The following is a 57,671-nucleotide window of genomic DNA, read 5'->3' as shown; positions in this document are numbered from 1 at the left end:
CCTGGGCAGCCACGGCATCCCGATTCGTCCCCGCTGCCAACCCCACGACCTCGAATCGTCGCGGATTCGCGCGGATGACATCGAGCGCCTGCGTGCCGATGGAGCCGGTGGAGCCGAGGATCACGACGCGACGCATTCCCTCACTCTAGGGCCGGCGCACCCGATACACTCGCGGAAGCGAGAGGGGTCGAATGCCAGCACCTGCCGTCAGCGTCGTTGTGCCCGTGTACAACCCCGGTCCTTTCATCCGACCGCTGCTCGACTGCCTCGACGCGCAGGCCCCGGTGGACGATGGCTTCGAAGCGGTGCTCGTCGACGACGGCTGCACCGACGGGACGGCCACGATGCTCGACCGCTGGTGCGCGGCGCGCGGCTGGGCCCGCGTCATCCACCAGCCCAACTCGGGGTGGCCGAGCAGGCCGCGCAACGTCGGAATCGGCGTCGCCCGCGGCGAGTTCGTGTTCCTCGTCGATCAGGACGACCGGCTCACCGACGACGCCCTCGCCCTCATGGTGAGGTTCGCGCGTGCGAACGACAGCGATGTGATCCTGGGACGCATGGTGAGCCTGGGCCGCAAGGTGCCCACCCGCTTGTTCGCGCACACCGTCGCCGATGCCCGGCCGCCGAAGGTTCCGCTGCAAGACAGCATGACGCCCCACGCCATGTTCCGCCGCGCGTTCCTCGATGAGCACGGCCTGCGATTCGACGAGCGGGCCCGTCGTTTGGAAGATCATCTCTTCCTCACCGCGGCATACACCCGCGCGCGGCATGTGTCGGTCTACGCCGACCGCCCGGTCTACCTCCACGTCGCGCGGTGGGACGGCGGCGGCGCCGGCTATGTCTCCTATGATCCGCACGTCTACTACCGCGATCTGGGCCGTGCGATCCGGATGATGCTCGACGCCGTCGGGCCCGGGGCGGAGCGCAATGCATATCTGGGCCGCTGGGTGCGTCGCGAACTTGTCGGCAGGCTCTCGTCGGATGCCGTGCGGTGGCTGCCCCGCGACCGCCGGGACGCCTTCTTCCAGGAGGTCGCCGACACGCTGCGCACGACGCTGCCCGAGGGCGCGCTGCGCCGGCTGCCGGCAGTGTGGCGATGGCCCGCGGCGCTGGCGCTGGAGGCGAGTCCCGACGAGTTCCTGCGCGCCGAGGACCGGCTCGCGACATCGCTTCGCACCGAGGTCGCGGGGCTGACCGCCGAGACGCTGTGGAAGCAGGATGTCGCACCCGAGACCCTCGCGCGGGCACGCGCGCATTTGGCCCCCGACGAAAAGCCGCCGGTGTCGCGCGCGCTCGCGAGCCGCGGGCGAGCGCTGCGACGGCGCTCCGAACTGGCGGCGCTGCGCCTGCTCGCCCGCACGGGTCTGCACCACCGGCTGGTGGCATGGGGCCGAACCCCGGTCGTGCTCGCGCGTCAGGTGTGCGCCGTCATCGCTCCGGTCGCGGCGGTCGCGGCATCCCTCACGGCCTTCGCGGGAGCCGGGGCGGCCTCGGTCGTGCTGGTCACAGTGGCCGGCGTCGCGACGACCTTCCTGGCGCTGCGCTCGGGCAGAGGATGGCCGACCGCCTGCCGCCTGGCTCTGGCCCTGGTGCCGGCCGGCGTGCTGGCCGCGGGCTCGGGGCCCGGGATCGCCGCTGTGGCCGTCACCGCCGCTCTCATCGGCGCCGCATGGCTCGACGACCACCGCGGGCGCCGCTCCGACGTGCGCGTGCACGCCGGAGCCGCCTGGTGGCGCCGCCCGGGCCGGATCGCGATCACTGCCGGCGCGCTGGCGCTCGTCGAGATCGCGCTGACCGCGGCCCTCGTGTGAGCTACGAAGCCTTCTTCACGCCGATGATGTCGATCACGAAGACGAGCGTCTGACCGGTCAGGTCGCTGTCGTTGATCTCGCCCTTGCCGTAGGCCGACGACGGCGGCAGGACAGCGACGACCTGCGATCCGACGGTCTCGCCCTCGATCGCCTTGCTGAAGCCGTCGACGACTCCGGTGCCGACCTGCTGCACCGTGAACGGGGTGCCGCCCCAGCTCTTGTCGAAGGTCTTCTTGGTGTTCCACGAGACGCCGTAGTACTGCACGAGCACCGCGTCGCCCTTGGCGACCTTGGTGCCATCGCCCTTCTTCAGGGTCTCCTTCTCGAACGCCGTCGGCATGTCACCCGAGGGCAGGGTCACCGACGGGGTGCCGTCGGTGGCGAGCTTCACCGTCGGGAAGCCGGCCTTCGGCGTCTGCTCCGTACCCCACGCGGCCTGCGGAACGACCTTCAGTACGTCGAGCACGTCCACGGTCGAGGGGTAGTCCTCGTCGCCCGGCATCGTCGCGACGACGCGGCTGCCCACGGTCGCGCAGCCGAGCACCTGGCCCAGCGTGCTCGACGCGGAGACCTGCTGCGGCAGCAGGCTGCCCTCGCTCTGGCCGATAGCGCCATTCTTCTCGCCGGTCTCGGCGTTGTACTCGGTGAGCGCGAACTGGATGAAGTCGCCCGACTTGATCTTGTCGCCGTCGCCCTTGGTCACCACCGTGCTCTGCAACGCCGTCACGTCGAGCGGCTTGTCGAAGCTGACCTTCGCCTCGTCGCCGACCTTGCCGCTGACCTTCACCGCCGCAGAGGCCTTGCCCGACGCCACCTGGGCCGTGCACAGGTCGGGCGAGGTCGTGCTCGTGGGCGACCCCGACGCGTCGGGCTCGGACTGTGCCGAGCAGCCAGCGAGAGAGAGCGCCGCAACGACAGCAGCGACGGACAGAGCGATGATGGGGCGGGTGCGCACAGAAAACCTCGAGATGTCGGGGGCGGACTCTCCATCTTCGCCTACTTTCTCAAGACCAAGCTGAGAATCGGGATGCCGGGGGCCATGCCCGGTGGGGAATGGAAACGGCAGTACCCTCGATAGGTGACAGAACCGGAGACGACCGAACCCGACTCGCCGACACCTGCGTCGCCGGACCGCGTCCGTTTCGCCTACGCGCTCGGACGGTTCCTCCTGACCCCGCTGGCGCGCGTCCTGTACCGTCCGCACATCTTCGGACGTGAGAATGTGCCCCGCTCGGGTTCTGTCATCTTCGCGAGCAACCATCTGTCGTTCATCGATTCAGTGGCGATCCCGGTCGCGGCGCCGCGCAACGTCCGGTTCCTGGCGAAGGCCACATACTTCGAGGGCAAAGGTCTGGGCAACCGGCTCAGCGCGACCTTCTTCACCGCGCTGGGCGCCAGCCCGGTCCGTCGCGGAGCAGGGCAGGCCGCGCTGGACGCACTCGATCAGCAGAAGCAGCTGCTCGAACAGGGCGAGGCCATCGCGCTCTATCCCGAGGGCACGCGCTCGCTCGACGGCCGCCTGTACAAGGGGCGCACCGGCGTCGCCTTCCTGGCCCTGCAGACCGGCGCGCCCGTCGTGCCGGTCGGGCTGGTCGGCACCGACAAGATCATGCCGGTGGGGGCGAGGATGCCGCGGCTGACGCCGCGGGTGACGATCCGGTTCGGGCAGCCGCTCGACGTGAGCGCGCACGGTCCGGCGACCTCGGGGCGCGCGCGACGCCTGGCGACCGACGAGATCATGGAGGCGATCCACCAGCTCAGTGGCCAGGAGCTCGCCCACGCCTACAACGAGGTGCCCGCGCAGACGCCCATCGAGCGGATCAAGCAGGCTCTTCCGCACGAGCGACGCTGATCTGGGCAGGGTCGACGCGCACCGGGAAGTTCACCGAGTTCGCGATGAAGCACCACTCGTGCGCCTGATCGTGCGCGGTCGTGGCCGCATCGATCATGGATGCCGCGGCCACCGTCACCCGGGGACGCAGCACCACCTCGGTGAACGCTCCGCCGCCCTTGCCGTCCTCGGTCATCAGTCCGACGGCGTCGTCGGTGTAACCGGTGACGACGACCCCGACGCCGACGCAGGCGTGGAAGTACGAGAGCATGTGGCATTCGCTGAGCGCCGCGAGCAGCAGGTCTTCGGGATTCCACCGGGACGGGTCCCCGCGGAACGGCTTGTCGGCCGATGCCGGCAGGTCGGGCTTGCCCTCGCTGCGGAGCGTGACGAGCCGGTCGTAGTCGCGGTATCCGCTGGTGCCGGTGCCCCGATCGCCGGTCCATTCCGCCTGCACGCGGTAGTGATGTTCGCCGAGCATGGCACCAGTGTGACACGGGGGCGGCGGTAGGCTGGAGGACGTGTCGCAGACGTTCCCCGCAGCCGCCGCCGTGGAGCTCGCCGTCGTCGAGCGCAGCGGCTTCGTCGAGTCACGCCACGTCGGCACGGCCATCGTGCTCCGCCCCGACGGCGAGGTGCACAGCGAGTACGGCGACACGTCGGCGGCGATCCTGCCGCGCTCGAGTCTGAAGCCTCTGCAGGCGCTGGCCTGCGTCGCCGCGGGCGCCGATCTGAGTGGCCCGCACCTGGCCGTTGCCACCGCGAGTCACACCGGCACAGATCGACACGTCGGCCTCGTGCGCGATGTGCTCGAGATGGCGGGACTGGGCGAAGACGACCTGGGTTGCCCCGAAGCGTGGCCGCAGGACGGCGCGACCCGCGATGAGATGCTGCGCGACCACGGGCAGCCCGCGCGCATCCGCATGAACTGCTCCGGCAAGCATGCCGCCATGCTGCTGGCATGCCGGCGCACCGGCTGGCCGACCGACGGCTACCTCGATCCCGAGCACCCGCTGCAGGTGCAGATCCGCGAGCTGGTCGAGCGGATGACCGGCGCGCGGGTCGCGGCGACCGCCGTGGACGGGTGCGGAGCCCCGGTGCACGCGATCACCCTCGCGGGCCTCGCGCGGGCGATCCACCGCATCGGGACCTCCTCGTCGAGCTCGCCGTTCGCGCTGCACCGAAACGCCGGCGCGCTCGTGCAGGCCGTGCGCGAGAACCCGTGGGTGATCGCCGGTCCCGGGCAGCCCGACACCATCGCGATCGAACGCCTCGGGGTGTTCTCGAAAGGCGGCGCGGAGGGCGTGCACGTGATGAGCGCGCCCGACGGCACCACCGTGGCGCTGAAGATGCTCGACGGGTCCGGCCGTGCGACGGCCGCTGTCGCCCTGCGCCTTCTCGAACTGGCGGGGGCCCTCGCCCCCGCAGACGTGTCTGACGTCATGTCACAGCTACCGCTGGCCGTCACCGGCGGCGGACGAGACGTCGGCACGATCCGACCGGCGTTCTAGCGAACCCGCAGGACGCCTGTGCTCCAAAGGCGGAGCAGAAAGGAACGACATGCGCATCAGCGTGCCCACCGAGGTGAAGAACAACGAGTTCCGGGTGGCGTTGACGCCGGCCGGAGTGCACGATCTGGTGGCCGCGGGCCACGAGGTGTTCGTGCAACGAGGCGCCGGCGAGGGCTCGTCCATGCCCGATGAGGAATACACGCAGGCCGGCGCGACCCTGCTCGACGACGCCGGCGAGGTGTGGGATCGTGCGGAGCTGCTGCTCAAGGTCAAGGAACCGATTGCGAGCGAGTACGGGCACTTCCGCGATGACCTGGTGCTGTTCACCTACCTGCATCTGGCCGCGGATCGTCCGCTCACCGAACGGCTGCTCGCGGACGGCGTGACGGCCATCGCGTACGAGACGGTGCAACTGCCCAGTCGCAGCCTGCCGCTGCTGGCTCCGATGAGCGAGGTCGCGGGACGTCTGGCGCCGATGGTCGGGGCGCACACGCTGATGCGCTCTTCCGGCGGCCGCGGACTGCTGATGTCGGGCGTGCCCGGCACGCGCTCCGCACGGGTGACGGTGATCGGCGGCGGAGTCGCCGGTGCGAACTCCGCCGTGATCGCAGCCGGGATGGGCTCCGATGTCACGGTGTTCGACACGAACGTCGCGCGTCTTCGGCAGCTCGATGACCACTTCCAGGGCCGAATCAAGACCGCGGCATCCAACCCCCTCGACCTTGATCGCGCCGTCGTCGACAGCGACCTCGTGATCGGGTCGGTGCTCATTCCGGGGTCGAAGGCGCCCAAGCTCGTCACGAATGACATGGTCTCGCGCATGCGGCCGGGGTCGGTGCTCGTCGACATCGCCGTCGATCAGGGCGGATGCTTCGCCGACACGCACCCGACCACGCATGACGACCCGACGTTCGCGGTGCACGACACGGTTTTCTACTGCGTCGCCAATATGCCCGGTGCCGTGCCGAATACGTCGACGTCGGCGCTGACCAACGCGACGCTGCCGTACATCCGGCAGGTGGCGGCGCACGGCTGGCGTGAGGCAATGCGTGCTGACAGCGCACTGGCGGCCGGTCTCAACACCCTTGGCGGGCGGGTGACGAACGCCGGGGTGGCCACCGCGCACGACCTCGATCTGGCGCCGGTCTCCGAGGCGCTCGGCTGATCATCCCGATGACCCCACGACGACGCGGGTGGCGACGCCCGCGTCGTCGATGCGCCACGCTCGCCCGCGCCCGGGCCGGCAGTACGGAAGCAGTGCACGGTCTCCGGTGAGCACGCGGTGGTCGGCGGCGGATGCCCCGTCTACCAGCAGCTCTCCCCGGGCGCGGATCATCTGCAGCAGCCGCCATGCACGCTGCCACTGCTCGCCGTCTCCCATGACCACGCCCGCGAACCCGGCAGACGGGACGTCGGAACCGATCGTGTGCGTCGCCTCGTCGACGGTCAGCATTGTCGCGCCGCATGCCGCCGCGGCCTCAGCCACCCGGCGCTGCGCGGCACCGGCCGCCCCGATCGCCGCCGTCACGGTCGCGCATGGCACCCAGGCCGCTACGGGCACAGGCGCAGGCGCTGCCGCAACCCTGCCCGGCGCCTGCGCGAACTGGACCGCCCGGCCGCCGAGCACGCCGCGCCCCGGCGGCAGCCCGTCGCGCCAGTCGGCGGACACCCCGCCCGCCGCTGCGAAGTCAGCCCGGGTCGACATCGCGAGGATCGCTCGCTGCGGCAGCAGATCGGCCAGGCGCGCCACCGGACCGCTGACGCGCTGGGCGCTCAGCACAACCCGCCCCGCGCCCGGGCCGGCAGCGTGGACGAGACGTTCAAGGCACTCGAGGGCCTCGTGCGCATACTCGGGCGGGTACTGTGCGAGCAGCGCGTCGAGGTCGTCGACGAGCACGGTGCGCGCGCTGGCAGCTCCGTCCAGGGCCGTAAGCGCGTCCCACGCGGCCTCCGGATCTGCGCCGACCCACACGGGCCGCGCGCACTGGGCGGCCACCGCCGCGAGCACCGTCGTGCGCCCTGACCCGGCGCGGCCCACGACCGCCAGGCCCCGGCTGTCGAGCAGTACGGCCGACTGCCGCTGCCGCTCGGGCTCATCGGCCAGCCCGAGCATCACACCGTCGCCGCGCAGCTCGGTCAGCGCGATCCTCTCGGGCAGCGCGGGCAGCCACGGCCGCCGCGGAAGAGGACCGGACGCCGACGCTGCAGCCTCGGCCACCAGCTGGGGCGACGTCAGAGCCACGCGTACGCGCCGGGCGGCGCCATCCGCTCCCCGCCGCACGTAGGCGAGCCCCCGGTGCTCGGGAGCGCCGGGCAACCCGGCCGCCTCGGGGCCGCCCAGCAGAGCGCTGCTGTCAGCGGGGTCGGTGACCCGCAGACTGATGCGCAGCGGGCAGTTGGCGAGCAGTGCATCGCGGAACGTGCCGGCGGCCCGCTGCGTGCCCAGGATGAGGTGCATGCCCAGCGCCCGGCCGCGGGCCGCGATGTCGGTGAACAGCTCGACGAGGTCGGGATGCGCGGCGGTCAGAGCGGCGAACTCGTCGACGACGATGATCAGCCGCGGCAGGTCGGTGCCGGCGACATCGCGAGCGCCCGCGGCGACGATCGCGGCCTCTCGGCGGCGCAGCTCGGCACGCAGGCTCTCCAGCGCACGCGCGGCGCCGCCGGTGTCGAGGTCGGAGATCACTCCGGCCACGTGCGGCAGTCCCACCAGCGCATCGAAGGCGGTGCCACCCTTGAAATCCGCGAGCAGGAACGTCACGCGATCGGGTCCATGGCGCAGGCACAGAGCGGTGATCCACGTCGTGAGCAGCTCGCTCTTGCCCGAGCCGGTGATGCCGGCGACGACCGCGTGCGGGCCGTCGGCGACCAGGTCGAGGCGGTACGGGATGCCGCGGGCCGACCCGATCACGACGTCGAGGCCGTCGCCGTTCGCCGGCGTCCGATCCGCTATCTCGGCGAGGGCGACAGCACCGGCCTGTGCCCCGAACATCTCCTGTGCGCATCGGCGCAGCGCGTCGGCGAGCTGGCCGGCCTGGCCCGCGGAGATGCCTTCGACGCGCACCGGGGTGGTGCCGCCGTCGTAGGTGAGCAGTGCGCGCTCTGCCCCGGTCAGAGCCAGCACAGCCCCGCAGCGCGGCGGCGGCGGCGCGCCCGGCGCCGCCCGCACGAGCGCCGCGTCCCCGGGTTCGTCTGCGGCGAGCGCGATCGTCATCGGTGCGTCGCCGTCGACGTGTGGAAGGCGCCGCACCCATTCTTCGCCGCCGTCTGCGGATATGTGCATCCGGTCAGGCGGCAGCACCAGACACAACTGAAGGAGGAGCGCCCGATGCACCGCGCGCGCCAGCGGCGCAGGGCCGACCACGACGACGCCATCGCGCAGCGGCACGGTCACCGGCGCGTCGGCGACGACGGCAGCCGCGGCACGGATCGCGGCCGAGGCGGCATCGTCTCGCCCGCCCTCCACGCGCACGGTGCTCGGTCGCGGGCCACGTCCCACCACCAGCTGCTCGCCGCGGCCGGCGACCGGGCGCCACACCTCGTCGAGCGCGCCGAGCAGGTCGGGGGTGCGCGTCCACAACCGCACGCGTTCGGCCTCGTGACGCTCGGCGACAGCGGCGCCGACGCGGCGCCGCGTGCGCTCGGCGTCGCGTGCGGCGAGCCGGCGCTGCCGCCGTGCGGCGCGCACGCCGTCGGCCACCGTCGCCACGGCGATGAGCGGCCCGAGTGCGGCGAACCACAGCATCGTCACCGTACCGGTCGCCAGCCACAACCCCACTCCAGCCAGCACGGGCACCGCCGAGGCTATGAGAGGCAGCGGGCTGCGCCGGGCGGCCGGTGCAGGATCGGGCAGCCGGAGAACGTCGTCGATGACATCGGTCATGCCGTCCAGTCAAGCGCGCTGCGCACCGCCGCAGAGGGCTCGTCCGCCGATCTGTGGAGAAGCGGCTGTCAGTCCTCGTCTGGGGAGGAACCGGTGTAACGGTCGCCGCTGGCCGCCACGTTCACGACGATGACCGAGATGTTGTCGCGGCCGCCGTTCTCAAGCGCGGCATCCATCATCTCCGACACGGCCTCGCCGGGATCGGCGTGCTCGGAGAGGAAGTGCTGGATGCCGTAGTCGGTGAGCTCCTTGGTCAGCCCGTCGGAGCAGACGACGAACCGATCGCCGTCGACGAGGTCGAGCCGCACGTAGTCGGGCTTGACGCTGTCGCTGGGCCCGACAGCACGGGTGATGACGTTGCCGTACGGGTGATTCTCGGCCTCTTCGGGGCTCAGCCGGCCCGCGGCGATGAGCTCTTGCACGACGGAGTGGTCGGTCGTGATCTGCACGATCTGCCCGTCACGGACCAGGTACACGCGCGAGTCGCCGATGTTCAGCGTCACCCAGTGCGGGTCGGATGCTGCCGCGTCGAAGTAGAAGCCGGTGACCGTCGTCCCGGTGCCGTCGTCGGTCGCCTCGGGGTGCGCGGCGATGTCTTTCACCGCCCGGCTGAGCGCCTTCTCGAGCGCCTTGGGCGTGACCGCCCCCGATTCTGCGACCGGGCGCAGCCGGTCGATGGCGCTCGTCGAGGCGATCTCACCGCCGATGTGCCCGCCCATGCCGTCGGCGACGACGAACAGCGGGAACTCGGCGAGCACCGCGTCTTGATTCACCTCACGCCGTCTGCCGACGTCGGTTGCGGCGGCCCAGGAGACCTCGAGCCTTCCGTCGGCCAGCGTGACCGTGTGTTCTCGTGTGCGCACGTCGGGCACGCCGGATCCTTCCTGGCTGGCAAGGCGCCGCCGGTCGACGACGTTCTCACATACTAATTGACGGCTTCGACGCCCGTGTCCAACACCGGAGCCTCGAACTGCGCGTTGTACAGGCGCCAGTACGCGCCGCGCGCGGCCAGCAGCTCATCATGAGCGCCCTGCTCGACGATGTGCCCGTCCTCCATCACGAGGATGAGGTCGGCGTCGCGGATCGTCGACAGCCGGTGCGCGATCACGAACGAGGTGCGGTCGACACGCAGGTTCGACATCGCCCGCTGGATCAGCAGCTCGGTGCGGGTGTCGACCGAGCTGGTGGCCTCGTCGAGGATGAGAATGCGCGGGTCGGCCAGGAACGCCCGGGCGATCGTGACCAGCTGCCGCTCCTCCACCGAGAGGTTCGTGGCCTCGTCGTCGAGCATCGTGTCGTACCCGTCGGGCAGTGCGTGCACGAAGCGGTCCACGTAGGCGGCGGTCGCGGCATCCACGATCTCATCCTCGGTGGCATCCGGGCGGCCGTAGGCGATGTTCTCGCGGATCGTGCCGGCGAACAGCCACGTGTCCTGCAGCACCATGCCGGTGCGTGCGCGCAGGTCCGCTCGCGTCATCGTGCGGGTGTCGACGCCGTCGAGCGTGATGCGGCCGCTGTCGACGTCGTAGAAGCGCATGATGAGGTTCACGAGCGTCGTCTTGCCGGCGCCGGTCGGGCCCACGATCGCCACCGTGCTGCCGGGGCTGGCCGACAGCGACAGCTCAGAGATGAGCGGCTTGTCGGGCAGGTACTGGAACGCGACGTCGTCGAACGCGAGATGGCTCGCATCGGCGGGGACCGCGGCCCCCGGGTCGGCGTCGGGGGTCTCTTCGGGCTCGTCGAGCAGCTCGAACACCCGCTCGGCGCTGGCCACGCCCGACTGCAGCAGATTCGCCATCGAGCCCAGCTGGCTCAGCGGCTGAGTGAACTGACGCGAGTACTGGATGAACGCCTGCACGTCACCGACCGAGATGAGGCCGCTGGCGATACGGATGCCGCCGACCACCGCGATGGCGACGTAGACGAGGTTTCCGACGAACATCATCGCGGGCATGATGACACCCGAGACGAACTGGGCGCCGAAGCTGGCCCGGTACACCGCGTCGTTCTCGGCGCGGAAGCCGGATTCGACCTCGCGCTGGTGGCCGAAGACCTTGACGATGGCGTGGCCGGAGTACGTCTCCTCGACGCGCGCGTTGAGTACCCCGGTGGCCGCCCACTGCGCGATGAACAGCTTCTGCGAGCGCCGGGCGACCAGCACCGTCACGAGGATCGTGATCGGGATCGCGACCAGGGCGATGATCGCGAGCACCCACGAGATCGAGAACATCATCACCAGCACACCGACCACGGTCAGCAGCGAGATCACCACCTGCGACATGCTCTGCTGCAGCGTCTGACCGATGTTGTCGACGTCGTTGGTCACGCGGCTGAGCAGTTCGCCGCGCTGCATGCGGTCGTAGTACGACAGGGGCAGCTTGTGCACCTTCTCCTCGATCATCATGCGGATGCGGTGCATGGCCCGCTGCACGACGATGTTGAGGATGCGGCCCTGCAGCCACATGAAGACCGCGGAGATCAGGTAGATCGCCAGCACCGATCCGATGATGACGCCCAGCCGACCGAAGTCGATGCCGGCTCCGGGCGTGAAGTCGACGGTGCGCAGCATGTCGGCGACCTGGCCCTGACCGCTCGCCTGCAGCTGATCGATGATCTGCGCCTTCGTGACGCCCGCGGGGACGTCCTTGAACTGCATCGAGATGAAGCCGGCGACCACGACGTTGGTGGCCTGACCGAGCAGCTTCGGACCGACGACGTTGAGGGCGACGCTGACCGCGCCCATCAGCACGACGAAGATCAGCGAGAGCGCGTCGGGACGCAGCATCCCGAGCAGCCGCTTCGCGCTGGGGCCGAAGTTCTGCGCCTTCTGGACGGGTGCGCCCATGCCGGCGCCGGGGCCGCGGCCCGGTCCGCCGGGGCCGCGCCGCGGGGCCGTCTGGGTCTGCGTGGTCTTGGTGTCGCTCATCACGCCTCCTGCGCCGTCAGCTGCGATTCGACGATCTCGCGGTAGGTCTCGCATGTCTCGACGAGGTCGTCATGCGCGCCCACGCCGACGATGCGGCCGTGGTCGATCACGATGATCTGATCGGCATGCTGGATGCTGCTGACCCGCTGCGCGACGACGATCCGGGTCGCCTCGGGCAGGCGCTCGTCGAGCGCGTGCCGCAGCGCGGCGTCGGTCGACAGGTCGAGGGCCGAGAACGAGTCGTCGAAGACGTACACGGCCGGTTTGTGGACGATCGCCCGCGCTATCGACAGGCGCTGGCGCTGACCGCCCGAGACGTTCGTGCCGCCCTGGGCGATCGGAGCATCCAGCCGCATCTCTTCGACGAAGCCCTTGGCCTGGGCGATCTCGAGCGCGTCCCACAGCTCGTCGTCGGTCGCACTCTCGTCGCCGTAGCGGAGGTTGGATGCCACGGTCCCGGAGAAGAGGAACGCCCGCTGCTGCACCAGCCCGATGCGCTTCCAGAGCACGTCGGGGTCGTAGTCGCGCACATCGACGCCGTCAAGCAGCACCCGGCCGCCGGTCACGTCGAACAAGCGCGGCAGCAGGCCCACGAGCGTGGTCTTGCCCGAGCCGGTCGAGCCGATGATAGCGGTCGTGGTGCCGGGTTCGACGGTGAAGCTCACGTCGGTGACCACCGCGTCTTCAGCACCCGGGTAGGTGAAGTCGACGTGATCGAACTCGACACGGCCCATCGGCGCCGGCGGCGCGGCGAGCTCTGCGCGCGCGGCCACCGATGGCTCGGTCTGCAGCACGTCGCCGATGCGGCCGGCGCAGACCGCAGCGCGCGGGATCATCACGAACATGAACGTGGCCATCATGACGCCCATGAGGATCTGCATCATGTAGGTGAGGAACGCGAACAGCGTGCCGATCTGCGCATTGCCGTCCTGCACCTGGAACGCGCCGAACCAGATGACGGCGGCGCTCGAGACGTTCAGCACGACCGTGACGGCGGGGAACATGATGGCCATCAGGTTGCCGGCGCGCACGGCCGACTCCATGACGTCTTCGCTCGCGCGGGTGAAGCGCGCGTGCTCCTGCGGTTCGCGCACGAACGCGCGCACGACGCGGATGCCGGTCAGCTGCTCGCGCATGATCTGGTTGACGCGGTCGATGCGCTTCTGCATGGCGCGGAATGCCGGCACCATGCGCACGACGATGAGCGAGACGATGATCAGCAGCACCGGCACCGACACCGCCATGAGCCATGACAGCCCGACATCCTGCCGGATCGCGAAGATGACACCGCCGATGGCCAGAATCGGCGCCGACACCATCATGGTCGCCGACATCTGCACGAGCATCTGCACCTGCTGCACATCGTTCGTGTTGCGGGTGATCAGCGAAGGGGCGCCGAACTGACCCACCTCGCGCTGCGAGAACTGCACGACGCGATGGAACAGGTCGCCACGGATGTCGCGGCCCATGCCCATCGCCAGGCGCGAGCCGAAGTACACGGCGACGATCGTGCAGATGATCTGGCCGAGGCTGATCACGAGCATGAGACCGCCGGTGCGCCAGATGAAGTCGACGTCGCCCTTGAGAACGCCGTCGTCGATGATGTCGGCCTGCAGCGTCGGAAGCCACAGCGACGCCAGCGACTGCGCGATCTGGAAGATGAGCACGCCGATGATCAGCGGCCATCCGCGGCGCAGATAATGAGCCAGAAGTCTGCCCAGCATGGTCTAGTCCTCTCCGCGGGGTCGGCCCGCGATGCCGTACAGGATGAAGTGGACGAGCTCGTCGTCGGACAGTCCGGCGTCGTTGGCGAGCCCGGCGGCGTTGGCCGCCATGCCCGCGATGCGCACGATGGGTCCGAGCCGGTCGGGCGGGATGGTCAGCTCGTCGGCATTCGGTGCGAAGATCGCCGCCACCCCGGTGCGGTAGGCGTCGTCGCGCGGACCTTTGAAGAAGGAGGGAATCTCTTCGCGGTCCACGAGCGAGAGCATCCGCATCATGTTCCGCATCCACATGCGGGTGCCGCGCACGAGGGCGACGATCTTCTCTTCCAGCGGAAGCGAAGGATCGACCATCCCCTCCTCCATCCGCGCACGCGACTGCGCGAAGAACGTCTCGACGGCGGCGCGCTTGAGCGCTTCTTTGTCGCCGAAGGCCCGGAAGATCGTGCCCTCGGCGATGCCGAGCTCTTCGGCCAGTTGCCGGGTGGTCAGCCCCGCGCCGTGTTCGAGGAACAGCGGTACCGCCTGCTCGGCGATCATGGACCGCCGGTCTTCGGGCGCCATCGGTTCGGCACGGGTGGATGTCACGGATTCGAGTGTAGTGAGTGAGCACTCACTCCGCACCTACGAAGATGTGCGCCCTGAGCGAACTCAGAGGTCGAGAGAGCTCGACGGCTGCGCAGCTCAGCAGCCGCGGAAGACGGGCGGCCGCTTCTGGTGGAACGCCGCGAACCCCTCACGATAGTCAGCGGTGTGCGACAACGCCGTCTGCCCGGCCGCCTCGGCGTCGAGGGTCTCCCACAGGCTCAGCCGCTCGTCGCGCACGCGGGCGACGAGTCGCTTGCTGGCGACGAACGCGGCGGTCGGGCCCTGCGCTGCCGTCCGGGCGGCGGTGGATGCGGCATCCCGCACCTCGTCCGCCGGGAACACGCGCGAGAACAGCCCGGCGTTCACTGCCTCCTCCCCCGACATCAGCCGACCGGTGTAGACGAGGTCGAGCGTGCGATGGGCGCCGAGCCGCGCGGTGAACAGCGCGTGGCCGCCGGAGTCGAGCAGGGCACCGAGAGCAGCGAAGGGCGAGCCGATCTTCGCGGTGTCGGCGACGTAGACGACGTCGGTGGCGATGAGCAGCCCGAGCCCCACGCCCAGGCACGCGCCCTGAGCGGCGGCGAACGTCGGCGCCGGGAACATCGCTATACGGCGCATGAGCGGAGCGAGCAGCCCGTCGAGGTACCCGGGCACGTCGTCGCTTGCCGGGTCGACGCCGGAGATGTCGCGGCCCGCACAGAACGCGGGGCCCTCACCGCGCAGCAGCACGGCGCGCACCCCCGCTTGCTCGGCGTCGGCGTAGGCGAGCGACAGCTCGTGCAGCGCGGTCTCGTCGAGCGCGTTGCGTTTGCCCGGTGCGTTCAGCACTATCTCGGCGACGTCGTCGGCGTAGCTCAGGTCGATCACGGGATGCTCCTCACACGTCGTAGTCGACGACGACTGTGTCGGTGGTCGGATGGGATTGGCAGGTCAGGATATAGCCGCGCTCGAGCTCTTCGGGTTCGAGCGCGTAGTTCTCGGTCATGCGCACATCGCCCTCCAGCAGGCGCGCGCGGCAAGTGCCGCACACTCCCCCGGCGCATGCGAACGGCACGTCGGGCCGCACGCGCAAGGCGGCGTTGAGGATCGTCTCGTGCGCACTGTCGGGGCTGTCGACGCTCGCGCTCTGCCCCTCGAGTGTGAAGCGCACGGTGCGCACGTGCTCGTCGGGGCGTGCCGGCTCGACCGGCCGCGGCCCGGTCGGCGTGGCTTCGCCCGGCTCGCCGGTGGTGAACAGCTCGTGGCGGATGTGCGCGCGATCGACGCCGACGTCGGTGAGCACGTCGCCGCACAGCTGCACGAGCGCGAACGGTCCGCACAGGAACCACTCGTCGACCGTGTCGGGACGGACGAGCACGTCGAGCATCGTGCGCAGCTTCGGCTCGTCGATGCGGCCCGACAGCAGGGGCGCCGCACGCTGCTCGCGCGAGAGCACGTGGTGCAGAGCGAGCCGCGACGGGTAGCGATCCTTCAGATCGGCGAGGTCCTCGAGGAACATCACGTCGCTGCGCGACCGGTTCGTGTAGACGAGGGTGAAGCGCGAGGTCGCCGAGCGCGACAGCACCGCGGTGGCCAGGGCCATCAGCGGGGTGATGCCGCTGCCGGCGGCGATGCCGACGAGGTGGCGGCCGTCGAGGTCGTCGAGGCGCGTGGTGAAGCTGCCCTGCGGGCTCATGACGTCGAGTGTGTCGCCGGGGTGCAGCTCGGTCTGCGCCCAGGTCGAGAACCGTCCGCCGATGTCGCGCTTGATCGCGACGCTGAGCGCGCCGCCGTCGGGAGGTCGGCACAGCGAGTACGAGCGGCGCAGTTCTTGTCCGTCGAGCCGGGCGCGCAGGGCGACGTGCTGCCCGGCCAGGTATTCGTAGTCGGCGCGCAACTCGTCGGGCACGGCGAATGTGACCTCGATCGCATCGTCGGTGAGCGGGCGGACGCCGGCGACCGTGAGCGTGTGGAAGCGCGCGGCGCGCCGGCGCGGGCCGCCGACGGCGGACGTGAGGAACGCGTCGGCGACGCGTTCGGCGGCCGTGGCATCCGTCATCAATGGTCCTTGAAGAAGTCGAACGGCTCACCGCAGGACCGGCACGCGTACAGCGCCTTGCACGCGGTCGAGCCGTAGTGCGAGATCTCGCGGGTGTTCAGCGAGCGGCAGTGCGGGCAGCGCACGTGCAGGCCGCCCTGAATCGGCCCGAGCGGCCGGGTGCCCGTGGGCGGGGCGATGCCGAACTCCTCGAGCCGTCGGCGCCCCTCGGCGCTGATCCAGTCGGTGGTCCAGGCCGGCGACAGCTCGGTGCGCACGTGCACGTCGGCGAACCCCGCGGCACGCACCGCGCGTGCGATGTCGCGCTCGATGACCTGCATCATGGGGCAGCCCGAGTACGTCGGGGTCACGACGACGGTCACGACGTCCTCGTCGATGCGCACGTCTCGCAGCACGCCGAGGTCGGCGATCGAGAGCACCGGCAGCTCGGGATCGCAGACGGTGGATGCCGCGGCCCGCGCGCGTTCGAGGTCCGTGCCGTCGGCGGGCACGACGACGGGCGCGGGACCGAGCACGGCCTCGAGCGCTTCGGCACGGGTGGGCAGGACGGCGCGCATCACCATGTCGCCCCCGGATGTGCGCGGGCGAGCACCTGCATCTCGGCGAGCAGATACCCGAGCGTCGGAAAGTGCTCCCCCCTCCGCCCGCCGCCCGACGCGGTGAAGCGGGTGGGCACCTCGAGCTCGGCTTCGGCCAGCACCGGTGCGACGGCCACGTCGAACGGCGCCCGCAGCGTCGAGGGCCGCACCACGGCATCCCCCAGCCTGTCGATCAGCGGCTCGTCGCGGAACAGCTCATCGACGTACGGCCAGATGTCGTCGATGGCCGTGATCATGCGGCGGCGCGATTCGTCGGTGCCGCCGGCCAGCCGCAGCGTCCACTGCACGGCGTGATCCCGATGGTAGGCGACCTCCTTGACGGCCTTGCCGGCGACCGCGGCCAGTACCGGATCGCCCGAGTGCTGCAGTCGCTCGTACAGCACGGACAGATACGTGGATGCCGCGAGCTGGCGCCCGATAGTGTGCGCGAAGTCGCCGTTGGGCTGCTCGAACAGCCATGCGCTACGGAAGTCGGGCTCATCGCGGAAGTACGCGAGGTCGTCTTCGCTGCGCCCGTCGGCGGTGCCGGCGTAGCGCAGCAGGCTGCGCGCGTGGCCGAGCAGATCGAGGGCGATGTTGGCGAGCGCGACGTCTTCTTCGAGTTCGGGCGCGTGGGCGATCCAGGCGCCGACCTGCTGGGCGAGGATCAGGGCGTCATCGCCGAGCCAGAGCGCGTATTCGGCGATGTCGGGCGTCGCGGTGCGGCCCTCGTCGCCGGCGAGTTCGGCGGCGAGCTCGACCTCGTCGACGGAGATGTGCACGGCGCGGACGGCGTGCGAGCGGGCGTCGGTCACAGGTGCGGCACCCCCTCGCTGGCGGTGTAGTAGGTCGCATGGCGGAAGTTCTTGCCGGCCGGGCTCTCGAAGAACGCACCCTTGGCGTCGGGGTCGCTGGCGGTGATCGCGTCGGAGGGCACGACCCAGATCGATACGCCTTCGCCGCGCCGGGTGTACAGGTCGCGCGCGTTGCGCACGGCCATGTCTGCGTCGGGCGCGTGCAGCGAGCCGACGTGCACGTGACTCAGTCCCCGACCGGCGCGGACGAACACCTCCCAGAGAGGCCAGGTCTCTTCGGTCATGCGGCCTGCTCCTTCTGCTGCTGCTTGCGGGCGTATTCGGCGGCGGCTTCGCGGACCCAGGCGCCGCCTTCATGCGCGTCACGGCGGGTCTGGATGCGCACGGCATTCATCGGGCCGTGGCCCTTCAACACGGCCATGAACTCGTCCCAGTCGATCGGGCTCATGTCGTACTGCTGCGTGTCGTCGTTCCAGCGCAGGTTCGGATCGGGCAGTGTGACGCCGAGCACCTCGGCCTGCGGCACGAGCATGCCGACGAAGCGCTGGCGCAGCTCGTCGTTCGAGAAGCGCTTGATCTTCCAGGCCATCGAGCGCGCGGAGTTGGGCGACTCGTCGTCGGGCGGGCCGAACATCATGAGGCTCGGCCAGTACCAGCGGTCCACGGCGTCCTGCGCCATCTGCTTCTGCGCGTCGGTGCCCTGCATGAGCGTGAGCAGGATCTCGAACCCCTGACGCTGGTGGAACGACTCCTCCTTGCAGATGCGCACCATCGCACGGGCGTAGGGGCCGTACGAGCAGCGACACAGCGGCACCTGGTTGACGATCGCGGCGCCGTCGACGAGCCAGCCGATCGCGCCCATGTCTGCCCAGGTCGGGGTCGGGTAATTGAAGATCGAGGAGTATTTCGCACGCCCTTCGATGAGCTGCTCGGTCATCTCGTCGCGGGTGATCCCGAGCGTCTGCGTCGCCGAGTACAGGTAGAGGCCGTGGCCCGCCTCATCCTGCACCTTCGCCATCAGGATCGCCTTGCGCTGCAGGCTCGGAGCGCGCGTGATCCAGTTGCCCTCGGGCTGCATGCCGATGATCTCGGAGTGCGCGTGCTGCGACATCTGCCGGATCAGCGTCTTTCGGTAGTCGTCGGGCATCCCGTCGCGCGGCTCGATGCGCGCGTCCGCGTCGATCAGTGCATCGAACGCGCGCTGTTCGTCATCGGTGCTTGTCACCGTGGTCATCGTCGACTCCTCGCGTAATTACCTACCGCTCGTTCAGTAATTATGCCATACTCGTGCCGACGCAAGGGTGCGGGAGGGACGATGTCGGATGCCGTGATTCGGCCGATGATCAGGAACGATCGCGCCGCTGCAGCTCTCGGTCTGCGCGTCGTGTCCGATGAGCCGGGCAAGGCTGTCGTGTCGATGCGGGTGCGCGATGACATGCTCAACGGATTCGCGATCACGCATGGTGGGTTCGTGTTCGCGCTGGCCGACACGGCGTTCGCGATGGCATGCAACGAGGACGAGCGCGTGACGGTGGCGGCGGGTGCAGACATCACGTTCTTCAAGTCGACCGTCGAGGGGCAGACGCTGACGGCGACGGCGGTGCGGCGGGCGGTGAGCGGGCGCAACGGCCTGTACGACGTGACGGTGAGCGATGAGACGGGCGACGTCGTCGCGGAGTTTCGCGGGCGGTCGCTGACGACGAACCGGCTGTTCGATGCGAAGGAGGATGCCGGTGGATGACCTCGACCCCGAAGAGCGGCTGTCGCGCGCCGAGCTGGAAGAGCTGCAGCTGCAGCGCCTGCAGTGGACGGTGCATCACGCGTACGAGAACGTGCCGTTGTATCGGCAGAAGTTCGACGCTGCGGGCGTGGCGCCGGGCGACGTGCGGTCGCTCGATGACGTGCGGAAGCTGCCGTTCACGACGAAGGCCGATCTGCGTGACACGTATCCGTTCGGCATGTTCGCGGTGCCGATGTCGCAGGTGCGGCGCATCCATGCGTCGTCGGGGACGACCGGCCGGCCCACGGTCGTCGGCTACACACAGGGTGATCTGGATCGGTGGGCGCAGCTGGTGGCGCGGTCGTTGCGGGCATCGGGCGTGAAGCCCGGGATGAAGGTGCACAACGCGTATGGCTATGGCCTGTTCACGGGCGGTCTCGGGCTGCACGACGGGGCGGCGCTGCTGGGGGCGGCGGTGATTCCGGTGTCGGGCGGGCAGACGGCCCGGCAGGTGCAGCTGATCCACGACTTCGAGCCGGAGGTCATCACCTGCACGCCGAGCTATCTGCTGACGATCGCGGATGCGATGGAGCAGGCCGGCATCGATCCCCGGTCGACGTCGTTGAGGATCGGCGTGCTCGGTGCGGAGCCGTGGACGAACGAGCTGCGCGGTGAGATCGAGCGGCGGTTGGGCATCGATGCCGTGGACATCTACGGGCTCAGCGAGGTGATGGGTCCGGGGGTGGCGAACGAGTGCGTCGAGACCAAGGACGGTCCGCATGTGTGGGAGGACCACTTCTTACCGGAGGTGATCGATGCCGAGTCGGGTGAGCCGGTGGCCGACGGCGAGGCGGGCGAGCTGGTGTTCACCTCGCTGACGAAAGAGGCGTTCCCGGTGATCCGGTATCGCACGCGTGATCTGACGCGTCTGCTGCCGGGTACCGCGCGTCCGTCGATGCGGCGCATCCAGAAGATCACCGGACGCGATGACGACATGATCATTCTGCGCGGGGTGAATCTGTTTCCGACCCAGATCGAGGAGCTCGTGCTGGGCATCGAGGCGCTCACGCCGCACTTCGTGTTGGAGCTGTCGAAGCACGGGGCGCTGGACGCGATGACGGTGCGGATCGAAAGGGATCCGGCGCTGTCTGTCGAGGTCTGCGAGGCGGCGACCGAGGTGTTGCGGCGGCGCGTGAAGGCGCATCTGGGCACGAGCGTCGAGGTGCGGCTGGAAGAGCCCGGCACCCTGCCGCGCAGTGAGGGCAAGTACAAGCGCGTGTACGACCTGCGATGAGCGCGAGGCGCGGAGCGCCGAGACGAGCATGCGTTGCTTCGAGGGCCGCCGGAGTGCGGCACATCGCGTAGACGTGGTGAACTTTCCGTTCACACAGCCACTCTGATGGGCACGTCCGCTCGCGCTCACCTGTGTGAGCAGGAAATTCAATGCGGTTGTGAGGGCGACGGCCGTCACCTCGGCCTGTGGGCGGACTCCCCTATTTGCGGACCGAACGTCCGGGTGTCCTTATCCCCGGGAGCGACCGGCTGCCTCGCACACGCCGCCCGACGTCGACCCGCAGACACGCCTCGTAAGATGTCCCGATGCACAGGGAACTGAGCTGGCACGGCGGCCGCAACATCCGGGACCTCGGTGGCCTGCCCACGGTCGACGGCGCGACGACGATCCCGAATCGCCTCGCCCGCGGGGCCCGCCGCGAGCTGCTCACCGAGCAGGGGTGGCGGGATGCCGCATCCTGGGGTCTGCGGTCGATCGTCGACCTGCGCACCGACGCCGAGGTCGGCGCCCGCGACGGAGACCCCGCCGCAAGAACACCAGAGCATGTCACGATCACGCTCGCGCCGACCGAAGACCAGCAGAACACCGAGTTCATCGAGACCTGCTTCCCGATCTTGGACTCGCCCGAGTACTGGGCGCACAATGTGCGCATCCTCCCGCATCTCGTGCGTGCGACCCTCGAGGCGATCGCGGGCGCCGAGCCCGGCATCCTCTTCCACTGCAGCGCCGGCCGCGACCGCACCGGCCTGATCTCGACGCTTCTGCTCGCGAACGCCGGTGTGACCGCCGGCGGGATCGTCGCCGACTACTCGCTCGCGGTGCGGGCCATGGCGGGCTCCGCCGCTCACGGCGGACCGACGCACGATCGGCAGGCGAGGTGGACGGGTGACGAGACCGATGCGTTCCTCGCCGAGGTCACCCCGCACGTCGTCGCGTTCGCCGAGGATGTCGACGGCATCATGGACCGCCTCGAGATCGAGCTGGTCACGCGGGCGGCGCTGCGCGCGCTGCTCACCGAGTGACGCGCGCTGCTGAACTGACCTACTAAGGTCGCCGCCCTGAGGGTTGCCGATGCGTCAGCGCTTCGGCCGGCATGCCGCCTATCGGAACACTGGATACGTAGCTTTCTTCGATAGATGTCGGAGGTGGGCGTAATAATGGAGGCATGGAAGAAGAGCCGGTAAGCGGCCTCGAGCAGGCACCCGATGCCGGGCGCCTTGCCTGGCTCGCCGACGCGTCGAACGTCGATCTTCCCGCAGTCGACGCCCTCGTCGAGGGGCTCACCCAGGTGCAGAAGCAGGTCGCGGCGCTGCAGGCGCTCGAGGCATCGATGCTCTCGGCCGCGGTCGACGTGGTCGCGGAGACGATGGCCGCCCGCGGAATCGACGATGACCAGCAGTTGCCGTGGCGTGAACTGTCATCCGAGATCGCCGCCGCGCTGCGCGTGTCCGATCGCACGATGCAGACGCGGATGGGCGATGCCGCCGCCCTCGTGCAAGACTTTCCCGCGGTACACGAGGCGCTGCGCGGAGGACGGATCGATCGCGTCCGTGCACGCACCATCGTCGATGTCGGCAGCTCTCTCCCGGCCGGTTCGGTGCGCGCGGCCTTCGAGGCCGAGTCGCTGAGTCGGGCAGAGAACCTCACTGCCGGTCGGCTCGGCGCCGCATGCCGGTCGATCGCCGACCGACTCGACCCCGACTCGATCGACGAGCGGCACGCGCGCGCGAAGCGCCGCCGCCGCATCGGCATCACCGACCTCGATGACGGCATGGCCCGGTTGTTCGCCGATCTTCCGGCCGCGCTCGCGCGCGCGATCTTCGACCGGATCACGCAGATGGCCAAGACCGTGCAACACGGTGTGGGCGAAAGCGTGGATGCCGGATCCAATGCCTCCGGCGAGTCTGGCGCCGACACAGAGGCCGACACCGACTCCCCCGACACCGATGGCGGCGATCACGGCACAGCGCCGGGTGATGAACGTTCGCTCGACCAGATCCGGGCCGACGTGCTCAGCGACATGCTGCTCACGTCGGTGCCCACGGGGCATGGACCCGCCGATGTCTTCGAGAAGATCGCCGCGCACGTGCAGGTGATCGTTCCCGCCAAACTCCTCGACCCCTCGATCGACACCACCGGCGCGGCCACGAGCGGAGACGGCGACATCCTCGCCGATCCGCACATCCCCGACGCATTCCGGCGTGTTCCCATCCCCACCCAGCCCAACACCGTCGCCTCGGCGACGCTGGTCGGCTCCGGGCCCGTCGACACCGCCACCGCACGCTCACTTGCCAGTGCCGTCCGCAATTGGGATCGAATGTTCACCAGTCCTTACTCCGGCGGCGTGCTGTGTGTGGATCGACACGATCCGAACAAACACCTCAAGCGCCTTCTGGGCGCTCGCGACGAGCATTGCCGCTTCCCCGGCTGCCGTCAGCCGGTCTGGCGCTGCGAGATCGACCACACCGACCGATATCGCGACGGCGGACCGACCTGCCGATGCAACCTCGAGCACCTGTGCAAAGGCCACCACATCCTCAAACACCACACTCGTTGGAAGGTGCGGCAGCTCGCCGATGGCGTGCTCGAGTGGACGAGCCCGACAGGGCGCGTGTACGTCGACATCCCCGCGCCGATGGTGCGCTTCACCGACACGACCCCTGATCCACCCGACCCGCCGCCGTTCTGACCCCGCGCGCCGCCTGCCACACCGCTCGTACTGTCGAAGGCGACGTGAGGGCGTTCCGACTTACTCCTTCGCGACGAGCGTGAGCACGTCGTACGAGGCGACCAGAGCGTCATCCTGGTTGCGGATCACCGCATCCCACCGCACCTCGCCGTACTCGTCGGTCTCGCGCGGCGTGATCTGCTTGGCGGTCAGCTCCACGCGGATGCTGTCGCCCGGCGACACCGGCGTGACGAAGCGCAGATCCTCCAGCCCGTAGTTCGCAAGCACCGGCCCCGGCGCCGGCTCCACGAACAACCCGGCTGCGAACGAGACGAGCAGATACCCGTGCGCGACTCGCCCCGGGAAGAACGGGTTGGCCGCAGCGGCCTCCTCGTCCATGTGCGCGTAGAAGGTGTCGCCGGTGAAGTGCGCGAACGTCTCGATGTCGTCGAGCGTCACCGCGCGTTCCCCCGACGCGAATCGATCTCCCACGCGCAGCCGCGACAGCGGCTTGCGGAACGGATGCTCACCGTCCGCGACGACGCGGGCGCCGGGATGCCACACTCCGGTGATCGCCGTCAGCATGTCGGGCGAGCCTTGCACGGCGGTGCGCTGCAGGAAGTGCTTCACGGCGCGGATGCCGCCGAGTTCCTCTCCCCCACCTGCACGCCCCGGCCCGCCATGCACGAGGTGCGGCACCGGCGAGCCGTGCCCGGTCGACGTGCGCGCGTCGGCCGAGTCCAGCAACAGCACCCGTCCGCTGTACGGCGCTATGCGCTCCCACAGCTCGCGCGCGACGGCCTCATCATCGGTCGCGACGCTGGTCACCAGCATCCCGCCGCCACGATTGACCAGGTCTGCGGCCTCATCGAGCGACGAGTACCCGATGACCGTCGACACCGGCCCGAACGCCTCGACCTCGTGCGCCGCCGCCGGCGCGTCGGCGCCGAACCCGATGAGCATCGGTGCGGCGAATGCGCCCTCGGGCGCGGGCCCGGTGGTCCCGTCGGCGCGCACGACGTCGGGAACCGAAAACGATCCGAGCAGCACCTCTCCGCCGGCGCTCACCAGTTGATGCGCGTGCGACATCACTTCGTCATGCTGCGCGACCGACACCAGCGGCCCCATCGTGACGCCCTCCGCGTGCGGATCGCCGAGCACAAGTTTCTCGTCGAGTCGGGCACGCAGCGCGGAGACGACCGCGGGGATGGATGCCGCGGGCACCACTGCCCGCCGGATCGCCGTACACTTCTGCCCGGCCTTCGCCGTGAGCTCGATGAACAGCTGGCGGATGTACGCGTCGAACACCGGCGTGCCCGGCGCCGCGTCGGGCCCGAGCACCGAGGCGTTGATCGAGTCGGTCTCGGCCGAGAACCGAACCCCCGCCGGCACCTGCGCGCGCAGCGCATCAGCGGTCGACGCCGATCCGGTGAAGGCCACGACATCGCCCAGTCGCAGCAGGTCGAACACACCCGGCAGCGCGCCCGACACCAGCTGCACCGAACCCTCTGGCAGCAGCCCCGACTCGACGAGGATGCGCACCCACGCCTCGGTCAGGTGCGCCGTGGGCGTGGCCGGCTTGATGATCGTCGGAAGTCCCGCGAGAAACGCCGGCGCGAGCTTCTCAAGCGGACCCCAGGTCGGGAAGTTGAAGGCGTTGATCTGCACCACGACACCGGGCAGCCGGGTGTACACGTGCCGGCCGAGGAACGAGCCGTCCTTCGAGAGCTGCTCGAGCGGCCCGTCGAGGATCGCCCGGGCGTTCGGCAGCTCGCGCCGCCCCTTCGAGCTGTAGGTGAACAGTACGCCGATGCCGCCGTCGACGTCGATCATCGAGTCGCGGACCGTGGCGCCCGCCGTCTTCGCAAGCTCGTACAGCTCGTCTTTGCGCGCGGTGAGCGCCTGCGCGAACTGCTTGAGCAGCAGCGCGCGCTGGTGGAACGTCAACGCGCCCAGCGACCGGCGCCCGACATCGCGCGCGTAGTCCAGCGCCCCGGCGAGATCGATGCCCTCGCTGGAGACGGCGACCACCTCCGCGCCCGTCGATGCGTCGCGCACGACGGTCGCGTCGACGCCGGATTGCGGCATCCACCAGTCTCCGTTGACGAAGCTGGGCAGAATCGTGTCCATGCCGAATACCTTACCGATCGTTCAGGAAATCGACCACACGTGGGAGACTGGGCCGGTGATGGTGGAGCACGAACAGGCCAAGCGCGGGCGCCCCGGCTACGACCGCGAGCAGATTCTGCAGGTCGCGGTCGCACTGTTCATCGAGCAGGGATACGACGCGACCTCGGTCGCGCAGCTCGCCGAGCGGTTGGGTCTGACCAAGTCCGCGCTCTACCACCACTTCTCGTCGAAGGAAGAGCTTCTCTCGCTCGCCCTCGAGCAGGCCCTCGGGGGTCTGGAAGCGGTGCTGCAGACGCGGGATGCCACGACCGGAACCGCCAGCGACAGGCTCGGCGTCGTGCTGCACGGCGCCGTGCGCGTGCTGGCCGCACGCCTGCCGGCCGTGACGCTGCTGCTGCGCGTGCGCGGCAACAGCGACACCGAGCGCGCGGCCCTCGCACGCCGGCGCGCCTTCGACCGGACTGTCACGGCCCTGGTACGCGCCGCGCAGGACGAAGGCTCGGTGCGCGCTGACATCGACGCGTCGGTGGCCACCCGCCTCGTGTTCGGCATGGTCAACTCGGTCGTCGAGTGGTATCGGCCCACCGGCCCCGAGGGCGCCGATCAGCTCGCCGACGACGTGCTCGCCGTCGCGCTCGACGGCCTGCGCACGCGGTGAGCAGCCCCTACCTCACGGCGCAGTCGGCGCCGGCGGGAAGATCGCGTCGATCGCCGCGAGGTCGTCCGCAGAAGGCGTCCACGCCGAGCCGGCGGCCGCGTTCGCCCGCACCTGCTCGGGCCGAGTCGCCCCGGCGATCACGCTCGACAGCGCCGGCTGCGACAGCAGCCACCCGAACGTCGCCTCGAGCATCGTGATGCCGCGCTCGTCGCAGAACGCCTGGTAGGCATCGAGCGCATCCCACGGCGCGTCTTCCCACAGGTGCGGCCGCTGCCGCATGATGCGGCTGTCGTCGGGCCCGCCGGCGCGCGTGAACTTGCCGGTGAGCAGCCCGTTCTGCAGCGGGAAGTACGGGAAGAAGCCCAGCCCGTACCGCTCGACGGCGCGCAGCACGTTGCGCTCGGAGCCGCGCCGCAGCAGGCTGTATTCGTTCTGCGCCGACACATAGGGCACCGCATGCCGCTCGCGCGCCACGAAGTGCGCCTCGGCGATCTGCCAGCCCGAGAAGTTCGAGTGCCCGATGTAGCGCACCTTGCCCTCGCGCACGAGGTCGCCCAGCGCGTCGAGGGTCTCTTCCATGGGCGTCTCGTTGTCGGGCGTGTGCAGCTGGTAGAGGTCGATCCAGTCGGTCTGCAGACGACGGAGGGATGCCTCGACCGCCCGCCGCACGTACGACCGGGATCCCTTGGCGCCGGGGTAGTCGAATTTCGACCCCGAGTGTCCGAACTTCGTCGCGAGCACCACCTCATCGCGCCGCCCCTTCAGCGCCTCGCCCATGAGCGTTTCGCTGAGCCCCGGTTCTGCGCCATACCCGTCTGCGGTGTCGAGGAACGTGACGCCGGCGTCGATCGCGGCATCCAGAACCGCCTTCGTGCCTTCGAGCGTCTCGGTCACCGTCCCCGACCGGCCGAAGTTGTTGCAGCCGAGGCCGACCGCGGAGACGAGGAGTCCGGAGGCGCCCACGCGGCGCTGCTGCACATCAGTCACGTCCCCCACGCTACCGCCGCGGATTGCCCGCGAGCTCGCCCGACCGCTACCGTGGGTGGGCACACGCTGTGCGCCCGCCCGGAAGGACACCCGATGACGAACCCGTATGGCCAACCCGCCCCTCCCCTGTCGCCCGAGTCCGACAAGCAGGCCGCGATGTGGGCGCACATCGGCGGCATCGTCGGGTTTCTGCCGTCGCTGATCATCTGGCTCGTCCTGAAGGACCGCGGGCCGCGCGTGAACCAGGAGGGTAAAGAGGCCCTGAACTGGCAGATCACCGCGACCATCGTCTGGGTCGCGATCAGCATCGTACGCGGCCTCTTCGGCTGGATCCCCTTCCTCGGCGGCGTCATCGGGCTCGTGCTGGGGCTTCTCGCGTTCGCGCTCTGGGTCCTCAATGTCATCTGGTCGATCATGGGCGGCATCGCCGTCAACAACGGCGGTGGCTACCGGTACCCGATCAGCCTGCGCCTCATCAAGTAGCGCTCACACCCAGCCGCGTCGCACGGCCTCGGCCCCCAGCTGGAACCGCGACAGCACTCCCGCGCGCTCGGCCAGCTCGGCCACGCGCCGCTGGACGGTGCGCACCGAGATCCCGAGCTGCGACGCCGCGGCAGAGTCAGTCATCCCCAGCACGAGCAATGACAGCAGGTCGCGGTCGGCCCCGCTCACGCTCGGCTCGTCCGAGCCGAGCAGTGGCCGCGCCGTCGCCCAGTACTCGCCGAAGATCGCGATCACGAGATCGAGCAGCCCCGACGGGTGCACCAGCAGCGCGCCGCTGACGCGGTCGGGCCCGTGCGAGTACATCGGCAGCAGGGCGATCGCATCGTCGACGAGGAACAGCCGCGTGGGCAGCGTCGGGAGCACCCGGATCTCCTCCCCCGCCTCGATCGTCGCGTGGGCGTCGTCGATGAAGCCGGGGCGCTGCGCGACCTCCGACTCGATGATCACCCGATAGCGCACGCCGCGCTCCAGTGCCCGCCCCTCCTCGACGTTCTCCGCCGACGCCATCAGTGCGACCTCGCTGAGCACGAACACGTCCACGCGCTCCAGCGCCGATGCCTGCAGCTGAGCGAGGCGCTGGCGGACGGCATCCGGCCCCACCACGACGTCGACCACGTCGGGCGCAGCCCGCTGCTCGGCGCCGTGCCGATACAGCTCGCTGAAGTGCACCAGTGCCTCGTGCGCGGCCGCGAGGCGCCGCTCGCTCTCCAGCAGCAACGGGCGCAGGGCGAGAGAGGGCGGGGATGCCACGACCCGATCGGGCGCGGAACCCTGGCGCGCCACGAGACCGGCGTCTTCAAGATCTTCGACCAGACGTCTCACGACGCCCTCGTCGAGCGCTGCCAGCCGGGCGAGTTCGTCGAAGGCCGCCGACGGGGCCTCGAGCAGACGGCGATACAGCGTGACGTGATCGCCATCCAGCCCGATCGCGTCGAGCATGCGTCCTCCCGATCTCCGTCTGGCGGATGACGGCCATGTCGTTTCTTCGCCACCACGATATACCGCGCGGTATGGGAACGTGGGCCTCGCTCCCCAATCAGGAAAGGGTTCTCATGGATCATCCACAAGACCGACCCGCACGTCGGCGTGCACGGGCCGCGCTGGCCACTGCCGGCGGTGTCGCGCTGGGTCTGAGCGGCATCGGCGCCGCCGCCCTGCCGGCGCAGGCGACCGTGCACGACGCGACGTCGACCCCCGCCGCCACCCAGGCCTCACACACCGTGACCCTCATCACCGGCGACACCGTGACGGTGACCGACCTCTCCGACGGCACCCATACGGTCGACGTCGACACCGTCAACCCCGGCGACGGCTACAAGACGCTGCAGGTCGGCGACGACCTGCACGTGATCCCCGACGACGCCGCGTCGTATCTCGCGAAGGGCGTGCTCGACGACGATCTCTTCAACGTCAGCCTGCTCATCGAGGACGGCTACGACAACGCGCACGTCGACGCCACCCCGATCATCGTCGAGACGACGGGACGCGCGGCGCGCTCGGCGCCGGCACCGGGTCTGGCCGTGCAGCGGACGCTGTCGAGCATCGGCGCCGAAGCGGCCACCGCATCGCACGCGAAGGCCGCACAGACGTGGGATGCGCTCACGAGCGTCGCGGCGTCGAAGAGCCGTTCGGCGGCAGCGCCGTTCGCCGACGGCATCACCGCCATCCACCTCGACGGCAAGGTGAAGGCTTCGCTCGACACCTCGGTGCCGTACATCGGCGCGCCCGACGCCTGGGACGCCGGCTACACCGGCGAGGGCGTGACCGTGGCCGTCCTCGACACCGGGTACGATGCCACCCACCCGGATCTGAAGGGCCAGGTGCTCTCCGGCTCGAAGAGCTTCGTGCCCGATGAAGCCGTCGACAGCGACCCCGAGGGCCACGGCACGCATGTCACCTCGACCATCGTCGGCACGGGAGCGGCCAGCGACGGCAAGTACCGCGGCGTCGCCGACGGCGCCAAGGCCATCGTCGGCAAGGTGCTCGGCAACGACGGCTACGGGCAGGACTCGTGGATCATCGCCGGCATGGAGTGGGCCGCCGAGCAGGCGCCCATCGTGTCGATGAGCCTGGGCTCGACGACGGCGAGCGACGGCACCGACCTCATGTCCGAGGCGCTGGACGAGATCTCCGAGTCGACCGGAGCACTGTTCGTCGTCGCCGCCGGCAACGCGACCAATCCCGAGACCATCGGCGCCCCCGGCGCCGCAGCCGACGCACTCACGGTCGGATCGGTCGACGACCCGTCGGGCGCACTGTCGTGGTTCTCGAGCCAGGGTCCGCTGACCCTCTCGGGCGCGATGAAGCCCGACATCGCCGGTCCCGGCAACAACATCACCGCGGCCCGTTCGGCACAGAGCGCGGGCGAGGGCTATTACGTGAGCATGAGCGGCACGTCGATGGCCACGCCGCACATCGCCGGCGCCGCCGCGATTCTCAAGCAGGAGCATCCCGACTACACCGCCGACCAGCTGCGCGCACTGCTGACCAGCTCATCGCGCGACGTCGGACTGAGCCCGTACCAGGCGGGCGTGGGCGTCGTCGACCTCACCACCGCGATCGACGCGGGCGTCGTCGCTTCGGGTTCGGCCGATTTCGGGATGCTGCACTGGGGCGACGAACCCGCCACCCTGAAGCGCACCGTCACCTACACGAACACGGGTGGCGAAGACGTCACCGTTGCGCTGAAGCTGTCGATGTCGGACACCACGCCGTCCTCCGACGGTGGCGTGACCCCGCTGAGCACGCGCGCGGCGGCCGCCGACCCGGCCGACGTGGTGACACTCAGCGACGACTCGCTGACGATCCCCGCCGGCGCCAGCCGCGACGTGACCCTCAGCGCGAACCAGGCGGACGTCGAGGCGGGCCACCAGCTCTCCGGCGCACTGGTGGCGTCGGTGGGTGACACGGCGGTAGCGCGTACGGCCGTCGGCATCATCGCGGAGGCCGAGCGTTACAACCTGCATCTGACCGCCACCGACTTCGACGGCGAGCCGACCGAGACCACTGCGTGGCTGTGGGATGCCGCGAACCAGTCGTACCAGACGATCGACGTGGCCGGTGAGACCACCGTGCGTCTGCCGGCCGGCTCGTACAGCGTCATGTCGTACATGACGCTCGACCGGAGCGCCGACAGTACCGTCCAGGCGCTCGTGGGCGACCCGTCGGTCGGCCTCACCGACAAGGGCGCGTCAGTCGCCCTCGACGCCCGCACCGCGAAGAAGGTGTCGGTCGACATCGGTGAGAAGGGCTTGCAGACGACCGTCAACCGCATGGACTTCGTCGTCGACGGGTTCACCGGCAGCGCCCAGCTGCCCGTCACGATGGACGGCTTCTACGCCCAGTCGATGACCGCCGACGGCGACCAGGACTTCAGCGCGTCCGTGCGCTGGCGCCTGCAGCACCCGACGCTCACGCTGAAGGCAGGCCACCGGAACCTCGACCTCATCGTCGCGGCAGGCTCGACCGCTCTCGACGGAAGGCTGCACGCGACCGCCGTCGACGCGGGTGACGGTTCGGCCGACGCCTTCGCCGCGGTCGACGTGAAGGGCAAGGTCGCCGTCGTCACGCGCTCCGCCGCGGTCTCGTCCAGCGACCGGGCCGCCAACGCCCTGGCCGCCGGTGCGAAGCTGCTGATCGTCGTCGACGACGCCGACGGCGAGTTCAGCGAGTGGGCGGGATCGGCAGACTTCACCGCGAACACGAAGATGCCCGTCGCACAGATCAGCGGCGTGCAGGGTCGTGCTCTCCTGGCCGAGATGGCGCGCCACCGTGTGCAGATCTCGGGCACCGGCATCCCGAATTCTCCGGAGATCTGGGACATCTCACGGTTCCAGGACGGCGCCATCGCCGCGAACCAGACGTACCGTCCCGGTCGACTGGCACGCGTCGAGACGACGTACGCGGGCGACCAGAAGCAGACGGTCGGCGAGTACCGGTACGACTTCGTGCCCGGCGTGCAGTACGGCACCGGGTTCCCGCTCGCCGTGCCGCGCGGCATGACCCGCACCGAGTGGGTCAGCACGCACGACGTCGAATGGCTGCAGGAGCCCGAGATCGTCGACACCGAGTGGCAGGTGCGCGACGTGAAGCACACCTACAAGCCCGGTCAGCGCACGGCGACCTCGTACTTCGACGGGATCGTGCGGCCGTACGTGGGCCCGGGCTACTGGGCGCCGTACACGAGCGGCGACGGCGTGACGGTGAACATCCCCTCGTGGGCGGACGGCGTCACAGCCGACCGCACCGGTTCGGCGAACACGTACGCCCTGGTGCGTCACGAATCCCAGAAGCTCGACGTCACCGTGGACGGCACCGATCTCGGATCGACCGACCAGCAGGCGCTGTACGCGTACGGCCTGCCCGACGGCACGCACAGCCTGAAGATCGTCAACGATGCCACGCAGGACGGCTCGTTGACCGGTGACGCGTCGACGGCCACGCACACCGAGTGGACGGCGACGGCGACCACCGATGCGTCGAATTACGACCAGCACATCCTGCCGCTGCTGCAGGGGTACTACACGGTCGATCAGAACTCGCACGGCCGGCACGGCTCGAAGAGCGCGTCGCTGACCGTCGAGGTCGGACACATCGCCGGCGCCACGGGTTCGGCGAAGGTGACGGGCGCCACCACCCAGGTGCGCATCGACGGCGGAAAGTGGCAGACCGTGAAACTGAAGCTGCGGTCGCGCGACACCTCCGGCCCGGGTGAGGCGGACGGGATGTTCTCGACCGGCCGCGCCTACGTCGCCTCGTACACGGCCGATCTGCCGACGGCACACGCCGGCTGGGTCGACCTGAAGGTGACGGCGAAGGATGCCGCGGGCAACACCTTCGAGCAGGAGATCACGCACGCGTTCCAGATCTCCGCGTCAGGGGGCCACGGCCACTCCACGCACTGACGCGAAGACACAGCAGCGGGCGGCCCCGGGAAGGATTCCTTCCCGGGGCCGCCCGTCTGTCGCGGGAAGGTGTCACACCACGAGGTCGAGCTCGCCCGGCTTGCCGTGGCGCAGAGTCACGCCGGCGGCATCCGCCCACCGGCGCAGACCCGCGACCGAACCGATGCGCGGTCGCTCGGTCGCCAGGCGCCGCACGAGGTCACCCTTCGCATGCTTGTTGAAGTGGTTCAGGGCGCGGCGGGCGCCGTCGGGGCCCTCGGCGACCACGCGCAGATACGCCTGGGGCACATGGGCCGGCACAGGGCCGAGCGCCGCGTAAGCCTCGGACCGCAGATCGAGCACGAACGTCGGCGCGGCCTCAGCCAGAGCCGCCGTCACCGCGTCGGCCCAGATGCGTCGCAGCGGCGGCAGTCCGGGCAGGGTCGTGCCCGCGGCGAGCCGGTAGGCGGGGATCGCATCGAGCGCGCCGACCGGGCCGAACGGGGCGGAGTGGATGAACACGTGACCGCCGATCCAGCGGCGGGCCGCGGCATCCATCGTCTCCGCTCCCAGCGCGTCGTACAGCACCCCGGTGTACCGATCGACGGCCGGCAGCGTCTCGGCTGTGCGCAGCGCCGCATTATGCGCGATGTCGCCGCGCTGGCGGGCCGACAGCTTCAGCACGCGCGCCGACTCGTCCTCATCCGCGGCCAGGGCCACCAGCGCGTCGATCACCTGCGTGCGCTGTGGGGCCAGCTGCGGCAGCGCCAGGGCGTCGAGGTGCAATGCAGAGCGCCGCCCTCCGGGACGCTTGGTCTCGGAGGGCGGCAGCAGAATCAGCACGCGGGTCAGGCCACGAGTGCGGCGAGACCTGCGACGATGGTCACCGTGTCGCTTTCGACGGAGATGAACCCGTCCTTGGCTTCGGCCTCGATCTTGACACCGTCGGTGCCGGTGATGCGCACACGGCCCTCGGCGAGGATGGCCAGCACAGGCTCGTGGCCCGCCATGAAACCGATCTCGCCTTCGACGGTCTTGGCGATGACGAGGGACGCCTCGCCCGACCAGACCTCTTCCTCCGCCGAAACGAGGTTGACCTGCAGGGGCATGATCAGCCGTTCTCCTTCTGGATCTGCGCCCACTTGGCCTCGACATCCGAGATGCCGCCGACGTTGAAGAACGCCTGCTCGGCCACGTGGTCGAACTCGCCCTTCACGATCGCGTCGAAGGACTCGATGGTCTCCTTGATCGGAACCGTGGAGCCCTCGACACCCGTGAACTTCTTGGCCATGTAGGTGTTCTGCGAGAGGAACTGCTGGATGCGGCGCGCGCGGGCGACGACGATCTTGTCCTCTTCACTCAGCTCGTCGACACCGAGGATCGCGATGATCTCCTGCAGCTCCTTGTTCTTCTGCAGGATCTGCTTCACGGCGGTGGCGACGCGGTAGTGGTCCTCACCGATGTAACGCGGGTCGAGGATGCGGCTCGTCGAGGTCAGCGGGTCGACGGCCGGGTACAGACCCTTCGACGCGATCTCACGCGAGAGCTCGGTCGTGGCGTCCAGGTGGGCGAACGTCGTGGCCGGGGCCGGGTCGGTGTAGTCGTCGGCGGGCACGTAGATCGCCTGCAGCGAGGTGATCGAGTGGCCGCGCGTCGACGTGATGCGCTCCTGGAGCACACCCATCTCGTCGGCGAGGTTCGGCTGGTAGCCCACCGCGGAGGGCATGCGGCCCAGCAGCGTCGAGACCTCGGAGCCGGCCTGCGTGAAGCGGAAGATGTTGTCGATGAACAGCAGCACGTCCTGCTTCTGCACATCGCGGAAGTACTCCGCCATCGTCAGGGCCGAGAGGGCGACGCGCAGACGCGTCCCCGGGGGCTCGTCCATCTGGCCGAACACAAGGGCGGTCTTGTCGAAGACACCCGCCTCTTCCATCTCGCTGATGAGGTCGTTGCCCTCACGGGTGCGCTCGCCGACGCCAGCGAACACCGAGACGCCACCGTGGTCCTGCGCGACACGCTGGATCATCTCCTGGATGAGGACGGTCTTGCCGACGCCCGCACCACCGAAGAGGCCGATCTTTCCACCCTGCACGTACGGGGTGAGCAGGTCGATGACCTTGATGCCGGTCTCGAACATCGTGGTCTTCGACTCGAGCTGGTCGAAGCTCGGCGCCTTGCGGTGGATGCCCCACCGCTCGGTGATCTCGATCTTCTCGCCCGGCTCGGCGTTGAGCACGTCGCCGGTGACGTTGAACACGTGGCCCTTGGTGACATCACCGACGGGAACCGTGATGGGACCGCCGGTGTTGCGCACCTCCTGGCCGCGGACCATGCCGTCGGTCGGCTTCAGCGAGATAGCGCGGACGAGGTCATCGCCGAGGTGCTGAGCGACCTCGAGCGTGATCTCGGTCGACTCCCCGTCGATCGTGATCGTGGTCTTCAGCGCGTTGTAGATGTCGGGGATCGCATCGTGCGGGAACTCGATGTCGACCACGGGACCGGTGACGCGCGCGACGCGGCCGGCGACCTGCGTCGGCGTCTCCTGTGCGGTGAGGCTCATGGCTTCTTCTCTTTCGATGGGGTCTACTTGCCGGACGACAGGGCGTCCGCGCCGCCGACGATCTCGGCGATCTGCTGCGTGATCTCCGCCTGACGCGCATTGTTGCGCAGACGGGTGTAATCGGTGATGAGATTGTCGGCGTTGTCGCTGGCCGACTTCATCGCCTTCTGCGTCGCGGCGTGCTTGGCCGCCGACGACTGCAGAAGTGCGTTGAAGACGCGGCTCTGGATGTACACCGGCAGGATCGCGTCCAGCACCGACTGAGAGTCGGGCTCGAACTCGTACAGCGGGTACACCGCGTTGTCGACGGCTTCGGCTTCGGCCTCGACGACCTCCAGCGGCAGCAGACGCACGGTGGTCGGCTCCTGCGTCATCATGCTGACGAAGCGGTTGTAGACGAGGTGGATCTCATCCACGCCGCCGTCTTCGCCGCCGAGCTCGAAGGCATCCAGCAGGGTCGCCGAGATGTCTTCGGCCCAGGTGAACCGGGGGCTGTCGGTGTCGCCGATCCAGTCGGCCGCGTGCGCCATCTGGCGGAACTGGAAGTACCCGACGGCCTTGCGACCGACGAGGTAGAACACCGGCTCCTTGCCGTCCTCCTTCAGCAGCTCGGCGAGCTCGAGCCCCTCGCGCAGGATCTGCGAGTTGAACGCGCCCGCGAGTCCGCGGTCGGAGGTGAAGATGACCACGGCCGAGCGACGGATGTGCTCGGCTTCGCGGGTCAGCGGGTGGTCGACGTTGGAGTGCGTCGCGACGGCCGACACAGCTCGGGTGACGGCCTGCGAGAAGGGTCCGGCAGCGCGAACGCGTGCCATCGCCTTCTGGATACGCGAAGCCGCGATGAGCTCCATCGCCTTCGTGATCTTCTTGGTCGTCTCAGCAGAAGCGATCTTCTGCTTGTAGACCCGGAGTTGTGCGCCCATGTCCTAGGTCCTGGCCACTCAGCCCCGACGGCCCTTGACGATCTTCTCCTGGTTCACGTCGGCGGCGTCGGCTGCATCGAACTCCTCGTTGCCGAAAGCATCGATGGCCTGCCCCTTACCGCCCTGGAACTCGGGGATGAACGCGTCGGTGGTCTTCTCGAGCTCGGCGAGCGTCTCGTCGTCCAGCACGTTCGTCTCGCGCAGACGGTCGAGGATCGTCGTGTTGCGGCGGACGTAGTCCAGCAGCTCGCGCTCGAAGCGCAGCACGTCCTCGACGGCGATGGTGTCGAGCTTGCCGTTGGTACCGGCCCAGATCGAGACCACCTGCTCCTCCACGGGGTACGGCGAGTACTGCGGCTGCTTGAGCAGCTCGGTCAGACGCGCACCGCGGTCGAGCTGACGGCGGGATGCCGCATCCAGGTCGCTCGCGAACATCGCGAACGCCTCGAGCGAGCGGTACTGCGCCAGTTCGAGCTTGAGCGTTCCCGAGACCTTCTTGATCGACTTCACCTGGGCGTCGCCGCCGACGCGCGACACCGAGATGCCGACGTCGACTGCGGGACGCTGGTTCGCGTTGAAGAGGTCGGACTGCAGGAAGATCTGACCGTCGGTGATGGAGATGACGTTCGTCGGAATGTAGGCCGACACGTCGTTCGCCTTCGTCTCGATGATCGGCAGACCGGTCATCGAGCCGGCGCCGAGGTCATCGCTCAGCTTCGCGCAGCGCTCGAGCAGACGCGAGTGCAGGTAGAAGACGTCACCCGGGTAGGCCTCGCGCCCCGGCGGACGACGCAGCAGCAGCGACACGGCACGGTACGCCTCGGCCTGCTTCGACAGGTCGTCGAACACGATGAGCACGTGCTTGCCCTGATACATCCAGTGCTGGCCGATGGCCGAACCGGTGTACGGGGCGAGGTACTTGAAGCCGGCCGGGTCAGAGGCAGGAGCGGCGACGATCGTCGTGTAATCCATCGCACCGGCGTCTTCGAGCGCACCCTTGACGGAGGCGATCGTCGAGCCCTTCTGGCCGATGGCGACGTAGATGCAGCGAACCTGCTTGTTCTCGTCACCCGACTCCCAGTTGGCCTTCTGGTTGATGATCGTGTCGATCGCGATGGCCGTCTTGCCGGTCTGACGGTCGCCGATGATCAGCTGACGCTGACCGCGGCCGACGGGGATCATCGCGTCGATGGCCTTGATGCCGGTCTGCAGCGGTTCGTGCACGCTCTTGCGCTGCATGACGCCGGGCGCCTGCAGCTCAAGGGCGCGGCGGCCGGAGCTTTCGACCTCGCCGAGGCCGTCGAGCGGGGTACCCAGCGGGTCGACGACACGACCGAGGTAGCCGTCGCCGACCGGAACCGAGAGCACCTCGCCGGTGCGGGTGACCTGCTGACCGGCCTCGATGCCGGCGAAGTCGCCGAGCACCACGACGCCGATCTCGCGCTCGTCGAGGTTCAGGGCCAGGCCCCGCGTGCCGTCGGCGAAGGTGACCAGCTCGTTGGCCATGACGCCGGGCAGGCCCTCAACGTGGGCGATGCCGTCCGCCGCGTCCACGACGGTGCCGACCTCGGTCGCTGCCGCCCCAGTGGGCTCGTATGCGGCGACGAAGTCCTTCAGCGCGTCACGGATGACGTCAGGGCTGATGGAGAGTTCTGCCATTGTCTTCCTTTTGTTCGTGGGGCCTCGGCCCCGAAGTCGCCGTCCCAGAGGGACGGGAAGTCTGTCTCAGCCTGCGAGTCGCTGCCGCAGGTCGTTCAGTCGGGTGGCCACGCTCGCGTCGATCACGTCATCCGCGATCTGCACGCGCACACCGCCCACGACGTCGCGGTCGATCACCGTGTTCACGGAGACCTCGCTGTCGTATTTGGCCGCCAGCAGCTTCGCAAGCCGATCGGTCTGCGCAGACGACAGCGGCACGGCGCTCGTGACCCTCGCGACCTTACGGCCGCGGGATGCCGCGACGATGCGTTCTGCACGCGCCAGCAGCTCGCGCACGCGGCGCTCGCGCGGACGCTGGACGACCGACGAGGCGATCAGCGTCGCGGCCGCACTGGCCCGGGAACCCAGCAGCGATTCGACGAGACGCCCCTTCTCGCTGGCGTCGCCCAGCCTGCTGCCCAGGGCCAGCTCGAGCCGGGGGTCGCTCGCGACGACACGGCCGAACTGGAACAGCTCGCCCTCGACGTCGGAGCTCGCATCGGCACCGGCTGCGGCCCGGACGGCGAGCTCTTCGACGGCGTCGACGAGATCGTCCGCGCTCGACCAGCGCTGCGAGACCACGGCCTGCAGCAACGACCGGGTCGCGCTCTGCAGGGGCGCGAAGACGTCGGCGACGACCTTCGCACGCGCCTCGGGGCTGGCGCCCCAATCAGCCAGCGCACCGCTCAGCGCCGACGTGTCGGCCAGTGCGCGCGCGGCGGCGAACAGCTCGCCGGCGACGCCGAGGTCGACGCCGGACGCGGCATCCAGCGCCGCGTTCGAAGCCGTCAGTGCCTGAGTGGTCGCGCTGCCCATTACTGCGCTGCCTTCTGCGATTCGGAGGCCTCGAGGTCGGCGAGGAAGCGGTCGACCACGGCCTGCGCCTTGGCATCGTCGGAGAGGGTCTCACCGATGACGCCACCGGCCAGGTCGAGCGCCAGCGAGCCGACCTCGCCGCGCAGCGAGACCAGCGCGGTCTGGCGCTCCGCCTCGATCTGCGCGTGAGCGGCCGATGTCACGCGACTCGCCTCGACGACAGCGTTCTCCTTGGCCTCGGCGACGATCTTCTTGGCGTCCTCGCGGGCGTTCTCGCGGATCTCGCCGGCTTCCTTGCGGGCCTCGGCGAGCTGTGCGGTGTACTCCTCGAGCGCGGCCTCGGCCTGACGCTGAGCCTCATCGGCCTTCTCGATGTTGCCCTCGATGGCGGCTGCGCGCTGGTCGAGCATGTCCTGCATGCGCGGGAGCACGAACTTCCAGAAGACGAACAGGATCGCCACGAAGCACAGTGCGCCCCAGACGAGGTCGTAGACCTCGGGCAGCAGCGGATTCGGGGTCTCCTCTTCCGCCGCCAGAGTGACAAGAGCCGGTAGCATCCTGTCTCCTTACGTGAAGAGGGGGATCAGAAGCCGAAGATGAAGCCGGTGGCGATGCCGATGAAGGCGAGCGCCTCGGTGAAGGCGATACCGATCCACATGAGCACCTGCAGGCGGCCGGCCAGCTCGGGCTGACGGGCGACGCCCTCGATGGTCTTGCCGACGACGATGCCGATGCCGATGGCCGGGCCGATGGCGGCGAGGCCGTAACCGACGGTCGCGATCGAGCCGTGCATGGCTGCCAGAACCGTAGTAGCTTCCACGGGTTTTTCCTTTCGTTGGGTGGGACGGCTCGTGCCGCCCCGCTCAGTGCTCGTCCGCGATCGCGAGCTGAATGTAGACCGCGGTGAGGATTGCGAAGATGTACGCCTGGAGGACGGCCACCAGGATTTCGAACAGGGTGAAGGCGAAGCCGAACGCGAGCGTCCCGGCGCCCAGCAGCGCCCACCAGTGCCCGGCCGTGAAGAAGAAGAACCACGTCGCCGAGAAGAACAGCACCAGCATCAGGTGGCCGACGATCATGTTCATCAGAAGACGGAGCGTCAGCGTCACAGGACGGATGATGAACGTCGAGATGAACTCGAGGATCGCGACGAACCATACCAGCGCCGTAGGGATGCCCGACGGGGCGAACGAATTCCTCAGGAACTTCTTGGGGCTCTTCTTCAGACCGGCGTAGATGAAGGTGACGTACGACACCAGAGCCAGCAGCATCGGCACGGCGATGATGGCCGTCCCCGCCACCTGCAGACCGGGGATGATGCCGGTCAGGTTCATGAACAGGACCATGAAGAAGATCGTGGTCAGGATCGGCAGGAAGCGGTTGCCGTCCTTGCGGCCGAGCAGATCGTGCGCGATGCCGTTGCGAACGAAGTCGAGGCCATACTCGACGACGCTCTGGAAGCGACCCGGGACCAGCTTCATGCGGCGCGTGCCGAGCACGAACAGAACGATGAGGACGACCGTCGCGATGATCTGGATGAGGTTGATGCGGGTCAGCGCGAACGGCGTACCCGCGAACAGGATCTCGGGCGGGAAGAAGTCGGTGATCGACGGCGGATGAAACCCGTCATCGGACGACGCGGCCTTCGCGATCAGTGTCGCAGCTTCAGTAAACAGCGCTGGCTCCAACTTCGGGGCATCGGTCGAGACCGTTGCGACGGGGGTCGATGGGAACGCGAGCCCACCCCAGCTCAGTTCAAGCGGCAAGCGGGCGGGTGCGGGTCTAGCCTATCAAACTCGGAGGTTTGGCAAGTCCATTTCAGGCGCGTCGTTCTTCACCATCATCGTCGGCGGGAGTACTCTCTGCGTCCGACGTCGCCGGAGGTTCGTCGTCGACCGTCGTGGGCAACTCGACCGACACCGTGGGAATACGCATTCTGGTGAGCACGACGACGTCGATCACGAGCGACGCGAGCACCCCCGCAACGATCGCGACGAAGAACACCGTCGGCTCGATCCACGACTGCCCGCGCAGCACAAGCAGCACGACGATGAACACGACGAACTTCAGCACCCAGCCGCCCAGCACGATGCCGAAGAACACCGGCACATAGAGAGCGTCGCCGAACCAGCGGTTGGCGATGAGAATGCTCGCCCCGGTGATTCCGAGGAACAGCGCCGCCAGCACCACACCAGCCAGCGCGCTGAACAGACCGGGAAGACCCGCGACGGCGAACCCGATGATCGCGCCGGCGACGGCGAGCACCGCCGTGACGACGCCCGACCAGACGAGGGTCGCACGCAGGACCGGCGTGCTCGTGACGGGGCTCTCGCGTTTGGTCAACTCTTCTGCTCCTGAGGGGCGGGGTCCGACGAGGCGTCGGGGGTGGATGCCGCGGCCACGCGGCGACGGCGGTTCGGGGTGAACGTGACCACGGCGCAGGCGGCGATGCCGACCACGCCGAAGGCGACGCCGAGCCAGTACTGCCCGGGCCAGTCGTGCGCCACACCGATGTACATGAGCAGCATCGACAGGCCGATGATCGCCGTCCATGCGTAGAAGATCAGCACCGAGGTCTGACTGGAGTGCCCCATGTCGAGCATCCGGTGGTGCAGGTGCTTGCGATCGGGCGAGAACGGCGACTTGCCGTGCCAGTACCGGCGCAGCACGGCCGATCCGAAATCGAGCAGCGGCAGGATGGCCACCGCGACCGGCAGCAGGATCGGGAGGAACGCGCCCAGCAGCTGCGAGCGCCCGAACTCGTCGGGGTCGAGGGTGGCGGGGTCGAACTGCCCGGTCAATGCGATGGCGCCGGTGGCCAGCAGGAGCCCGAGCACGAGCGCACCCGAGTCGCCCATGAACATCTTCGCCGGGTGCCAGTTCAGCGGCAGGAAGCCCAGGCACATGCCCACGATCACGCACGCGATGAACGAGGCGAGGTTGAAGTAGCTGGAGGCCCCCGAGTCACGCACGACGAAGTACGAGTAGGCGAAGAAGATCGTGCTCGCGATGAGACAGACGCCGGCGACGAGCCCGTCGAGGCCGTCGATGAAGTTGACGGCGTTCATGACGACGACGATCGAGAACACCGTCAGGGTGAAGCTGACCGCGGCCGAGGGCACGGTCATGCCACCGATCGGCAGCGAGTAGATCTGCAGCTGCCCGAACCACGCGATCATCCCCGCCGCGAGGAACTGGGCGGCGAGCTTCAGCATCCAGTCGAGGTCCCACAGGTCGTCGGCGACCCCCACCAGCACGGTGAGAGCGGCCGCGGCAAGGATCGCGAAGACCGCGCGCGGGTTTGCCCAGAAGATCTGGAAGTACGGGGTGAACGCCGAGACGGTGAACGCGCCGATCATGCCCAGGAACATCGCGATGCCACCCAGTCGCGGGGTGGGCGTGCGGTGCACGTCGCGCTCACGGATCGCCGGGTACAGCTTGTACTTGAGCCCGATGCGCCACACCGCCCACGAGAAGATCAGCGTCAGGGTGGCGGTGAACAGGATCGTGAAGATGTACTGCTTCACCCGTCGTCACCACTGGCGTCGCGAGCCGGGCCGGGCTCTTCCTCGGTCACAGTGTCGGGCTCGGTGTCGGGCTCGAGCAGATCGCCCAGCACGGCCCGCAGCCGCTCGCGCGAGATGGCGCCCTCGCGCAGGACGCGAACCACCGGGGCATCCGTGCCGATCAGGCCCGTGGCATCCACGATCGTCGATGAGACCCCCGTGCGGCTCGCCCCGGCGTCGAGGTAGACCGCGACGCTGTCGCCGAGCATCAGGCGCGCATCCTCCGCCTCGATCGCGGCCGGCTTCCCCGTGAGGTTCGCGCTGGAGACGGCCAGCGGCCCCGTCTCGGTGATCAGTTGCAGAGCGAGGGTGTGGTCGGGCATGCGCACGGCGACGGTGCCGTGGGTGTCGCCGAGATCCCACGTGAGCGAAGGCTGCGCGGGCAGCACGATCGTCAGGCCGCCGGGCCAGAACTCCTCGACGAGCCGCGCGACCGGCTCCGGCACCTCGGAGACGAGCGCACGCATCATGTCGAGGCCGGCGACGAGCACGGGCGGCGGCTGTTGCCGACCGCGGCCCTTCGCGGCAAGCAGACGCGCGACGGCTTCGGGGCTGAAGGCGTCGGCGCCCACGCCGTAAACGGTGTCGGTGGGCACGACGATGAGCTCACCGCGGACGACGGCCTGCCGCGCCTCGCGCATACCGGTGAGAAGCTGGCCCTGATCGGCGCAGTCGTAGAGGGGGGTCATGACCCGTCCAGTGTAGCGACGCGCACCTGTGCGCCGCCGTGATCAGGGGCGGATCGCCGTGGTGGTGCGGTCGCGCGCGGTGAGGTCGGGGTGAGTCGCGGCATCCCGCCATCCGTCCGCCGCCAGAAGATCGCGGATCGGCGCGCCCTGCCACTCGCCGTGCTCGATGACGAGCGTGCCGCCGGCGCGCAGCAGGCGCCGGGCGGTGCCGCTGAGCACGCGAACGATGTCGAGTCCGTCCGCTCCCCCGTACAACGCCTGCGGCGGGTCGAACAGCCGCACCTCGGGATCGCGCGGGATCGCGTCGTCGGGCACATAGGGAGGGTTCGATGCCACGACATCGAGTGTTCCGTCGAGCTCGGGCAACGCCTCGGCAAGGTCGCCGCGCACGAGGTGTGTCGCCGGAGTGCCGTACCGCGCGACGTTGCGCGCGGCCCAGGCGTGGGCCCGTTCAGAGAGCTCGACCGCCCAGACCTCTGCGCCCGGAACCTCCGTGGCCATGGCCAGCGCGATGGCGCCGCTGCCGGTGCCGAGGTCGACCGCGCGGGGGTGTCGGGACGCCACGGCTCGGAGTGCGTCGATCGCGAGCTGGGCGACGCCCTCGGTCTCGGGTCGCGGTACGAAAACGCCCGGACCCACCTCGAGCTCGAGGTGACGGAACGGCGCGAGCCCGGTCAGGTGCTGGAGGGGCTCGCGCCGCGCGCGGCGGGCGATGAGGGACTGGAGACGATCGTGCTGCTCGGCCGCGAGTGCGTCGTCGCGGAGCGCGGCCGCCTGCGCTCCCCCACGCCTCGCGCCGAGCACGTGCGCGAGCAGCAGCTCGGCGTCGACAGCCGGGTTGGGCACGCCCGCGTCGGCGAGCACGCGGGTCGCGGCACGCAGCGTCGCGCTGGCGCGGGGCGGGGTGTCGCGGGGCTCGGTGTCGCGGGGCGGGGTGTCCATGGGCGGGCTCCAGCCTATCGGCGAGTGGATGCCGCGGGCTGCGGCATCCACTCCCCCTGCCACGTCTCCCCTGCCCCCACCGCTTCTCCCTCCCCCGCCACCCCTCACAGACTTCGGAAAGTCTCACCGACCTCGGACCAATCCGGCCCACCGGCCCGAACTTCGCGCGATCTTCCGAAGCCTGTGAGCCGCGGAGCGCGGAGCAGGCCCCGGGGAGGGCGCGCCAGGCCGCGCCGGGGCGCACCTCGCGACCAAGTAGGCTGAAGGGCGCGCCCTCGTAGCTCAGTGGATAGAGCGGCGGACTCCTAAGCCGCGCGTCGGAGGTTCGATTCCTCTCGGGGGCACACTGTCGCCGTTCTCATCGGCGACCCACCGGCCAGATAGCATCGTCGGGGATGCCGGGATCGATCATGAGCTTCGCGTGCGCCTCCGGGTCACCGAGCGCGTCGAACGCGCGTGCCACGCCCTCGAGACCGACCCGACCGGTGACGATGGGCGACGCATCCAGCGTGCCGTCGGCGAGCGCGTGCAGCGTGTCGCGGAACTCCAGCGGCGTGTACCCGACGACGAACCGCAGATCCACCTCTTTGTTGATCGCCAGAGACGGACGCACGGCATCCGGACCCATGCACACGCCGACCACCACGATGCGCGAGTGCAACGGAGCCTGTGCGAGCACCCCGTCGATCATGCCCGGGATGCCGACGCACTCGAAGATCACCGGGCGCTTCGGGCTCGTCACACCCACCGCGTTCAGCGCACGCCATGTCTGCCACCACGGCACCGGCAGCCGGCGCATGCCATCGATCGCTTCGACGCCGGCGTTGTATTCGGTCTCCATCGAACGCACGAGGCCACTCGCGGGAGCGAGGTCCCACACGGAGTCGCTCGAGGGATCGACGACGACGTCGGCGCCGCACTGCTGCGCGAGTGCCCGACGTCCTGCCGAGAGGTCGGCCGCGATAACCGTCCGCACGCCCCGCGCCTTCAGCACGGTGATCACCGCGAGCCCCACCGGCCCGCAGCCGAACACGACGGTGACGTCCTTCTTGCTCACATCGCCGCGGCTCACAGCATGCCAGGCAACCGCCATCGGCTCGGTCATCGCCGCGAGGTCGGGCGCGAGGTGTTCGGGCACCGGCATGGTCAGCGTCTCCTGCACCACGACCTGCTCGGCGAACCCACCCGGCGCGTGCGGCGACAGGCCGATGCCGTCGACGTCGCGCCCGCGACGCAGCAGCGGCACCGTCACCACCGGTGTACCCAACGGCAGGGAGCGTCTGGTGCCCGGACCGTACCCGGCGACGAGCCCATAGATCTCGTGCCCCATCACCACGGCGTCGCTCGATCGCATGTACCGGTCGTAGCCGCACAGCTCGAGCACCTCGGCAAGGGCGTCTTGCGAGTGCCGGGCATGCAGGTCGCTGCCGCAGATGCCGCAGCGCTGCACTTCCAGCAGCAGCTGGCCGTTGCCGGGTTGAGGGGCCGGGACCTCGTCGACGGCGAGCTCGCCACCGTGCAGGGTGACGGCCCTCACCGCGTCGCCTGCGCGATCGGGGTCGGGCTGCTCGACGCCGAGCTGTCGGCGGCCCGCGCGACACCCGAGAGCGTGTAGGCGCCGGGTCGCCACTTCGCCGCGAGGCGGCGGTACCGGAACGTCCAGTCAGGCCAGATCGTGGCGTTCCTGCCGGAGGCGTCCTGGTAGAAGGTGACGCACCCGCCGGTCTCCCATACGGTCTTCGCGAGCTTCTTGTCCACTTCACGGTTGAAGCGGTCGTGCGCGTGTCGGGTCACCTCGACGACCGTCGCGGATGCGGCATCCATCGCCTCGATAGCCTTCTTCACGTGTTCGATCTGCGCCTCGATCATGTAGATCATCGAGCTGTGGCCGAGGCCGGTGTTCGGCCCGAGGAACAGGAAGAAGTTGGGGAACCCGGGAACCGATGTGCCCAAGTAGGCCCGTGGGCTGCCCTTCCATCTGTCGCCGAGCAGCTCCCCGTCCCGCCCGCGTACCTTGTCGGCGAACGGGATGTCGGTGACGTGGAATCCGGTGCCGAAGATGATCGCGTCCACGTCACGTTCGACCCCGTCGCTGCCGACGACCGAGTGCTCACGGATCTCGGCGAGCGCGTGCGGCACGAGTGTCACGTTCGGCTTCTGCAGGGCCGGGTACCACTCGTTGGACGGCACTATCCGCTTGCAGCCGAGGGTGAAGTCGGGGGTGAGGAGCGGGCGAAGTGCAGGATCGGGCACCTGCGACTCCATGTGTCGCCGCGACAGCTTCTCGACCTGGTGCATCAGCTTCGGGAACTTCGCGAAGCCGAGGATCAGAGCCTCCTTCGACACATAGACCTTCGTGCGCTCCCGACGCTGCACCGCCGGCTTCGCCCGGAACCTCACCCGCTCCTCGTCGGTGATCGGCCGCTTGTCGTGCGGCATGATCCAGGGCGCGCTGCGCTGGAACACGAACAGCTCGCCCACCTGGTCGGCGATCTTCGGCACGTATTGGATGGCCGATGCCCCGGTTCCGATGGACGCGACCCGTCGACCGGTGAGGTCATAGTCTCGGTCCCACCGGGCCGAGTGCATGATCTTGCCTTGGAACACGTCGATCCCCGGGACATCCGGGAGCTTCGGCTCGGTCAGCGGACCAACGGCGCTGATGAGGATCTGCGCGATCCAGGGCCCCTCGCTCGTCTCGACGTGCCATTGAGCGGCCGCGTCATCCCACTGCGCCTGGGTGACCTCGATGCCGGTGTGCAGATTGCGTCGCACTCCGAAACGGTCCAGGCAATCCTCCAGGTATTGCCTGATCTCCGGCTGGGGCGAGTACGTCGACGTCCAGTCCGGGTTGGGCGCGAACGAGAACGAGTACAAGTGGCTGGGCACGTCGCACTGGCACCCGGGGTAGGTGTTCGAGTTCCACACCCCGCCGACGTCCTGCGCACGCTCCAGGATCGCGACGTCTAGCACGCCCGCCCGCTTCAACTTGTACGCCAGGCCGATGCCGGAGAACCCGGCACCGACGATCAGCACGCGCACATGCCGCTCGACGGTGTCGGATGCCGTGGTGACCTCAGGCCGCATCGGTGACCTCCTGAGCTGACCGGGCGAGCATCCGCTCATGGTCTTTGACGAACGTGCGCGCGGTCAGCATCATGCCCAGTCCCGCGACGGCGAACGCTATGGGCACGACGATCGCGAGCGCGGCCTGCAGGCTGCCGATCGAGTCGGAGACCGCGCCCGCCACGATCGGGCCGCCGGCACCGCCGATCAGAAGACCGATCGCATAGACGATACCGATCGTCGTCGAGCGCTTGGCAGGTTCGATCACGTCGGAGATGATGGGCATGGATGCCGCGAGATAGACGATGCCCAGCAGGTAGCCGAGGAACGCGAACACGACGAACTGCCACAGTGCACCCTCGCCCGCGAGCAGCCCGATCAGCGAGAAGACGGCCGCGGCGATCAGTAGGACCGCGGTGAGCCACACTCGGGCCGCGTGGGACCGCTTCACCGCACGGTCCAGCAAGCGGCCGCCGAACAGCAGGCCGATGAGGCCGGAGAATCCGAGCACGACGCCGCTCAGAGCCCCGGCCGGCACGAGGCCGAGGTGGTGCGAGCGCTGCAGCACGACCGTGATGAACGTGCCGAGCGCATAGGCTGCGAAGTTGTACCCGGCGAACGCGATCACCAGTCCCCAGACCGACGAGACGCGGAACAGGCCCGCGAACGAGTTCGTGCGTGGGGCGCTCGGTGCCACCCGGACCGGTTCGGCCGCACCCCGCTCCGGCTCACGGACCAGCAGCAACAGGATCGCCACGATCACGCCCGGAACGGCCGCGACGAGGAACACCGCCTGCCAGCTCCCCAGCGCCTGCGCGAGCGCACCCGTCAGGAAGAACGCCAGCAGCAGACCGACCGGGAATCCGAGCATGAACACCGCGTTGGCGCGGGCACGGCGCTCGGACGGATAGAGGTCGGAGATGAGCGATCCGGTGGCGGGCGAGTACGCCGCCTCGCCGATACCGACGCCCACACGCGACGTGAAGAACACCCAGAACGCGGCGCCGACGCCGATCGCCGATACCGACACGAAGACGCCGAAGAACCCGCCGAGTGCCGTGAACACGCTCCAGGCCAGCAGGCCCCAGCCCGCGACCGCTTTGCGCGGGAACCGGTCGGCGAGCCAGCCGAGCGGAACACCGGCGAGCGCTGCGACCACCACGAATGCCGATGCCAGCACGCCGGCGGCCGCATCGTCGATGTGGAACGTCTTCTCTATTTCGCTGAGCACCACCGACGGGATCTGCCGGTCGAAGAAGTTGAGGGTGTTGCCGATGAACAGCAGCGTCATGATGTACCCCGCTGCGGAGGTCGCGCGGCGGGTGGGTGTGCTCCCGCCGGGGGCGGATCGCGCCGTCGATGATGAGGCCGCTGCAGAACCGTCGGCCGGAGTGGTCTGGGTCATTGCTGTGTTCCCTTCGTCGTTGAAGAGCTCGGTGGTGCGGAATCGGGTCCGTCCGAGGGCATCGAACCGGCCGCAGTACTGGGTGCCGAGGGGATGTCGTCGATGTCGGGCTTTTGGCGAGGGTGACAATCAGCCCCACGCCTGCCCCATTATGTGTGCGACCGAAAGCACCATCCAATGGCAACGCAGCCAACCGTTGCTGACGCCATTTGTTCCATTGAACAAGCCGAACGATAGTGTCGACATCATGGCGATCAACAACCACCCGGCGGCCGACATGGTGCACGACGACGTGGATGTGCCGACCCGATGGCCACACCGCAGAAGGATGCCGGATCTTGCCACGCTGCCTCTCGCGACGCAGCGCACGGTCACGCTCGCCGTCGACCGGCTCCGAGAATCCGTCGATCGCTGGGCAGAGCTGTTCCTGCAGGTCATCCGAGAACAGCTGCCGGGCTACGCGATGCTTACGGACGATGAGATCCGCGACTCGGCACACGGGCTCATCGACACGGAGGTGGCCGAACTCACATCGTTGCGGGTGCCGGACGACGCGCTGCGTGGGCGTCTCGAGGGGCTCGCGATGCGTCGCGCGTCTCAGGGTGTCTCGATGGGCACGCTCACGCGGGCCTATCAGATCGGCTCACGCGAACTCCTCGCGTTCATGGACGACATCGCCGCGGAGGTCGATCTGCCCAGCGGGCTGCTGCTGGCCATTCACGACTCCACCTGGGAGTTCGCGAACGAGGCGGCAAGCGTGTTCGCCCGGGTGCAGCGCGATCTGGCGGCAGAGCGCGCCCGGTTCGACGCCGAACGCCGCGCCGGCTTCACCCGCGGGCTGCTCGGCGGCACGCTCCCGCCCGAGCAGCTGCACCTCGAAGCGCCGTTGTTCAGCCTCGACGAGCGCGTTCCTTATGTCGCGCTCGCGATGGCTCAGCCCGGGACTGATGCCGAGGCCGATGCGGTGCGTCGCGCGATCGCCTCTGCCGTACACCTGCCGCCCAACCGGCTGATGTTCGCGGCGCTCGGCGCTTTTCTCGGCTGCATCGCACCCGCCGTGCCCGCGGTGCTCGACGGCCACCTGATTGGCGTGGGTCCCCGCGCTCCCCTCGAGCGCCTGCACGTGAGCTTCGACGAGGCGGTGATCGTCTTCGAGACCGCGCAGCACTTCGGCATGTCCGGTGCTGTCGCCCTGGAGCAGGTGGGGCCGCGTCCCCTGGTGCTGCAGGCATCCGACGTCGGCGACCGGCTGCACGACCGTCATCTCGGCCGGCTCGACCCGCGCACCGCGGCCGACATCATGCAGACGGTGCGTATCTACCTCGACTGCGACCAGCGGGCGTCCGATGCCGCGGTACGGCTCACCGTGCACCCCAACACTGTGCGCTATCGCGTCGGCCGTTTCGAGGAGCTCACCGGTCTGCGGTTGCGACGCACCGACGATCTCGTCACGGCGTGGTGGCTGCTGCACCGCGTGCGCTGAGCCGTGACGGGGGCAGGATGCTGTCCCCGACGAGCGAGCACGAGGTCAGGACGGTCGACACCGCGACCCCGACCGCTGCAGCTCCCAGCAATCTACGGAACGGCATTCCGAGCCCGCGATCAGCTGAAGATCCGGCGCACGAGGTTGACGTCGGCCAGATCCAGCAGCTCGTCGGCGCGTCCGCTCATCACCGTCCGCAACGCCCAGAGCGTGAACCCCTTGGCCTGCGCGGCGGTGATCGCCGGCGGAATCGACAGCTCCTCGCGCGCCACGACCACGTCGACCAGCGCGGCGCCGGGTACCGCGAACGCGCGCTGCAGAGCATCCTCCAACTCCGCCGGATCTTCCACCCGGATGCCGGTGATCCCCACCGAGGTGGCGACGTCGGCGAAGTTCGGGTTGTGCAGATCGGTTCCGAAGTTCAGAATGCCGGCGGCTTTCATCTCCAGTTCGACGAAGTTCAGCGACGAATTGTTGAACACGACGATCTTCAGGGGCAGATCGTTCTGCGTGATCGAGATGAGATCGCCCATGAGCATGGCAAGACCCCCGTCGCCGGCGAGCGCCACGACCTGGCGGGCCGGGTCGGCCGCTGCGGCACCCAGCGCCTGGGGCATGGCGTTCGCCATCGAGCCGTGCACGAACGAGCCCAGCAGCATCCTCTCCTTCGTCATCCGCAGGTAGCGCGCCGCCCACACCACCGGCGTGCCGACGTCGGCGGTGAACACCGCGTTCTTCGCCGCGAGCTCGTCGACGAGGCGTGCGACGTACTGCGGGTGGATCGGCTTCTTACCGTCGTTGCCCGCCAGATCATCGAGCTCACGACGCGTCTTCTGGTAGTGCGCGACGCTGCCTTTCAGGTGCTTGTCGGCACGGCCCTCGGCGATCATCGGCAGGAGCGCCGCCGCCGTGCTGCGCACGTCGCCGACAAGAGCGACGTCCACCGGCGTGCGCCGACCGATCTGCGAGCCGCGTATGTCGACCTGGATGACCTTCGCCTTCGCGGGATAGAACTGCCGGTAGGGGAAGTCGCTCCCCAGCATCAGCAGGGCGTCGCATTTGTCCATCGCACGATAGCCCGACGCGAATCCGAGCAGCCCCGTCATGCCGACGTCATACGGGTTGTCGTATTCGATGTGCGGCTTGCCCCGAAGCGCGTGCACGATCGGCGCCTGCAGCTTCTCTGCGAGCGCGAGCACGTCGGCGTGCGCTCCCGCCACCCCTGCACCGGCCAGGATCGTGACCTTCTTCGCCGCGTTGAGAATGTCGGCGGCCGCGCGCAGCTCGTCGTCGTCGGGCCGCACGTGCGCGATCGATGCGCGGATCGGGGCCGACGGACGCCGGTCGGGCGCCTCCTGGAAGAACACGTCGCCGGGCACCACGACCACCGCGACGCCCCGTTCGTTGACGGCCGCGCGCATGGCGTTCTCCAACACCCACGGAATCTGCGACGCATCGCTGACCAGCTCGCAGTAGACGCTGCACTCGCGGAACAGGTTTTCGGGGTGCGTCTCCTGGAAGTACCCGCTGCCGATCTCGGCGAGCGGGATGTGCGAGGCGATCGCCAGCACCGGCACGCGCGAGCGGTGCGCATCGAACAGGCCGTTGATGAAGTGCAGATTGCCGGGACCACAGCTACCGGCGACCACGGCCAGCTCACCGGTGAGCTCGGCTTCGGCGCCGGCGGCGAATGCCGCGGACTCCTCGTGCCGCATGTGCATCCAGCGGATGCCTTCGTCACGTCGCAGCGCCTCGGTGAATGCGTTCAGCGAGTCACCCGGAAGTCCCCAGATGCGCTGCACGCCGGCGGTCTTCAAGGTCTCCACGAAAAGCTCGGCCACATTCGTCGACATGCCGCCAGAGTATGCGGTGGATGCCGCGACCGCGAGGGGTCTGCGACCGCACCGGCGGGCCCCGCGGCATGTGAATCTTCTCAGAATGGCCACACAGGGTTGCATCGCACCCCGAATGGGGGAATCGTGGCCGACTCAGCGTCCCTATCCCACCCCGACGGAAGGAGCACGAATGCTCACCATGACTGAAAACGCCCAGACCGCAGTGAAGTCGATCGTCTCGAACGGCCCCGAGGCCGAGACGGCGGGCCTGCGCATCCACGGTGGAGACAACCCCTCGTCGGGGTTTGCCTTGTCCGTCGTGACGGCTCCCGACGCGGCCGACACGGTCGTCGACGAAGCGGGAGCGCGCGTGTTCCTGGACGAAGGGGCTGCCGCCGCACTCGACGACCAGGTGCTCGACGCGCAGGTCGACGACGCCGGTGGCGTGCGCTTCGGGCTGACCGCGCAGGTCTGACCCAGGTCTGGCTGCGCAGGTCTGACCGCGGCGCTTGCGCGTCGCTCTCGACTCAGCGGAAGTCTCGGGAGCGATGCGCCACCCCCACGCGCAGATCTTCGAACGCGTCGGCCAACAGGTTGACGACTCCCTCTTCGGAGCGTTCGACGATGCCCCGCACGATCAGCGCCGGCGCGTCACGCACAGTGCGCCGGTAACGCGTCCACACGCCGTTCGAGCAGACCACGTTGACGATGCCGTGCTCGTCTTCGAGGTTGAGGAAGGTGACGCCGGATGCCGTCGCCGGCCGCTGCCGGTGGGTCACCAGTCCCGCCACCTCGACGCGGCGGCCGACCTCGTGGGTGCGCAGTTCGCGTGAGGTCAGAACGCCGCGGGCGTCCAGCGGTGCGCGGAAGTGCGTGAGTGGATGGTCATCGGTCGACACCCCGGTCGCCCACAGGTCTGCCGCCAGCCGCTCGTAGCTCGACGGGTCGCCGAACAACGGCGGTTGCACCGACACCATCGAATCGGGCAGGTACTCGGCCTTATCCTGCGCGGCCGAGCCGGCGAGCCAGATCGCCTCGCGTCGGGTCAGTCCCAGGCACTCGAAGGCACCTGCCGTGGCCAGCGCCTCGAGCTGGGCGGTGTTCACACCCACCCGGCGCACGAGGTCGCGCAGGTCGCGGTAGCGGCCGTGCGCGTCACGCTCGGCGACGATCCGCGCCGCGAGATCGGCGCCGATCCCCTTCACCGCGGCAAGCCCCAGCCGCACGGCGAACGCACCATCGCGCCGGTGTGCGGCCGACTCATCGGGCGCATCGATGTCGAAGACACCGACCGGCGGTTGGTGGCGGTCGAGGCAGGAATCCCTGCCGGTGGGTGCGCCGGGCCCGGTCGTTGGCCCGGTCGTTGAGCGAGTCGCGAAGCGGCGAGTCGAAACGTCTCCGGGCAGCGTCGTTTCGACTCGCTTCGCTCGCTCAACGACCGGCGCTCGCTCAACGACCGGGGACCCTTCAGCCGGCTCAACGACCGAGGGTTCGACGACCGGCAGCGCTTCGGACAGGTGCAGGTCGGGGCGACGCACCTCGACCCCGTGCCGGCGTGCGTCGGCCACGAGGGTCGCCGGCGAGTAGAACCCCATCGGCTGGGCGCGCAGCAGCCCCGCCAAAAACGCGGCCGGGTAGTGCAGCTTCAGCCACGACGACGCGTACACGAGCAGCGCGAACGACAGTGAGTGCGACTCTGCGAAGCCGAAGTTGGCGAACGCCTGGATCTTCTCGTAGACGGCGTCTGCGGCATCCCCCACCAATCCATTGGCGGCCATGCCCTCGTACAGCTTCGTCTTGAGCGACTCGATGCGCTCGACGCCCCGCTTGGAGCCCATCGCGCGGCGCAGCAGGTCAGCGTCCTCGCCGCTCAACCCGCCGATGGCCATGCCCATCTGCATGAGCTGCTCTTGGAACACCGGCACTCCGAGCGTGCGTTTCAGCACCGGCTCGAGCTTGGGGTGCGCGTAGGTCACCTTCTCGCGCCCGAGCTTGCGGCGCACGTACGGATGCACCGCACCCCCCTGGATCGGTCCGGGCCGGATCAGCGCTATCTCGATGACGAGGTCGTAGAACTCCCGCGGCTGCAGGCGCGGGAGCAGCCCCATCTGCGCGCGCGACTCAACCTGGAACACGCCGATCGAGTCGGCCCGGCACAGCATGTCGTAGACGGCCTTCTCTTCTTTGGGGATCGTGGCCAGCTCCCATTCCTCCCCCGTGGATGCGCGAATGAGATCGAACGTGTGCTGGAGAGCCGCCAGCATGCCCAGCCCCAGCAGGTCGAACTTGACCAGACCCATCCACGCGGCGTCGTCTTTGTCCCATTGGATGACGGTGCGCCCCTCCATGCGCGCGTGCTCGATGGGCACGACCTCGCCCACGGGCCGCTCGGTGAGCACCATGCCGCCGGAGTGGATGCCCAGGTGGCGCGGGGCCTTCAACAGCTCTTCGGCGTAGTCGATGACCTGGTCCGGGATGTCGTGGCCGCCGTCGGTGGACAGGTTCGCGCCCCAGCGCTCCACCTGTTTCGACCAGGCATCCTGCTGGCCCGGCGAATAGCCGAGCGCGCGCGCCATATCGCGGATCGCGTTCTTGGGTCGGTACTGGATGACGTTGCACACCTGCGCGGCCCGCTCGCGGCCGTACTGCTCGTAGACCCACTGGATGATCTCTTCGCGGCGGTCGGAATCGAAGTCGACGTCGATGTCGGGCTCTTCTTCGCGCAGGCTCGAGAGGAACCGCTCGAACGGCAGGTCGTAGGCGATGGCGTCGACCGCGGTGATGTCGAGCAGATAGCAGACAGCGCTGTTGGCGGCAGAACCGCGCCCCTGGCAGAGGATGCCGCGGCGCCGGGCCTCTTGCACGATCCCGTATACGATCAGGAAATAGCCCGGAAAGTCCTTCTGCTCGATGACGTCGAGTTCGTGGGCGATGCGTTCGCGGTCTTCGGGCCGCAGCTCCGGATACTTGCGCGGCACCGCGCCCCACACAAGCTGCCGCAGATGCGACATCGGCGTCTGCCCATCGGGCAGCGGCTGCTTCGGCAGGGCGGGCTTGGCCATGCGCAGCGGAAAGGCCAGCTCGTCGGCGAGCGCAACGGTGCGCTCGACCGCGCCGGGGTAGCGGGCGAACCGGCGTGCCATCTCGGCGCCGCTGCGCAGGTGCGCACTGGCGTGGGCGGGCAGCCAGCCGTCGAGCTCGTCCATGCTGCGGTTGGCCCGTACGGCCGCCACGGCCGCCGCCAGCAACCGCCGCTGCGGCTGGGCGTAGTGCACGTTGTTCGTGGCGATCGTCGGCAGTCCGCGCTCGGCGGCCAGGTCTGCGAGCAGATCGTTGACCGTGGAGTCGAGCGGCTCGCCGTGGTCGATGAGCTCGACGTACACGTTCTCCCGGCCGAACAGGGCCGTCAGCCGGTCGAGTTCGGTGGCCGCGGCATCCCTCCCCCCGGTCAGCGCCGTATCGGCCAGCGCCCGACGCACGGCGCCCTTGCGGCAGCCGGTGAGGATCGCCCAGTGCCCCTCGGCCTGTGCGGCCAGCTCGTCGAGGTCGTAGACCGGGCGGCCCTTCTCGGCCCCCTGCAGCTGTGCGTGCGTGAGGGCGGCGGCCAGGCGGTGGTAGCCCTCCTGGCCGCGCGCAAGCACGAGCAGGTGCGCGCCCGCGGGGTCGGCTTCGCCCTTCTGCGGCTTCGGCAGCTGCAGCGACAGCTCGGCGCCGTACACGGTCTTCAGCTGCCGCTCGGCGGCGGCCTCGGCGAGGCGCACGACGCCGTAGAAACCGTCGTGGTCGGTGATCGCGAGGGCGTGCAGCCCGAGACGCTCGGCCTCTTCGACGAGCTCTTCGGGCGATGACGCCCCGTCGAGAAAGGAGAACGACGAGTGCGCGTGCAGCTCGGCGTAGGGCACCGCGTCGGCCGGGCGGGCGATGGGCGGCGGCACGTACGGGCCGCGCTTGTGCGACCAGGCGGGGCTGTCGCCGCCGTCGGCGTCGGCCGGCACCGGGCGGGGTCGGCGGCGATCGCTGAGGACGCGCTCGATCTCGGACCACGGAACGGAGGGGTTGTTGAAGCCCATCAGCGCGGCCCGTTTCTGCGATGGGCTGGCCTAGTCATACCGCGCCTCCGCCGCCCAGCGGCCGCCCTCGCACACGAGCAGCCAGGCGTTCTGCTCGGCATCCACGACCTGGAACCGGTGCGCATGCCGGGCGCGCGCGGCATCCCACCCCCGCTCGTCGATCGTCCAGGGGCCGGCCCACGACACAATCTCGCGCCGCCGGCCGGCCTCGGTCAGCCGTGCGGGCGGCGCGCTGAGCTCTCCGCGGTCGTCGACCTCGACGACCAGGCCTGCCTGCGAGACGACGTCGACCGGCTGCGGCTGCGGGAACACCGTCGCCGGCGCGGGGGCCGGCAGGCTCCCTGGCCAGGGGCGGGCGCGCTCGGTCGACGCGGCACGCTCGCCGCGATCGCCCCATGGCACGAGCACCTGCCGCTCGGTCAGCCACCGGCCGCCGCCCACCGCCGGGGTCAGCACACCGCGGTGCCCGAGCATCGCCTGCACGCGCGAGAGCGCGTGGTGCACGCGCTCGTCGGGGCCGGAGCCGAAAACAGCCGGTTGGTGGGCGGATGCAGCATCCACCGCTTCGGGATGAAGCCGCACGAGCGTCACCCCGCTGCGCAGCACCCGGTTCTGCGCGTCTTCGGCCAGCTGCCAGCGCACCCGGTCGATGACGGCGGCCGCATCGAACGAGCGCGGGTGCAGCCACACCCGCTCGCTGCGCTCGCCGCGATCGCCGGTCAGCTCGACGCGCAGCTCGGTGCACACGAGGTCGACAGCGCCCAGCCCCGCGATGAACTCGTCGGCGGCGATGCGCATGCCGAACGCGACCTGTTCGGCGGCCTCGACGGCGGGCTCGAACGCGACCTCGCGGTCAAGCTCGGGCGGTGGCGTGCGCGGCTGCACCGGCCGCGAGTCGGCGCCGCCCGCCAGCTCGTGCAGCCGCTGGCCGGCCGGCCCGAACCGGTCGCGCACGAGGCCGGCGTCGAGGGCTGCGAACGACCCCAGCGTGTGCACACCGAGACGGCTGAGCAGGTGGGCCAGCGCGTCGTCTTGCAGCGTCGCCACCGGCAGCGGTGCGAGAAAGGAGGCCGCGGCCCTCTGGGGCACGATGCGCACGGGGCGGTCGGCGGTCGTGGTGCGCGCCGCCTGCTCGGCGGTGAACGGTCCATCGGCGACGGCGGCACGCACCCCGGGCAGCTCCTCGCTCTCGGCGAGCACGTCGAGGATCTCGCAGGCGGCCTCGTTCTCTCCCCCGTAGAAGCGGGCGGGCCCCTGTGCCCGCAGCGCGCACAGCCCCGGGCGGATGATCTGCACTCCGGGCGCGAGCTGCTCGATGCGCGAGACCACCGGCGAGAACATCCGCGCATCGCGATCGGCATCATCCGGCACGATCTCCAGGCGCGGACAGCGCCCCTGCGCATCACGCCGCCGCTGCCCCCGGCGTACGCCCTCGGCGCGAGCCCCCGCCGAGCAGGCGATCACGGTGTTCGCGTGCACGATGGCCAGGGGCGCGGCATCCACTCCCTCCATTCCCCGCTGCCGGTGCAGCGCCGTCACCGGCCAGTCGGGAAACCACAGCACCAGGCTGCGCACCGGACTCATCAGCCCACCGCCCGCATCGGGACGAGCGCCGGCGCCGGTGCCGCCGACAACCCGCCGGTTTCATCGGGCAGCACCAGCCGGGCGCGCCGCGGCACCGCCTGGCGTCTGCTCGTCACGCTGACGGTCAGCACGCGCCGCTGCAGAAAGCCGTGTCCGTCGCCCACACCCGTCCACTCCGAGGCGTCGACGGCGATGGATGCCTCGGCCTGAGGCCACACCCCCTGTACAAGCAGCACGCCGCCGCGATCGCGCAGCCGCGCCGACAGCCGCGCCACGTCACCCGGAGTCACCCGCCCGCCCGGACGCACCGCGACCACCGGCAGCACGTCGGCGACGGTCGCCGTGACCGCGAGCCAGCGCGCACCCGGATCGGGGATGAGCACGACCCGCGAGAGATCGACCCCGAGCTGCTCGGCCGCCTCGGCGCCGAGCTCGGGCATCCCGACCACTCCGCACCAGGAGCCCTCTTGCGAGGGCCGTGCCAGCAG

Annotated in this window: 50 protein-coding genes and 1 tRNA gene (2 of these 51 running past the window's edge); 14 read left to right on the top strand and 37 right to left on the bottom strand. The window is 69.5% G+C overall.

Going from position 1 to position 57,671, the window contains the following annotated elements; genetic code table 11:
- Positions 1-136: the 5' end (the start) of a 1-deoxy-D-xylulose-5-phosphate reductoisomerase gene (gene dxr / locus PU630_RS05040; RefSeq protein ID WP_275279272.1), read on the bottom strand. 953 nt of this gene lie to the left of the window's left edge; the window shows 136 of its 1,089 coding nt (coding positions 1-136); it begins with the start codon at positions 134-136; its stop codon lies off the left edge, out of view.
- Between the two features lie 55 nt (positions 137-191).
- Between dxr and PU630_RS05035 the strand changes: the two genes are divergently transcribed.
- Entirely contained in the window at positions 192-1,811 is a 1,620-nt protein-coding gene (locus PU630_RS05035; RefSeq protein WP_275279271.1) for a glycosyltransferase family A protein, read from the top strand.
- 1 nt (position 1,812) lies between these two features.
- Here the strand turns inward: PU630_RS05035 and PU630_RS05030 are convergent, their stop codons facing one another.
- The gene (locus PU630_RS05030) at positions 1,813-2,766 is read right to left on the bottom strand and encodes an FKBP-type peptidyl-prolyl cis-trans isomerase (RefSeq protein WP_275279270.1); all 954 of its coding nucleotides are present in this window, start codon (positions 2,764-2,766) and stop codon (positions 1,813-1,815) included.
- Positions 2,767-2,889: 123 nt separating this feature from the next.
- On the opposite strand from PU630_RS05030, the gene PU630_RS05025 reads away from it, so the two are divergent.
- Positions 2,890-3,663 (top strand): lysophospholipid acyltransferase family protein, encoded by a 774-nt coding sequence (locus PU630_RS05025; protein ID WP_428981984.1) that lies wholly within the window; start codon positions 2,890-2,892, stop codon positions 3,661-3,663.
- Here PU630_RS05025 and PU630_RS05020 read toward each other — a convergent pair.
- Positions 3,632-4,123: an OsmC family protein gene (locus tag PU630_RS05020; RefSeq protein WP_275279269.1), complete on the bottom strand. Its 492-nt coding sequence runs from the start codon at positions 4,121-4,123 to the stop codon at positions 3,632-3,634. The two genes, PU630_RS05025 and PU630_RS05020, sit on opposite strands and share 32 nt — an antisense overlap.
- Positions 4,124-4,163: 40 nt before the next feature.
- Between PU630_RS05020 and PU630_RS05015 the strand changes: the two genes are divergently transcribed.
- Entirely contained in the window at positions 4,164-5,153 is a 990-nt protein-coding gene (locus PU630_RS05015) for an asparaginase (RefSeq protein WP_275279268.1), read from the top strand.
- Between the two features lie 49 nt (positions 5,154-5,202).
- On the top strand, positions 5,203-6,318 hold the full coding sequence (gene ald, locus PU630_RS05010; RefSeq protein ID WP_275279267.1) for an alanine dehydrogenase: 1,116 nt from the start codon (positions 5,203-5,205) through the stop codon (positions 6,316-6,318).
- On the opposite strand, the gene PU630_RS05005 is transcribed toward ald, so the two are convergent.
- The 11 genes from PU630_RS05005 to paaA all read right to left on the bottom strand — a co-directional run bounded on the left by PU630_RS05005 (position 6,319) and on the right by paaA (position 18,936).
- Entirely contained in the window at positions 6,319-9,036 is a 2,718-nt protein-coding gene (locus PU630_RS05005) for an FtsK/SpoIIIE domain-containing protein (RefSeq protein ID WP_275279266.1), read from the bottom strand.
- A 68-nt stretch (positions 9,037-9,104) separates the two neighbouring features.
- The gene (locus tag PU630_RS05000; RefSeq protein ID WP_275279264.1) at positions 9,105-9,908 is read right to left on the bottom strand and encodes a PP2C family protein-serine/threonine phosphatase; all 804 of its coding nucleotides are present in this window, start codon (positions 9,906-9,908) and stop codon (positions 9,105-9,107) included.
- Positions 9,909-9,961: 53 nt separating this feature from the next.
- On the bottom strand, positions 9,962-11,962 hold the full coding sequence (locus PU630_RS04995; RefSeq protein WP_275279263.1) for an ABC transporter ATP-binding protein: 2,001 nt from the start codon (positions 11,960-11,962) through the stop codon (positions 9,962-9,964).
- Complete coding sequence (locus PU630_RS04990; protein ID WP_275279262.1) at positions 11,962-13,686, bottom strand: ABC transporter ATP-binding protein; 1,725 nt, start codon at positions 13,684-13,686, stop codon at positions 11,962-11,964. Before PU630_RS04990 ends, PU630_RS04995 begins: the two co-directional genes overlap by 1 nt.
- A 3-nt stretch (positions 13,687-13,689) precedes the next feature.
- Entirely contained in the window at positions 13,690-14,271 is a 582-nt protein-coding gene (locus PU630_RS04985) for a TetR/AcrR family transcriptional regulator (RefSeq protein WP_275279261.1), read from the bottom strand.
- Between the two features lie 96 nt (positions 14,272-14,367).
- The gene (locus PU630_RS04980) at positions 14,368-15,138 is read right to left on the bottom strand and encodes an enoyl-CoA hydratase/isomerase family protein (RefSeq protein WP_275279260.1); all 771 of its coding nucleotides are present in this window, start codon (positions 15,136-15,138) and stop codon (positions 14,368-14,370) included.
- 10 nt (positions 15,139-15,148) lie between these two features.
- Positions 15,149-16,309: a 1,2-phenylacetyl-CoA epoxidase subunit PaaE gene (gene paaE, locus PU630_RS04975; RefSeq protein ID WP_275279259.1), complete on the bottom strand. Its 1,161-nt coding sequence runs from the start codon at positions 16,307-16,309 to the stop codon at positions 15,149-15,151.
- On the bottom strand, positions 16,309-16,872 hold the full coding sequence (paaD, locus tag PU630_RS04970) for a 1,2-phenylacetyl-CoA epoxidase subunit PaaD (protein ID WP_275279258.1): 564 nt from the start codon (positions 16,870-16,872) through the stop codon (positions 16,309-16,311). Before paaD ends, paaE begins: the two co-directional genes overlap by 1 nt.
- Positions 16,866-17,702 carry a 1,2-phenylacetyl-CoA epoxidase subunit PaaC gene (gene paaC, locus PU630_RS04965; RefSeq protein WP_428981983.1) on the bottom strand — a complete coding sequence of 279 codons (837 nt, stop codon included), beginning with the start codon at positions 17,700-17,702 and terminating at the stop codon, positions 16,866-16,868. Before paaC ends, paaD begins: the two co-directional genes overlap by 7 nt.
- Positions 17,699-17,986, bottom strand: coding sequence for a 1,2-phenylacetyl-CoA epoxidase subunit PaaB (paaB, locus tag PU630_RS04960; RefSeq protein WP_275279256.1), 288 nt, complete (start codon positions 17,984-17,986; stop codon positions 17,699-17,701). Before paaB ends, paaC begins: the two co-directional genes overlap by 4 nt.
- Complete coding sequence (gene paaA / locus PU630_RS04955) at positions 17,983-18,936, bottom strand: 1,2-phenylacetyl-CoA epoxidase subunit PaaA (RefSeq protein ID WP_275279255.1); 954 nt, start codon at positions 18,934-18,936, stop codon at positions 17,983-17,985. The genes paaB and paaA overlap by 4 nt, the downstream gene beginning before the upstream one ends.
- Positions 18,937-19,041: 105 nt before the next feature.
- On the opposite strand from paaA, the gene paaI reads away from it, so the two are divergent.
- The 4 genes from paaI to PU630_RS04935 all read left to right on the top strand — a co-directional run bounded on the left by paaI (position 19,042) and on the right by PU630_RS04935 (position 23,405).
- Entirely contained in the window at positions 19,042-19,443 is a 402-nt protein-coding gene (paaI, locus tag PU630_RS04950) for a hydroxyphenylacetyl-CoA thioesterase PaaI (RefSeq protein ID WP_275279254.1), read from the top strand.
- Positions 19,430-20,716 carry a phenylacetate--CoA ligase PaaK gene (gene paaK, locus PU630_RS04945; protein ID WP_275279253.1) on the top strand — a complete coding sequence of 429 codons (1,287 nt, stop codon included), beginning with the start codon at positions 19,430-19,432 and terminating at the stop codon, positions 20,714-20,716. The genes paaI and paaK overlap by 14 nt, the downstream gene beginning before the upstream one ends.
- A 305-nt stretch (positions 20,717-21,021) precedes the next feature.
- Positions 21,022-21,738: a tyrosine-protein phosphatase gene (locus PU630_RS04940; protein WP_275279252.1), complete on the top strand. Its 717-nt coding sequence runs from the start codon at positions 21,022-21,024 to the stop codon at positions 21,736-21,738.
- A gap of 143 nt (positions 21,739-21,881) precedes the next feature.
- Positions 21,882-23,405 carry an HNH endonuclease signature motif containing protein gene (locus PU630_RS04935; RefSeq protein WP_275279251.1) on the top strand — a complete coding sequence of 508 codons (1,524 nt, stop codon included), beginning with the start codon at positions 21,882-21,884 and terminating at the stop codon, positions 23,403-23,405.
- 60 nt (positions 23,406-23,465) lie between these two features.
- Here the strand turns inward: PU630_RS04935 and paaZ are convergent, their stop codons facing one another.
- Positions 23,466-25,514, bottom strand: a complete 2,049-nt coding sequence (gene paaZ, locus PU630_RS04930; protein WP_275279250.1) for a phenylacetic acid degradation bifunctional protein PaaZ — start codon at positions 25,512-25,514, stop codon at positions 23,466-23,468.
- Between the two features lie 58 nt (positions 25,515-25,572).
- Here paaZ and PU630_RS04925 point away from each other — a divergent pair, with 58 nt between their 5' ends.
- Positions 25,573-26,172, top strand: coding sequence for a TetR/AcrR family transcriptional regulator (locus PU630_RS04925; RefSeq protein ID WP_275280030.1), 600 nt, complete (start codon positions 25,573-25,575; stop codon positions 26,170-26,172).
- Between the two features lie 12 nt (positions 26,173-26,184).
- Here PU630_RS04925 and PU630_RS04920 read toward each other — a convergent pair whose 3' ends face one another.
- Entirely contained in the window at positions 26,185-27,159 is a 975-nt protein-coding gene (locus PU630_RS04920; RefSeq protein ID WP_275279249.1) for an aldo/keto reductase, read from the bottom strand.
- Positions 27,160-27,252: 93 nt separating this feature from the next.
- Between PU630_RS04920 and PU630_RS04915 the strand changes: the two genes are divergently transcribed.
- Complete coding sequence (locus PU630_RS04915) at positions 27,253-27,642, top strand: DUF4870 domain-containing protein (protein ID WP_275279248.1); 390 nt, start codon at positions 27,253-27,255, stop codon at positions 27,640-27,642.
- A gap of 3 nt (positions 27,643-27,645) precedes the next feature.
- On the opposite strand, the gene PU630_RS04910 is transcribed toward PU630_RS04915, so the two are convergent.
- Complete coding sequence (locus PU630_RS04910) at positions 27,646-28,602, bottom strand: transcriptional regulator TrmB (protein ID WP_275279247.1); 957 nt, start codon at positions 28,600-28,602, stop codon at positions 27,646-27,648.
- Positions 28,603-28,715: 113 nt separating this feature from the next.
- Between PU630_RS04910 and PU630_RS04905 the strand changes: the two genes are divergently transcribed.
- Entirely contained in the window at positions 28,716-32,567 is a 3,852-nt protein-coding gene (locus PU630_RS04905; RefSeq protein WP_275279246.1) for a S8 family serine peptidase, read from the top strand.
- Between the two features lie 72 nt (positions 32,568-32,639).
- Here the strand turns inward: PU630_RS04905 and PU630_RS04900 are convergent, their stop codons facing one another.
- From PU630_RS04900 to prmC, 13 genes are all read right to left on the bottom strand, one after another.
- Positions 32,640-33,389, bottom strand: a complete 750-nt coding sequence (locus tag PU630_RS04900) for a YaaA family protein (RefSeq protein WP_275279245.1) — start codon at positions 33,387-33,389, stop codon at positions 32,640-32,642.
- A 5-nt stretch (positions 33,390-33,394) separates the two neighbouring features.
- A complete protein-coding gene (locus PU630_RS04895; protein WP_275279244.1) occupies positions 33,395-33,655 on the bottom strand; it encodes a F0F1 ATP synthase subunit epsilon in 261 nt (86 codons plus the stop codon).
- 2 nt (positions 33,656-33,657) lie between these two features.
- A complete protein-coding gene (atpD, locus tag PU630_RS04890) occupies positions 33,658-35,106 on the bottom strand; it encodes a F0F1 ATP synthase subunit beta (RefSeq protein WP_275279243.1) in 1,449 nt (482 codons plus the stop codon).
- Between the two features lie 23 nt (positions 35,107-35,129).
- Positions 35,130-36,029, bottom strand: coding sequence for a F0F1 ATP synthase subunit gamma (locus PU630_RS04885; RefSeq protein WP_275279242.1), 900 nt, complete (start codon positions 36,027-36,029; stop codon positions 35,130-35,132).
- A gap of 18 nt (positions 36,030-36,047) precedes the next feature.
- The gene (gene atpA, locus PU630_RS04880; RefSeq protein WP_275279241.1) at positions 36,048-37,688 is read right to left on the bottom strand and encodes a F0F1 ATP synthase subunit alpha; all 1,641 of its coding nucleotides are present in this window, start codon (positions 37,686-37,688) and stop codon (positions 36,048-36,050) included.
- 66 nt (positions 37,689-37,754) lie between these two features.
- Positions 37,755-38,543, bottom strand: coding sequence for a F0F1 ATP synthase subunit delta (locus PU630_RS04875; protein WP_275279240.1), 789 nt, complete (start codon positions 38,541-38,543; stop codon positions 37,755-37,757).
- Entirely contained in the window at positions 38,543-39,100 is a 558-nt protein-coding gene (locus tag PU630_RS04870; RefSeq protein ID WP_275279239.1) for a F0F1 ATP synthase subunit B, read from the bottom strand. Before PU630_RS04870 ends, PU630_RS04875 begins: the two co-directional genes overlap by 1 nt.
- Positions 39,101-39,126: 26 nt before the next feature.
- Complete coding sequence (atpE, locus tag PU630_RS04865) at positions 39,127-39,363, bottom strand: ATP synthase F0 subunit C (protein ID WP_275279238.1); 237 nt, start codon at positions 39,361-39,363, stop codon at positions 39,127-39,129.
- Positions 39,364-39,406: 43 nt separating this feature from the next.
- Entirely contained in the window at positions 39,407-40,231 is an 825-nt protein-coding gene (gene atpB / locus PU630_RS04860) for a F0F1 ATP synthase subunit A (RefSeq protein ID WP_428981995.1), read from the bottom strand.
- A 130-nt stretch (positions 40,232-40,361) separates the two neighbouring features.
- Entirely contained in the window at positions 40,362-40,886 is a 525-nt protein-coding gene (locus PU630_RS04855) for a Cg1360 family ATP-synthase-associated protein (protein ID WP_275279237.1), read from the bottom strand.
- Entirely contained in the window at positions 40,883-42,070 is a 1,188-nt protein-coding gene (locus PU630_RS04850) for an MraY family glycosyltransferase (protein WP_275279236.1), read from the bottom strand. Before PU630_RS04850 ends, PU630_RS04855 begins: the two co-directional genes overlap by 4 nt.
- Entirely contained in the window at positions 42,067-42,798 is a 732-nt protein-coding gene (locus tag PU630_RS04845; protein ID WP_275279234.1) for an L-threonylcarbamoyladenylate synthase, read from the bottom strand. Before PU630_RS04845 ends, PU630_RS04850 begins: the two co-directional genes overlap by 4 nt.
- 42 nt (positions 42,799-42,840) lie before the next feature.
- Positions 42,841-43,740 (bottom strand): peptide chain release factor N(5)-glutamine methyltransferase, encoded by a 900-nt coding sequence (gene prmC, locus PU630_RS04840; protein ID WP_275279233.1) that lies wholly within the window; start codon positions 43,738-43,740, stop codon positions 42,841-42,843.
- A 271-nt stretch (positions 43,741-44,011) separates the two neighbouring features.
- Here prmC and PU630_RS04835 point away from each other — a divergent pair.
- Positions 44,012-44,084, top strand: a tRNA-Arg gene (locus PU630_RS04835).
- Between the two features lie 14 nt (positions 44,085-44,098).
- Here PU630_RS04835 and PU630_RS04830 read toward each other — a convergent pair.
- From PU630_RS04830 to PU630_RS04820, 3 genes are read right to left on the bottom strand one after another with little or no spacing between them, the layout of a single operon-like run.
- Positions 44,099-45,277 (bottom strand): zinc-binding dehydrogenase, encoded by a 1,179-nt coding sequence (locus PU630_RS04830; protein ID WP_275279232.1) that lies wholly within the window; start codon positions 45,275-45,277, stop codon positions 44,099-44,101.
- The gene (locus PU630_RS04825) at positions 45,274-46,827 is read right to left on the bottom strand and encodes a flavin-containing monooxygenase (protein WP_275279231.1); all 1,554 of its coding nucleotides are present in this window, start codon (positions 46,825-46,827) and stop codon (positions 45,274-45,276) included. Before PU630_RS04825 ends, PU630_RS04830 begins: the two co-directional genes overlap by 4 nt.
- Positions 46,817-48,211, bottom strand: a complete 1,395-nt coding sequence (locus PU630_RS04820; protein ID WP_275279230.1) for a spinster family MFS transporter — start codon at positions 48,209-48,211, stop codon at positions 46,817-46,819. Before PU630_RS04820 ends, PU630_RS04825 begins: the two co-directional genes overlap by 11 nt.
- A 217-nt stretch (positions 48,212-48,428) precedes the next feature.
- On the opposite strand from PU630_RS04820, the gene PU630_RS04815 reads away from it, so the two are divergent.
- Positions 48,429-49,694: a PucR family transcriptional regulator gene (locus PU630_RS04815; RefSeq protein ID WP_275279229.1), complete on the top strand. Its 1,266-nt coding sequence runs from the start codon at positions 48,429-48,431 to the stop codon at positions 49,692-49,694.
- Positions 49,695-49,813: 119 nt separating this feature from the next.
- Here PU630_RS04815 and poxB read toward each other — a convergent pair whose 3' ends face one another.
- A complete protein-coding gene (gene poxB / locus PU630_RS04810; protein WP_275279228.1) occupies positions 49,814-51,547 on the bottom strand; it encodes a ubiquinone-dependent pyruvate dehydrogenase in 1,734 nt (577 codons plus the stop codon).
- A 172-nt stretch (positions 51,548-51,719) separates the two neighbouring features.
- Here poxB and PU630_RS04805 point away from each other — a divergent pair, with 172 nt between their 5' ends.
- Positions 51,720-52,004 carry a Fe-S cluster assembly protein HesB gene (locus PU630_RS04805; protein ID WP_275279227.1) on the top strand — a complete coding sequence of 95 codons (285 nt, stop codon included), beginning with the start codon at positions 51,720-51,722 and terminating at the stop codon, positions 52,002-52,004.
- Positions 52,005-52,056: 52 nt separating this feature from the next.
- Here the strand turns inward: PU630_RS04805 and PU630_RS04800 are convergent, their stop codons facing one another.
- The 3 genes in view from PU630_RS04800 to PU630_RS04790 are tightly spaced (at most 30 nt apart) and all read right to left on the bottom strand, a layout consistent with a single transcriptional unit that may run on beyond the window.
- Positions 52,057-55,599 carry an error-prone DNA polymerase gene (locus PU630_RS04800; RefSeq protein ID WP_275279226.1) on the bottom strand — a complete coding sequence of 1,181 codons (3,543 nt, stop codon included), beginning with the start codon at positions 55,597-55,599 and terminating at the stop codon, positions 52,057-52,059.
- A gap of 30 nt (positions 55,600-55,629) precedes the next feature.
- On the bottom strand, positions 55,630-57,183 hold the full coding sequence (locus tag PU630_RS04795) for a Y-family DNA polymerase (protein ID WP_275279225.1): 1,554 nt from the start codon (positions 57,181-57,183) through the stop codon (positions 55,630-55,632).
- Positions 57,183-57,671 carry the 3' portion of a hypothetical protein gene (locus PU630_RS04790; protein WP_275279224.1) on the bottom strand. It continues 189 nt past the right edge of the window, so 489 of the gene's 678 nt are visible here — the last part of the coding sequence; its start codon lies beyond the right edge, outside the window — the gene reads right to left on this strand; its stop codon occupies positions 57,183-57,185. The genes PU630_RS04795 and PU630_RS04790 overlap by 1 nt, the downstream gene beginning before the upstream one ends.

This window comes from Microbacterium horticulturae (genome assembly GCF_029094505.1).
Classification (GTDB): domain Bacteria; phylum Actinomycetota; class Actinomycetes; order Actinomycetales; family Microbacteriaceae; genus Microbacterium; species Microbacterium horticulturae.
Note: the sequence above shows the minus strand (reverse complement) of the source record. Positions and strands in the feature narration are given on the sequence as shown.

Excerpts from the sequence above, each read along its gene's own strand:
- atpD (WP_275279243.1), bottom strand. The coding sequence starts at position 35,106 with ATGAGCCTCACCGCACAGGAGACGCCGACGCAGGTCGCCGGCCGCGTC.
- PU630_RS04870 (WP_275279239.1), bottom strand. The coding sequence starts at position 39,100 with ATGCTACCGGCTCTTGTCACTCTGGCGGCGGAAGAGGAGACCCCGAAT.
- PU630_RS04915 (WP_275279248.1), top strand. The coding sequence starts at position 27,253 with ATGACGAACCCGTATGGCCAACCCGCCCCTCCCCTGTCGCCCGAGTCC.
- PU630_RS04795 (WP_275279225.1), bottom strand. The coding sequence starts at position 57,183 with ATGAGTCCGGTGCGCAGCCTGGTGCTGTGGTTTCCCGACTGGCCGGTG.
- paaK (WP_275279253.1), top strand. The coding sequence starts at position 19,430 with ATGCCGGTGGATGACCTCGACCCCGAAGAGCGGCTGTCGCGCGCCGAG.
- paaD (WP_275279258.1), bottom strand. The coding sequence starts at position 16,872 with ATGGTGATGCGCGCCGTCCTGCCCACCCGTGCCGAAGCGCTCGAGGCC.
- PU630_RS05035 (WP_275279271.1), top strand. The coding sequence starts at position 192 with ATGCCAGCACCTGCCGTCAGCGTCGTTGTGCCCGTGTACAACCCCGGT.
- poxB (WP_275279228.1), bottom strand. The coding sequence starts at position 51,547 with ATGTCGACGAATGTGGCCGAGCTTTTCGTGGAGACCTTGAAGACCGCC.
- PU630_RS04885 (WP_275279242.1), bottom strand. The coding sequence starts at position 36,029 with ATGGGCGCACAACTCCGGGTCTACAAGCAGAAGATCGCTTCTGCTGAG.
- atpA (WP_275279241.1), bottom strand. The coding sequence starts at position 37,688 with ATGGCAGAACTCTCCATCAGCCCTGACGTCATCCGTGACGCGCTGAAG.
- PU630_RS04895 (WP_275279244.1), bottom strand. The coding sequence starts at position 33,655 with ATGCCCCTGCAGGTCAACCTCGTTTCGGCGGAGGAAGAGGTCTGGTCG.
- PU630_RS04910 (WP_275279247.1), bottom strand. The coding sequence starts at position 28,602 with ATGCTCGACGCGATCGGGCTGGATGGCGATCACGTCACGCTGTATCGC.
- PU630_RS05005 (WP_275279266.1), bottom strand. The coding sequence starts at position 9,036 with ATGACCGATGTCATCGACGACGTTCTCCGGCTGCCCGATCCTGCACCG.
- PU630_RS04995 (WP_275279263.1), bottom strand. The coding sequence starts at position 11,962 with ATGAGCGACACCAAGACCACGCAGACCCAGACGGCCCCGCGGCGCGGC.
- paaZ (WP_275279250.1), bottom strand. The coding sequence starts at position 25,514 with ATGGACACGATTCTGCCCAGCTTCGTCAACGGAGACTGGTGGATGCCG.
- PU630_RS04805 (WP_275279227.1), top strand. The coding sequence starts at position 51,720 with ATGCTCACCATGACTGAAAACGCCCAGACCGCAGTGAAGTCGATCGTC.
- PU630_RS04800 (WP_275279226.1), bottom strand. The coding sequence starts at position 55,599 with ATGGGCTTCAACAACCCCTCCGTTCCGTGGTCCGAGATCGAGCGCGTC.
- paaI (WP_275279254.1), top strand. The coding sequence starts at position 19,042 with ATGATCAGGAACGATCGCGCCGCTGCAGCTCTCGGTCTGCGCGTCGTG.
- PU630_RS04990 (WP_275279262.1), bottom strand. The coding sequence starts at position 13,686 with ATGCTGGGCAGACTTCTGGCTCATTATCTGCGCCGCGGATGGCCGCTG.
- PU630_RS04940 (WP_275279252.1), top strand. The coding sequence starts at position 21,022 with ATGCACAGGGAACTGAGCTGGCACGGCGGCCGCAACATCCGGGACCTC.
- paaE (WP_275279259.1), bottom strand. The coding sequence starts at position 16,309 with ATGACGGATGCCACGGCCGCCGAACGCGTCGCCGACGCGTTCCTCACG.
- paaA (WP_275279255.1), bottom strand. The coding sequence starts at position 18,936 with ATGACCACGGTGACAAGCACCGATGACGAACAGCGCGCGTTCGATGCA.
- PU630_RS04905 (WP_275279246.1), top strand. The coding sequence starts at position 28,716 with ATGGATCATCCACAAGACCGACCCGCACGTCGGCGTGCACGGGCCGCG.
- PU630_RS04925 (WP_275280030.1), top strand. The coding sequence starts at position 25,573 with ATGGTGGAGCACGAACAGGCCAAGCGCGGGCGCCCCGGCTACGACCGC.
- PU630_RS04935 (WP_275279251.1), top strand. The coding sequence starts at position 21,882 with ATGGAAGAAGAGCCGGTAAGCGGCCTCGAGCAGGCACCCGATGCCGGG.
- paaB (WP_275279256.1), bottom strand. The coding sequence starts at position 17,986 with ATGACCGAAGAGACCTGGCCTCTCTGGGAGGTGTTCGTCCGCGCCGGT.
- PU630_RS04825 (WP_275279231.1), bottom strand. The coding sequence starts at position 46,827 with ATGCGGCCTGAGGTCACCACGGCATCCGACACCGTCGAGCGGCATGTG.
- PU630_RS04875 (WP_275279240.1), bottom strand. The coding sequence starts at position 38,543 with ATGGGCAGCGCGACCACTCAGGCACTGACGGCTTCGAACGCGGCGCTG.
- PU630_RS05020 (WP_275279269.1), bottom strand. The coding sequence starts at position 4,123 with ATGCTCGGCGAACATCACTACCGCGTGCAGGCGGAATGGACCGGCGAT.
- ald (WP_275279267.1), top strand. The coding sequence starts at position 5,203 with ATGCGCATCAGCGTGCCCACCGAGGTGAAGAACAACGAGTTCCGGGTG.
- PU630_RS04845 (WP_275279234.1), bottom strand. The coding sequence starts at position 42,798 with ATGACCCCCCTCTACGACTGCGCCGATCAGGGCCAGCTTCTCACCGGT.
- prmC (WP_275279233.1), bottom strand. The coding sequence starts at position 43,740 with ATGGACACCCCGCCCCGCGACACCGAGCCCCGCGACACCCCGCCCCGC.
- PU630_RS04820 (WP_275279230.1), bottom strand. The coding sequence starts at position 48,211 with ATGACCCAGACCACTCCGGCCGACGGTTCTGCAGCGGCCTCATCATCG.